The sequence below is a fragment of the Streptomyces sp. A0958 genome (assembly GCF_004795035.1).
Lineage (GTDB): Bacteria > Actinomycetota > Actinomycetes > Streptomycetales > Streptomycetaceae > Streptomyces.
In genome coordinates, this window is record NZ_SSBK01000010.1 from 1 (window position 1) to 57194 (window position 57194).

Consider the following 57194-nt stretch of genomic DNA (forward strand, 5'->3'; position numbering starts at 1 on the left):
CTGCGGCGGCGCCCTGGGCGCCGGCGGTGGCTATCGGCTCCGGGTCTCACCCGGAGATGTCGTCGTCGCCTGCCATGTCTGGTCTCCCCGGTACACGCTGAAAGCGTGACGATCTTATCAGGCGGGCCGGCCTTTCCTCCGCCCGAGGCCCCGGGGCGGAGGAAAGGCCGGCCCGCCTGCCCGTCACGGACGCGGGCGATGGCCGAACCGGACCCCCTCCCACGGCGTGCCGTCCGGGAACGGTTCCGCGCGGCGCTGCCCGGCCGGGCGCGCGGGAGCCCGTTCGACCACGGGCTTCGCGTTCTCGATCCGCTCCAGCCAGTCGAGCAGCTCCCGGCGCAGCTCGTCGGCGACCGCGCGGTGCGATTCCAGGCCGACGAGATTGTCCAGCTCGTACGGGTCGGCCGCCAGGTCGTACAGCTCCGTCTCCGTGTAGTGGTCCGCGTCCGGGTCGTTCCAGGCGTCCGCGCCCGGCGCCTGGACGGCGTACTTCCACCGCGAGGTGCGGACCGCGCGCCCCACCCGGTCCTCGCTGATCTGGACGAACGCGGAACCCGGCCTGCCGGGATCGCGGCCCCCACCGGTCAGCGGCAGCAGGGATCGCCCCTGTACGCCCGGCGGGACCGCGAGGCCGGCCGCCGCGAGCAGCGTCGGCATCAGGTCCAGTGTGCTGACGGGCTGCCGGACGAGGCCGCCGCCGGTGAAGCCGGGCCCGGTGAGTGCGAGCGGGACTCGGACCGACGCCTCGTGGGCCGAGCGTTTGTACTCGCTGTTGCGGGTACGGAAGTGGGAGCCGTGATCCGCCGTCCACGCCAGGACCGTGTTCTCCTCGGTACCCAGGCTCCGCAGGGCGTCGCGGAGCCGGCCCACTCCCTCGTCGACCCGCTTGATCTGCCCGAGGTACCCGGCCAGATGACGGTGGGCTCCGCCCTGCGCGGCCCCCGGGGAGAGCGCGGCCAGGTCGGGCGGCAACCAGGCACCCTCGTACCGCTCGCGGTAGCCCGTCGGGGCCGGGTAGTCGTCGGTGGGGTTCTGGTGGTGCGGCTCCAGGAGGGAGAGGAACAGGAGGTAGGGCCGGTCGTGGTGGTCGGCCACGAACCGGATCGCCGCGTCGACCAGCGCGTCCGACCGGTAGCCGGGCAGCCGGACCGGCGCCCCGTCCTCGTCGTACACCACCGTGCGGTACGCGTCCGAGGTGAATTCGAGCCGGTCCGACGCGAGCCAGGTGCCGTAGCCGCCCCGCAGGCCCGGCGGCACGGGACCGTCGGGATGCTCGTCACCCGCCAGGTGCCACTTCCCGATGTAGCCGGTGGCGTACCCGGCCGCCGCGAACTCCCCGGCGAGCGTGGGGATGTCCCCGGGGAGCGGCAGCCCGTTGCGGAAGACGCCGGTGGACGTCGGGTATCGGCCGGTCTGCAGCGCCGAACGGGCCGGTGCGCAGACCGGGTTGGGGGTGACGGCCTGCTCGAACAGGGTGCCCTCGCGGGCGATCCGGTCGAACTCGGGAGTCACGCCCGCCCGGTTGCCGTGCACACCGGCCGTGTCCCAGCGCTGCTGGTCGGTGAGGACCACGATCACCTGAGGGGGCGCCCCGGCGGGCGGCGCCGCGCAGTACTCGTTCACGCGGCCGGCGCTTCGGTGGTGGAGGCGCCCGACGCGATGCCGAAGGACGGGTCCGGCACGCCTTCGGGGCTGATGAGGGTGGAGGAGCGGCCGTCGACGCCGACCGGGACGTCGCCGTCGATGGTGACGCGGCGCAGCTTGCGCTCGTGGGTGTCGGAGTCGTCCACGCCGTAGTGCTGGGTGGCGCGGTTGTCCCAGATGGCGACGTCGCCCACCTGCCAGTCCCAGCGCACGGTGTTCTCCGGGCGCTCGATGTGGGACTGGAACAGGTCGACCAGGGTCCGCGAGTCGTGGCCGGTCAGACCGCTGACGCGCTGCACGAAGTTGCCCAGCAGCAGGACGCGCTCACCGGTCTCGGGGTGGACGCGGACCACCGGGTGCTCGGTGAGGAACTTCGTGGAGGTGAATACCTTCCGGTACTTCTCCAGCGCCTCCGGCAGGGCGTTGGGGCGCACCGACACGTAGTCGTAGTCGTTGGAGTGGACGGCCCGCAGACCGTCCGCCAGGGTGCGCAGCTGCTCGGGCAGTTCCGCGTAGGCGGCGGCCGTGTTGGACCACAGGGTGTTGCCGCCGTACGGGGGGATCACCACGGCCCGCAGGATGGAGAAGGCCGGGTAGGCGGGTACGAAGGTGACGTCGGTGTGCCACTGGTTGGCCCGGCCGCCGTGGTCGGAGTCGATCCCGAGCGAGTAGCGGCCGTCCGCCGACGGGACGGTCGGGTGGGCGACGGGCGTGCCGAGCAGCCGGCCGAATGCCTCGTGGCTCTCCTCGTCCAGGTGGTCCTGGCCGCGGAAGAAGATCACCTTGTTGGCGAGCAGGGCGGCCCGGACGGCGGCGACCGTCTCCGGGTCGAGGTCGCCGCCGAGGCGGACACCGGAGACGACGGCGCCGATGCGGCCGCCGAGCTTCTGGACGGTGACGGCGGGAGCGGGGGCGGTGGTGGTGGAGGACATGACGGATTCCCTTCGGGAGGACGCGCTCGGCCTCGGCCGGGCGTGCGGCGTGACCGGCGGCGAGCTGATTAAATTTGGAGAGGAAGTAATTCGGGCGGGACGCGGCCACGGGCGGAGACGATGCGGTGCCCGGAGCGACTGTGTGCGGGGAGAGGGCTCCGAAGCGGGAGCGCGGTGCGGTGTCTGCCGGTCAGGCGGCGGTACAGAGGTCCGGGAACAGGGGCTGCGTTGCGGGGCGACCGGTGCGGGCGGGCCGCGCATCGGGAAGTGCCGTCGCGAACATGTCCCGGAGACTTCCAGGGCCCCGCCGCGTACGTCAAGCACCCGCGGGCGTCCCGCAGGGCGTGCGGCAGTGGTTCAATCGGCGCCTGCACGCGGGCGCCGACCCTCCGGACAGGTGGGAAAAACCGTGCCTGAACTGGGAGTTCGCCCATGGCGCCGGGCAGTGGGCGGATACCGTCCCCGAGCCGGGTGACCAGCCCCGTGCGATTTCACGCCGCCGTAACGTTGCGACCGCCCCGCCGGCGCAGGACCGAAGGAAGGCCCCATGACTGCCGCCCCCCGCCTCTTCCGCGCCACCGGCGACGGACGGCGCGAGACCAATGCCGCCACCGTGCTGCGGACCGTCCTCGACCACGGACCCGTCGCCCGCCGGGCGATCGCCGAACACTCCGGCCTGAGCCAGGCCGCCGTCTCACGCCAGTGCACCGATCTCGTCAACCTCGGCCTGGTGAGGGAGTTGCCGGAGCTGGTCGCCAGCAACGGGGTGGGCCGCCCGCAGATCCCGGTCGACCTGCACACGGGGCAGAGCGACGGGCCTGTGGTCGCCGGTGTCCATATCGGTGTGCCCGCCTCGACGTTCGGGCTGCTGGACCTGCGCGGCAGGCTGCTCGACCGGCGCACCTTCCCGCACGGTGACATCGCCCCCGGAGACCTGCCGCCACTGATCGTCCGGAGCCTGCGCGCCTTCCTCGACGAGACCGGGCGCGGCGGCCGGCGGCTGCTGGGGGTGGGCGCGGCCCTGGGCGGCTGGGTCGACCCCGGCACGGGTACGGCCGTGCGGCACGCCACGCTCGGCTGGGCCGGCCGGCCGCTGGCCGCCGAACTCACCCGGGGCCTGGACGGGTTCGAGGTGCGCGTCGACAACCACGCCCGCGCGGTCGCCCAGTCGGAGATCCTCTTCGGCCGGCCCGAGGCGCGGCGGAGCCTGGTCCACCTGTTCATCGGCAACGTGGTCGACGCGGCGCTCGGCATCACCGGAGTGGTCCACCAGGGGCCGGGGTCCGGCGCCGGGGACGTGGCGCACCTGCCCGTACCGGACTCCACCGCGGTCTGCCCGTGCGGCCGGTCCGGCTGCCTGGAGGCGACGGTCTCCAACACCGCCATGGCGAGGACGGCCGTACGGCGCGGGATCGTGCCCTGGCCCGATGCGTTCCTGGTGGTGGACGCGGCGGCGGCGGGGGACCGGCGCGCGGACCGGCTGCTGCGCGAACGGGCCCGCGCGGTCGGCCGGGCGACCGCCCTGCTGCTCGACGTCCTCAACCCGGACCTGGTGGTCGTCACCGAGCACGCCAGCCTCACCAACCCCGAGTACCTGGAGGAGATCAAGGGCGCCGCGGTCGACCACTCGCACGTCTGCCAGGACCCCGGACGCATCGTCAGTCCGCATGCCGGGACAGCCGTCCTGCCCGTCGCGGCCGGTGCCGTCGTGCTGAACCCCCTGTTCAGGAACCCCCTGACGGCGTCCGTGCGGTAGCCGCCCGCCACGGGCGGGAAAGCGCTTCGTACCAGGATGCGGACAACGCAGGTTGACCGCCCGCCGAAGCCGCTGTCATATTGCTCCCGTGAACCCGGACATGCGCCTCGTCTCCCGCAGGCACGTCGACCTCTGTCGACAGGCCAGCGCGGTCTGTGCCGTCCACAGCTGACCCGGACCGCAGCTCCCAGGGCCTGCCCCCGGCAACTCCCGGCGTCCCGCTGACACGTCACCGGGGGCACGTACTCCCCGGAGACCGCCGGATTCCCCGGGCCCGGTCACTCCTCACGGCCTGACCGGCCGCGCATCCCCGCTCCGACGGGGTTCCCTTCCGCCTTCCCGTGCCGATCCCGTACGCCGCCCACCCGGCCCGGTACGGCACCCCCTTCGAGCAGCGCCTCGCCGTCGCTCCATTTCTCCCGCAGCGGAACGAATACAGGCCCGCGCTCCGCCGCGCCCTCACCTTCACCCTTCCTCACGTCACAGGCAGGCATCGATGACCGAGCTGTACCCCCTCACGCCCTCCGGACCGTCCCGGCGCTCCACGCTGCGCGCCGCAGGCGGCGGCGCCCTGCTCCTCGGACTGGGGCTGGCGGGCTGCCGCTCGGCGGTGTCCGACACCTCGTCCACCCCGCAGGGCACGAGCGCGGCACCCAAGCGCGGCGGCGTGCTCAACCTAGCCGTCAACGCCGACTTCACCCCCGCCCTGCTGTTCTCCCAGAGCGGCCAGTCCCTCCAGCAACGGCTGATCTACAACACCCTCACCCGCTACGACGACCGGCTCAGCCCGAAACCCGAGCTCGCCACCTCCTGGACATACGCCGAGGACGGGCGCAGCATCACGCTCCGGCTGCGCGACGACGTCACCTTCCACAACGGCCGCAAGTTCACCGCGGACGACGTGATCTTCGCCGTGAAGAACCTTCAGAAGCCCGTGCGGGCCGCCCAGTTGCGCAGTACGGCCGCCACGGTCACCGGGTTCGAGAAGCGCGGCGACCACGAGCTGGTGCTCAAGCTGGCACACCCGGTGAACAACCTCTTCGACCTGTTCGAGTTCATGATCATCGCGGATTCGGAGAGCGTCGAGGACGCCGTCGCCGGCAAGAAGCTCATCGGAACCGGCCCGTTCGAGCTGAAGAAGTGGAGCCCCGGCTCCGGCCTGAGCCTCACCCGCAACGACACGTACTGGCAGCCCGGCCGCCCCTACCTCGACGGCGTCGAATTCCGGGTCATAGCCCAGGCCGACGCGCTGATCTCGTCCCTGCGCTCCGGCCAGTCCCAGCTCTCCTTCGACGTACCCGGCAAGAGCCTCGGTGTCGTCAAGGGCGACTCCGGCCTCACCATCAGCGACTACGACACCGGCGCCGGAGCCGTCTACCTCGGCGTCAACACCACCGTCGCCCCGCTGAACGACCGGACCGTCCGCCAGGCACTCGCCTGGGCCGTCGACCGCGACCGGCTGGTCGCCCAGACCCTCGGCGGCTACGGACTCGCCTCCGCCGCGCCCTGGCCCAAGTCCTCGCCCGCCTTCACCGAGGCCCACCGCACCCACTACACCCATGACCCCGCGAAGGCCCGGGCGCTCCTGAAGTCCGCCGGGCACACCAGGCTCGACCTCCCGATGCTCCACATCGCGCTCCCCGGAGACACGGCGATCGCCGAGTCCATCCAGTACGACCTGAAGCAGGTCGGCGTCCACGTCACGCTCCAGCCCACCGACGGGGCCACCGCACAGAAGAAGCTGATCTCGCAGGGCATGCCGGCCCTGTGGTCCCTGGGACACGGATTCGCCCAGGTCCAGCCCTCCACCCTCGCCGTGAGCGCGTACCCCTTCAACGAGGCGAAGAACACCTCCAAGTACCGCTCCGCCACCTACACCAAGGTCGTACGCGAGGCATGGACGAAGCCGGAGACCGATACGGCGGCCGCCAACGCCCTGCACGAGAAGATCTCCTCCATCCTCCTGGAGGAGGCGTTCCTCATCGACCTCGTCGTGCGCGGGCAGGTCCAGGTCTCCGCCGACCGGCTGCACGGCGTGACGCTGAACAAGTTCTCCTACCTCAACCTCGACAACGCCTACCTGGTGTGACATGCGCAGCTACCTGCTCCGGCGGCTGCCGTCCGCCCTCCTCGTCCTGCTCGCCGCCTCCTTCCTGATCTTCACCATCCTCCGGCTGGTCCCCGGCGACCCCGCCACCACCCTCGCCGGGCCCGACGCGGACGCGGCGACCGTCGCCGCCATCCGCGACCGGCTCGGCCTGGACGCGCCCCTGCTCACCCAGTACGCCCACTGGATCGGCTCCCTCCTGGCCGCCGACCTCGGACCGTCGTACGCGATCGGCGGGCAGACCGCCGACCTCATCGGTGACGGGCTCGGCGCCACCACCGAACTCACCGTGGCCGCGCTCCTGTTCGTGATCGTGCTCGGTACGGCCTTCGGCGTGCTGGGAGCCACCTCGCGCAGCCGCTGGCTCAGGGCCGCCGTCCGCGTGACCACCACCGCCGCCCTGGCCGTGCCGCCCTTCGTCAGCGGCGTCCTGCTCGTCCTGCTCCTCGCCGTCGCCCTCCCGGTGCTGCCGCCCGGCGGCCGGGTCGCCTTCCTGACCGCCCCCGACCTCGCCGCCCAGTACCTGGTGCTGCCGGCGCTCTGCCTGGCGCTGCCCAGCGCCGCCGTACTCGGCCGCTACCTGAAGGACGGCATCGAACGCGGCCTCGCCGAGGACTACATCCGCACCGCCAGCGCCGCCGGAGTCGCCCCGCGCCGGCTGCTGTGGCGCCACACCCTGCCCAACGCCCTCCCGCCCGTCGTCACCCTGCTCGGCATGCAGGTGGGCAACCTCCTCGGTGGTGCCGTACTCGTCGAGGCGATCTTCGCCTGGCCGGGTCTCGGCCAGCTCGCCGAACAGGGCCTCCAGCGCCGCGACTACCCGGTCGTCCAGGACCTCCTGCTGCTCCTGGTCGCCGTCTTCGTCCTCGTCCAGCTGATCACCGACCTCGTCTACGCCTGGCTCGACCCCCGGATCAGGTGGGAGTGACCCTGATGACCCCGACCACCGACCTCCTCACCGCCGCGCCGCCCCCGGCCGCCCGCAAGGCGCGCCGCCCGGCCCGCAACCGCCACCCCTACCGCAGCGCCCTGTCCACCGCCGGCGCCCGCACCGGCCTGGTGCTCGTCGGCGCGGTGGTCCTCGCCGGGCTGCTCGCACCGCTCGTCGCCGGACACGGGCCCACCGACCAGAGCGGCCAGAGCCTCGCCGGTCTCGGCGCCCCCGGACACCCGCTGGGCACCGACGACCTCGGCCGCGACCTGCTCAGCCGGGTCCTGTACGGCATCCGCACCGACCTCGGCATCATCGCGATCGCCGTCCCCGGCGGCGCCGCACTGGGCTGCCTGTTCGCCCTGGCCGCCGCCGCCCACCCGGTGGCCGACACCGTCGTCCAGCGCGTCTTCGACCTCCTCCTCGCCTTCCCCGGCCTGATCCTGGCGCTCGCCGTCGCCGCGATCCTCGGCCCGGGACGCATCCCCGTCGTCCTCGTCATCGCCCTCGCCGAAATCCCGGTGTTCGGCCGGCTGCTGCGGAGCGGGGTCCTCGTCCAGCGGGAACGCGAGTACGTCACCGCAGCACGGGTCGGCGGCAGTTCGGCGCCCCGGGTGCTGGTCCGGCACATCCTGCCCAACGCGGCCGACCCCCTCGTCGTGCAGATCGCCGTCTCGCTGACCGTCGCCGTCTTCATCGAGGGCGCGATGAGCTTCCTCGGCGTCGGCGTACGGCCACCGGAACCCACCCTGGGGGCCGTGCTCAGCCAGTCCATGCCCTACCTCGCCCAGGCACCCCACTTCGCCGCAGGTCCCCTGATCACCGTGACCGCACTCGTCCTCGGACTCTCGCTCGTCGCCGAGGCGCTCAACCGGGAGATACGCCGATGACCGACCGGGAACTGCTGGAGGTCCGCGACCTCTCCATCGAGTTCACCGCCCCCGACGGGCCGCCGCTGCGCGCCGTGCGCGGCGTCTCGTTCACCCTGCGCCGGGGGGAGACCCTGGCCGTCGTCGGCGAGTCCGGCTCCGGCAAGTCCACCACCGCGCTCGCCCTGACCCGGATGCTGCCGGGCACCGGCCGCATCACCACCGGCACGGTCCGCCTGGAGGGCCGTGACCTGGCCGCCGTGGGTGACGAGGAACTGCGGGCGGTGCGCGGCGCCCGCATCGGCATGATCTTCCAGGACCCGATGACCGCCCTCAACCCCGTCCTCACGGCGGGCCGGCACATCGAGGAGGTGCTCCGCACCCACGGCAACCGCGACAGGGCCGCACGCCGCGCCCGCGCCGTCGAACTCCTGGACCGGGTCGGCATCCCCGAGCCGCACCGCCGCGCCGACGACCACCCGCACCAGTTCTCCGGCGGCCAGCGCCAGCGCATCCTCATCGCCACGGCCCTCGCCGGCGAACCCGACATCCTCCTCGCCGACGAACCCACCACCGCCCTGGACGCCACCGTCCAGGACCAGATCCTCACCCTCCTCGCCGACCTCAACCGCGAGACCGGCACCGCCCTCGTCCTCATCACGCACAACATGGGCGTCGTCGCCCGCGCCTGCGAACGCGTCCTCGTCATGTACGGCGGCACCGTCGTGGAGGACGGGCCCACCGCCGAAGTGCTCACCCGCCCCCGCCACCCCTACACCGCGGGCCTCCTGGCCGCCGTGCCCCGCCTCGCCGCCCCCTCCGGCACCCGCCTCACGGGCATCCCCGGAAGCCCGCCCGACCTCGCACTGCTCGGTGACGGCTGCGCCTTCGCCGACCGCTGCACCCTGGTCGAGGACCGCTGCCTCACCGCCACCCCGCCGCTCGCGCCGGTGGCCTCAGGCGTACGGGTGGCCTGCCTCCCCGCCGCCGTCCGCACCGAACCCCTGCCGGCACCCGCCCCGCCCGCCCGCATCGACCGTCCCGCACCCGGCGCGGTCGTCCTGGAGGCGGACGGCCTGACCAAGACGTACGGGGGACGCGGCTCCCGGAAGCGAGGGGCACCGGCGCTCGACGGGGTGTCGCTGACCCTCGCGGAGGGCGAGACCCTGGGCATCGTCGGCGAGTCCGGCTCCGGCAAGTCGACCCTGGCCCGGGTGCTGGCCCACGCCCACCCGTCGGACGGCGGCACCCTGCGGCTGCGCGGCCAGGACGTCACCCGGCCCTCCCGGCGGGCGCTGCACGCGGTGCGCCGCCAGGTACAGATGGTGTTCCAGGACCCCTATGCCTCACTCAACCCCCGCATGACGGTGGGCGAGATCGTCGCCGAGCCCCTGATCGCGTTCGGCATCGGCGACCGCGACGCACGCCGGGCGCGCGTCGCGCAACTCCTGGAACTGGCGGGCCTCGACCCCGCCGTCGCCGGCCGGCACCCGCGCTCCTTCTCCGGCGGCCAGCGTCAGCGCATCGGCATCGCCCGGGCCCTCGCCCCCGAACCCTCCGTCCTCATCTGCGACGAACCCGTCTCCGCACTCGACGTGTCCGTCCAGGCGCAGATCGTCGGCCTGCTCACCGACCTCCAGCGCGACCTGGGCCTGTCCCTCGTCTTCATCGCCCACGACCTCGCGGTCGTCCGGCAGGTCAGCCACCGCATCGCCGTCATGCACCGGGGCCGGATCGTGGAGACCGGCAGCGCCGACGACGTCTGCGAGCACCCCCGCGACCCGTACACCCGCGCCCTGCTCGCGGCGGCGCCCGAACCCGTACCCCCGGCGGCCCGTGCCGAGCACCCCGAGAAGACGGGAGCCCTCGCGTGAGCGCGTGCTGCACACCCGGCCGCCCCTGCACCGGCGTACTGCCCCCGCCGTCGGCACGCCGGACGGCCCCGCTGCCGGCCGTCGCGCACCGGGCGATGGCCGAACTGCCCGGCGGGGTCTTCCGGATGGGCGACGCCTTCGGCGAGGGCTACCCCGCCGACCGTGAAGGCCCGGTGCGCGAGGTGACCGTGGCCCCCTTCGCCATCGACACCACCGCCGTCAGCAACGCCGACTGGGCCCTCTTCGCGGATGCCACCGGCTACCGCACCGACGCCGAACGGTACGGCAGCTCCTACGTCTTCCACCTGCTCCTCGCCCCGGCCGCCGCGCGCCATGTCATCGGGCGGGTGCCCGGCGCGCCCTGGTGGCTCGGTGTCGAGGGCGCCTGCTGGAACTTCCCCGAGGGGCCGGGCTCCTCGGTCGCGGACCGGGCCGACCACCCCGTCGTCCACATCTCCCACGACGACGCCCGCGCCTACTGCGACTGGGCCGGGCTGCGCCTGCCCACCGAGGCCGAGTGGGAGTACGCGGCCCGCGGGGGACTCGACGGCGCCCGCTATCCGTGGGGCGACGAACTCGCCCCCGAGGGGCGCGAGATGTGCAACATCTGGCGCGGCACCTTCCCGCACCGCTCCGAGCGGCCCGGCGGCCGCACGGGCACGGTGCCCGTCACCGCGTACGCCCCCAACGGCCACGGCCTCCACAACACCTCCGGCAACGTCTGGGAGTGGTGCGCCGACGCCTTCGGACCCGGTGAACGCGTCATCCGGGGCGGCTCCTACCTGTGCCACGCCTCGTACTGCAACCGCTACCGCGTCGCCGCCCGCTCCCACAACACCCCCGACTCCTCCACCGGCCACGGCGGCTTCCGCTGCGCCCGTGACCTCGCCCCCCACCTGCCCCCGCCCGCCCCGACCCACGACGGAGCCTCCCGCCGATGACCACCAGCACCCGCCGCGACCCCTACGACGGCTTCCCCGGCCGGATCGGCCGCACCTTCGCCGCCTCCGAACCGGCCTGGCCGGCACCCCGCACCCCGGGCGAGAAGGCCCCCAACATCGTCGTCGTCCTCATCGACGACATGGGCTACAGCGACATCGGTCCCTTCGGCTCCGAGATCGACACGCCCACCCTCGACGCCCTGGCCGAGGACGGCGTACGCCTGAGCAACTACCACACCATGCCGCTGTGCTCCCCGGCCCGCGCCGCCCTCCTCACCGGCCTCAACCCGCACCGCGTCGGCTACGCCATGGTCGCCAACTCCGACCCGGGCTTCCCCGGTTACGGCATGGAGATCGCCGACGACATCCCCACCCTCGCCGAACTCCTCCACGACTCCGGCTACGCCACCTACGCCGTCGGCAAATGGCACCTGGTCCGCGACTCCGCCTCCAACGCCGCCGACGACCGCGACAACTGGCCGCTGCGCAAGGGATTCGACCAGTACTACGGCGTCCTGGAGGGCCTGACCAGCCTCTTCCACCCGCACCAGCTCGTCCGCGACAACAGCCCGCTGGACATCGACGAGTTCCCCGACGACTACTACTACACCGACGACATCACCGACCAGGCGATCTCCATGGTGAAGTCGCTGCGCGCCCACGACCCGGACAAGCCCTTCTTCCTCTACCTCGCGCACAACGCCGTCCACGGCCCCCTCCAGGCCAAGGAGGAGGACATCGCCCGCCACCGGGGTCGCTACGACGAGGGCTGGGACGCGCTGCGCGAGCGCCGCTTCGCCGCCCAGCTCGCCGACGGCCTCTTCCCGCCCGGCACCGAACTCCCCGAACGCAACAGCGAGGCCGGGCTCGACGTACCCGCCTGGGACAGCCTCACCGAGGAGCAACAGCGCCTGTACGCCCGCTACATGGAGGTGTACGCGGCACTCGTCGACAACATCGACCAGAACCTCGGCCGGCTCACCGCCACCCTCGACGCCCTCGGCGAACTCGACAACACCATCATCGTCTTCACCTCCGACAACGGAGGCACCGGTGAGGGCGGCGCCGAGGGCACCCGCTCCTACTTCAGCCGCTTCGTCCACCACCCCGCCCTGCCCGGCGACTGGACCCCCGACGTCGACCGCGACCCCGAGCTCATCGGCGGCCCGCGCAGCCTGGTGCACTACCCGCGCGGCTGGGGCATGGCCTCCAACACCCCCTTCCGCCTCTACAAGGGGCACACCTACGCGGGCGGGGTCCGCGTGCCCTTCGTACTGTCGTGGCCGAGGGGCGCGCGTGAGGGCCGGCTCACCCCGGGGCTGCGCCCGCAGTACCAGTACGTCACCGACATCGCCCCGACCCTGCTGGAACTGGCCGGCCTGGAGCGGCCGGAACAGCGGCGCGGTATCACGCTCCAGGAGCCGGACGGCGTCAGCCTCGCCCCGGTCCTCGCCGACCCGCGACACGCCTCCACCCACCCCGAGCAGTACTGCGAGATGACCGGCAACCGCAGCTACTACCGGGACGGCCGCAAACTCGTCACCCTCCACCGGCCCGGCACGCCCTACGACGACGCGGAGTGGGCGCTCTACGACATCAGGACCGACCCCACCGAGATCCACGACCTGTCCGCCGCACACCCCGGCCTGGTCAAGGAACTCTCCGCCGCCTGGGAGCAGGCCGCCTGGCGCAACGGCGTCTTCCCGCTCCCCGACGGCAGCGGGGCGCTCGCCCGGCGCAACCCGGCCGAGCGGCGCCTCACGCGCCCGCTGACCCTGCTGCCGGGCACCCCGGAGCTGGAGCGCTACCGCTCCTCGCGGCTGGTCGCCCTGCGCTCCTTCGAGATCGCCGTCGCGATCGAGGAGACGGGGGAGGGGGTGCTCGTGTCCCACGGCGACCAGGGCGGCGGTTACAGCCTGTACGTCGAGGACGGCCGCCTGCACCTCGCGTACAACGAGTACGGCGTGCTCCACGAGAGCGACGCCGGTCCCCTGGCGCCCGGTGAACACCTCGTCGTCCTCGCGGCCACGGCGGAAGCGGGGCTGCGCTGGAGTTTCACCGTCGGCGTCGACGGCGAGGAAAGGGCGTCCCCTCCCAGCGTCCACCAGCTCATCGGGATGGCCCCCTTCCAGGGCATCAGCGTCGGTGTCGACCGCAAGTCACCCGTCTCCTGGCCGCTGTTCGAGCGCCACCGCTCCTTCCGCTACCGGGGCCGGCTGCGATCGGTGACCTACACCCCCGGCGAGCCAGGACCCGACTCCCCGGAGGCGGTGGCGGCGGCGCTGAAGGAGGCGGCGGCAGCGTTCGAGTGAGTTCCGACCGGTGTCGGCGGTCCCGGACCGCCGACACCGGCACCCGTCCGCCGTACCCGGAGATCGATTGGCGACGGTACGCGGGCAGGTCTAACGTCGGGGGAGTGAACGGCCACGTTCACTGACGGCACGAGCGGCCGATGAACCGATGACGGGCTCCCACGCGACATCCCAGCAGGCCACCCAAACCCCTCGGGAGGGGCGAGGCGGCGGGGTCGCCCTGCTCGTCATCTGCTCCTGCCAGCTGATGGTGGTCCTCGACGTCACCATCGTGAACATCGCCCTACCGCACATCCAGACCGCGCTGGGCTTCTCCACCGAGAACCTGTCCTGGGTGATCAACGCCTACACGCTGACGTTCGGCGGACTGCTCCTGCTGGGCGGGCGGCTCGGCGACATACTCGGCCGCCGCAGAATCTTCATGACCGGCGTCGCCCTCTTCGTCCTCGCCTCGCTGCTCGGCGGCCTCTCCCAGGAGTCCTGGCAACTGCTCGCCGCCCGGTCCCTCCAGGGCGTCGGAGGAGCGATCGCCTCGCCAACGGCGCTCTCCCTCATCACGACGACCTTCCGCGAAGGACCCGAGCGCAACAGGGCGTTCGGCGTGTTCGCGGCCGTGTCGGCGGGCGGCAGCGCCATCGGGCTGCTCGCAGGCGGCCTGCTGGTGGAGTGGCTGGACTGGCGGTGGATCTTCTTCGTCAACGTGCCCATCGGCGCGCTGATCGTGCTCGCCACCCGCCGCTACATCCGGGTGTCCGAGCGCCACCCGGGGCACTTCGACGTCATCGGCGCCCTCACGGCGACGCTCGGCATGGTGTGCCTGGTCTACGGCTTCATCCGCGCCTCCGAGGAGGGCTGGAGCGAAATCCTCACCCTGGCCGCGTTCGCCGCCGCCGTGGTGCTGATCGGGCTGTTCATCGCCATCGAGAGCCGGTCCCGGCAGCCCATCACCCCGCTGTGGATGTTCCGTGACCGCAACCGCGCGGGCACCTACGGGATGATGCTGAGCCTCGCGGCGGCGATGTTCGGGATGTTCTTCTTCCTGACCCTGTTCGTGCAGAACATCCTGGGCTTCAGCCCGCTGCGCACAGGCCTCGCCTTCCTGCCGGTCAGCGTGATCATCGCGATCGGCGCCGGGTTCACCTCCCGGCTGCTGCCGCGCTGGGGCCCCAAGCCCTTCATGGTGACCGGGGCCGTGCTCGCGGCGGTGGGCCTGGGCTGGCTCACGCAGACCGATGTCCACAGCTCGTACCTGGGCAGTCTCCTGGGGCCGGTGCTGGTGTTCGGCCTCGGCATGGGCCTTCAGTTCGTCTCGTTGACGCTTATGGCGCTCTCCGGGGTGGCCTCCCACGAGGCCGGCGCGGCCTCCGGCATCCTCAACACCACGCAGCAGGTGGGCGGATCGCTCGGCCTGTCCATCCTCGTCACGGTCTTCGGCACGGCCGGCCGCGACGAGGCGACCGACCAGGTGCCGAAGTTCATGGCCGAGGCGACACCGGCGCAGCTGGCGCAGTTCCGCAGGACCGGACAGCTTCCGGGCCGGTGGGGCGACCAGGTCCTGGCCTCGGGCGTCTCCACCGCCTTCCTCGCCGCCGCGGCCTTCGCCCTCGCCGCCGCGCTCATCGCGCTGTTCGTCATCCAGGTGCGCCCCTCGGACCTGGAGCGGCTGCGCGGCGGCGGGCGGCCGGGCCCCTGAGCACCCGGCCGCCCGCCCACGGCTGTCAGCCCTTGACGGTGAAGCCCGCCCGAAGCAGGTCGTCGTCGCGCGACGACGGGCCGACGAGGAGTTCGAAGGCGCCGGGCTCGACCACCCGGCGGCCCTCGGCGTCCACCAGGCTGCACGCGGCCACCGGCAGCTCGATGACGACCTCGCGCGACTCACCGGGCGCCAGCGCGATCTGGCGGTAGGCCTTGAGCTCCTTCTCCGCCCACGTCACCGACGTGACCGTGTCGCTCACATACGCCTGCACGGTCTCCAGCGCCGGCCGCTCACCGGTGTTGCTGACGACGACGCGCGCCCGCAGCGTGTCGGCCGCGCCCAGGACATCGGTCAGCACCTCCAGGTCCGAGTAGGCCACGGTCGTGTAGCTGAGACCCTCGCCGAACACGAACGCCGGCCGCTGCGTCAGATCCGCGTACCGCGTGCCGTGCTGGCCGCGCAGCTGGTTGTAGTACGTCGGCTGCTGCCCCGCGTGACGCGCGAAGGACACGGGCAGCCGACCGGACGGCTCGACGAGGCCGAGCACCAGCTCCGCCACCGCCCGGCCGCCGGCCATGCCCGGGTTGAACGCGTGCACGATGGCCGCCGCGCGGTACGCGGACGGCGGCAGCACGAGCGGCTTCGAGCTGATGACCACCACGGTGAACGGCTTGCCCGTCTCGGCGAGCGCGTCCAGCAGCGCGATCTGCCCGCCGATCAGCTCCAGGGTCGCGGTCGACCGCCCCTCACCGATCAGCTCGATGCGGTCGCCCACCACGGCGACGACATGGTCGGCGGCCTCGGCAGCGGCGACCGCCTCGGCGATCAGGGCCTCGGACGGCTCGGCCGGGACGACGATCTCGGGCCGGGGCTGCCCGTCCGGGAAGAAGGCCCCCTCCGGGTCCGGGCCCACCGTCAGGATGTCGGCCCCGCGCGCGTGGGTGACCGACCAGCCGGCGGGCACATGCTCCCTAAACCCGTCGAGCACGGTACGGATCATGGCGCGCGGATGACCGTCCGGCAGCCAGTCCGCCTGCCCCGACGACCCCGCCCAGTCCCCGAGCTGGGTCTGCGCGTCGTCGGCGTTCGGCCCGATCACCGCGACCGTACGCGCCGGCGCACCGGCATCCGCGACCGCGCGCCCGTCCGCGCCCGCCTCGTAGCCGCCGTCCAGCGGCAGGGTGCCGTCGTTGGCCAGCAGCACCAGCGAGCGGCGGGCCGCTTCGAGGTTCAGCTCGGTGTGGGCCGCACTGCCGATGACCGCCGACTGCCGGGCCCGGTCCGGATGGCGCGGGTTCTCGAACAGGCCCAGCTCGAACTTGAGCGTCAGGATGCGCGCGACCGCCGCGTCGATCTCCGCCTCGCCGAGCCGGCCCGCCGCGACCGCCTCCTGCGCACCGTCGAAGAAGCCCGGCGTCGTCATCACCATGTCGTTGCCCGCCCGGACCGCGGCGGAAGCCGCCTGCGCGTGGTCCGCGTACACCTTCTGCTCCCACACCATGCGGCCGACGTTGTCCCAGTCGGTCACCAGGGTTCCGGTGTAGCCCCACTCGCCGCGCAGCACCTCGTTCAGCAGCCAGTTGTTGACCGTGACGGGAACGCCGTCCATCGACTGGTACCCGAGCATGAACGTACGGCAGCCCTCCCGGGCGACCCGCTCGAACGGCGGCAGGAACCACGAGCGCAGCTTGCGCCGCGAGATGTCGGCCTCGCTCGCGTCCCGGCCGCCCTGGGTCTCGGAGTAGCCGGCGAAGTGCTTGGCGCACGCCAGGACCGCCGTCGGGTCGTCCAGCCCCTCGCCCTGGTATCCGCGCACCATCGCCGAGGCCAGTTCACCGATGAGGAACGGGTCCTCGCCGAACGTCTCGCTGACCCGCCCCCAGCGCAGGTCCCGGGTGATGCACAGCACCGGCGAGAACGTCCAGTGGACGCCCGTCGCCGCGACCTCCACCGCCGTCGCCCGCGCCACGCGTTCCAGCAGCTCCGGGTCCCAGCTCGCGGCCATGCCGAGCTGGGTGGGGTAGATCGTGGCGCCCTCCCAGAACGAGTGCCCGTGGATGCAGTCCTCGGCCACCAGGAGCGGGATGCGCAGCCGGGTCCGCCCGGTCAGCTCGGCCGCCTCCAGGACGCGCTCGGGCGAGGCGTGCAGGATCGACCCCACGTGCATGTCCTCGATGAGGTGCCGCACCCCGTCCTTGGCGTTCAGCTGGAGCATCTGGCCGACCTTCTCGGGCAGCGTCATCCGGCCGACCAGGTCGGCGACGCGCTCCGGCACGGACAGGCGGGGGTCGAGATAGGGCAGGGAGGAGCCCACAGGAGTTCCTTTCACGACGTCGGCGACGTTCTCATCGGGCGGTACGCGGAGGCCGCGCTCCGGTGGCCGCCGGGGACCACCGTACGCTCAATCCCGACCGAGTGGTAAGTATGTGGGTATGCGAGCGAACCCAGCGGGGCCGGCCGACGTGACCGCGGAGCGTGCCGAGTGACCGGCGAGGAGCGGCGGGGTTACGCCAAGGGCCGGGCCAAACGCGAGGAGATCCTCGACCAGGCCATGGCCATGTTCGGCGAGGCCGGCTACCGGGGCGCCTCGCTGCGGGTGATCGCCACCCGCTGCGGCATCTCGCATCCCGGACTGCTGCACCACTTCCCGACGAAGCAGTCCCTGCTGCTCGCGGTCCTCGAACACCGCGACGCCGTGGACGGCGAGTGGCTGGAGGCGGGCCGGCCCACCGGCGTCGACCGGCTGCGCCGCCTGGTCGACCTCGCGGCGCTGAACGCCCAGCGGCGCGGCATCGTCGAGCTGTTCTGCGTCCTGTCCGCCGAGGCCACCTCCGCCGACCACCCGGCGCACGCCTACTTCGTGGAGCGGTACCGCGGCTCGGTCCTGAGCACGGCCGTCTCCTACGCGGAGGCCCGCGACAAGGGCGTGCTGCGCGAGGGCATCGCCCCCGAGGAGGCGGCCCAGCAGTTGATCGCGCTGATGGACGGACTCCAGACCCAATGGCTCCTCAGCGGCGGCGCGACCGACATGGCGGGTGTGCTGCGGGCGTACGTGCAGGCGCAGTTGACCGTCCCGTTCTGAGCGGGGGCGGGCCGGGCGCGTCGTCCACGACCGTCTTCTACGACGCGAAGACCAAGAACTGGGCCGCGTTCGACAACGGCAAGGGCGTCTGGGGCTCCCCAACGGCACCTAGAAGAACGCCGTCACCGGCGACGCCCGCGTCGTCAGCGACGGCAAGCTCACCGTCGACGCCCCGGGCAAGGGCGACATGCGCGTCTACGTGGTGAACGGCCCCGGCGGGGTCGGCACCGCGGGCCCCACCTGAAGTAGCCCGTACGGTCCCGCACACACAGGCGCCCCGACAGTCCCGGTTTCTCCGGGCGTCGGGGCGCCTGTACGCCTCGCGTGGGCCCGGCTACGGGCCCAGCAGCTCCGCGCGGCCGATCATGGCCGTCGAGCCGGGGGCCGTACAGGCGTAGGCGCCCGCGACCGCGCCCAGCCGGGCGCACTCCAGCGGCTCCCGCCCGTCGAGCCTGCCGTACAGGAAGCCGGTGACGAACGCGTCGCCCGCCCCGTTGCTGTCGACCACCGGCGCGGGCGGCACGGCCGCCGGGACGTGGAGCGGCTCCTCGCCGCCGCGGGTCAGGAGGTAGGAGCCCTCCGCGCCCGCCGTGGCGACCACCGTCGTGGCCCGGCCCTCGCGCAGGATCTCCCGCATCAGCGCGGGGACACGGTCGCCCGCCGCGGTCGCGCTGAAGAAGACGAGATCGGACCGGAGCGCGAACTCCCGCTGGTGGTCGCTCAGTCCGTCCCAGTCGTGCAGATCGGTGGAGACCGGCACCCCCAGCGCCTCGATGTCGTCGTACAGGAATCGCGTGAAGTTCATGATCGACAGATGGGCGTGGCGGGTCCGGCGCAGCCGGGGCAGGTAGAAGTCCCGCGGCATCCGCAGGTCCTCCGGGTCACGGGCGTCGTAGAACGACATCCGCCGGCCCGTCGCGTCCACCAGGTTCACCGCGCGGCGGGTCCCCGCCGGAGAGATCACCGGATGGAACTCCACATCGCCCTCGGCCAGCCGCTCGCGCACCCGCGCCCCGGTCCAGTCGTCACCGATGCAGTCGAGCAGCGCCACCTCGAGCCCCAACGCGCGGGCGCCGAGTGCCACATTGCCCCCGGTGTGACCGGGCCACTCCTGGATCGGGCCGACCATGACCGAGTCGGCCGGCGGCACCGGCAGGGCGTCGACGCGGACGATCGTGTCCACCCCGGTGCCGCCGACCACCACGACGTCGTATTCCGTTCGCTGTCGGACCACTGAGCCCCCTCTCGTGTTCCCGCCGTGATCAGTATGGGCCCACCCGCGACGGCCCCCCGGCCGCGCTCTGCGCGCGTCCGGGACACCCGCTGGCTATGCTCGGTCGGGGGCCGACAACCTGATCCGTGGAGGCTCACGCCATGATGCCGTTGCCCGAACCGCGCGATATCCCGCCGCGTCTCGCCACCGGCGCGTTCATCCTCAACTCCGGCCTGGGCAAGCTCAAGGCCGACGAGGCGACCGCCCAGGGGCTGCACGGTATGGCCAGCACCGCCTATCCGTTCCTCGGCAAGCTCGAACCCGCCCGGTTCACCCGGTTGCTCGCCTGGTCCGAGATCGCGGTCGGCGGAACCCTGCTGGCCCCCTTCGTACCGACCAGGCTCGCCGGCCTCGTCCTCACCGGGTTCTCCGGCGGGCTCCTCGGCCTCTATCTGCGCACCCCCGGTATGCGCGAGCCGGGCAGCCTGCGGCCGAGCCAGAACGGTGTCCCGCTGGCCAAGGACGCCTGGATGTTCGGCATCGGCCTGGGCTTCCTGGGCGGGCGCGGCTACCGCGTCCGCGCCTCGGCGCACTGCCGCACCCGGCGCGGGTGCGCACGCTAGAAACCGTTCGGCCCGGGGCGGCGGCGCACCTCGCGCCACCGCCCGCAGTCACGTGCGGACCCGGGCCATCAGCAGCGCCACGTCGTCGTGGTCGTCCGGGCCCCGCAGTTCGCGCAACAGCCGGTCGCACGTCGCGTCGAGCGACGCGTCCTCAGTGCGCAGCAGGGTCAGCAGCGTCTCCAGACGGCTCTCGATGTCGTCGTCACGCGTCTCCACCAGCCCGTCCGTGTACAGCACCAGCCGGTCGCCCGGCCCCAGCTCCACCGTCACATCGCTGAACGGCACACCGCCCACCCCGAGCGGCGCCCCGGCCGGCAGATCCAGCAGCACCGGTGCACCGCCCCCGGGGATCAGCACCGGCGGCAGATGTCCGGCGGTGCTCACCCGGCACCGCCCGGCGCCCGGGTCGTAGACGGCGTAGACGCAGGTGGCGAACCACGGGTCCAGATCGGCGGTGATCTCGTCCAGGTGCCCCAGCACCTCGCCGGGTTCCAGGTCGAGCCGGGACAACGTCTGTGTGGCGGTACGCAGCCGGCCCATCGTGGTCGCCGCGTTGATGCCGCTGCCCATCACATCGCCCACCACCAGGGCGGTCCTGCCGCCCCGCAGCCCGATCACGTCGAACCAGTCCCCGCCCACCTCGTACCGCGAAGCGGCCGGCCGGTAGCGGGACACCACGTCGAGGTCCGCCGGGACGTGGCGGTTGCGCGGCAGCATGCTGCGCTGGAGCGTCAGCGCGGTCTCCTGCTGCTGCCGGTAGAGCCGTGCGTTGTCGATGCAGACCGCGGCCCTGGCGGCCAGCTCGCCGGCCAGCGCCTCGTCGTCCGCGGTGAACGGCAGCGGATTGTCCGTCCTGATCAGGTCGACGGCGCCCAGCACCTCACCCCGGGCGATCAGCGGCACCGCCAGGTAGGAGTGGGCACCGGCCTCCGCGAGCAGTTCCGCCGAGCGGGCGTCGCGGGCGATGCGGGCGAGCTTCTCCGCGTCGAGATGGGGCTCCCGTACCGGTGAGGCGGTCCGCACACAGCGGGTGATCAGGCGGTCGGCGCCGTAGTGGGCGGCGCGGCCCGGCGGATCGGCCGCCTCCACCACGGGGGTCGGCCGTGCGGCGACGACGGCCAGGGCCTGGATCAGGAGCGGACCCTCGGCCGAACCCGGGCGCCCCTTCAACACGCTGTCCAGGACGTCCACCGCGGCGACGTCGGCGAGCTGCGGCACGGTGACCTCGGCCAGCTCCCGGGCCGTCTGCTCCAGGTCGAGCGTGGTGCCGATGCGTACCGAGGCGTCGGCGATCAGGGCCAGATGCTGCCGGGCCCGCTCCGCCTCGGCCGCCGCCCGGTAGCGGTCGGTGACGTCGATCAGGGACACGGCGATCCCCAGCACCCGGCCCCGGGAGTCGTCCAGCCGGTACAGGGACACCGACCAGGCGCGGTCGGACTCCGGATCGGCGGGGCTGCGGCCCACCACCTGGTGCGAGACCTTGGGCACCCCGCTGTCCAGGACCTCGCGCATGGCCTCCTCGATGCCGTCGGAGTCGAGGAACGGCAGCGCCTCGCCCACCCGCCGGCCCAGGTGCTCGGCGGCGCTCAACCCGTCCATGTGCTCCAGCGCGGCGTTGGCCGCCAGATACCGCAGGTCGTCGCCCAACACCGCGAGGCCGATCGGCGACTGGTCGACCAGGCCCACCGACAGCGCCAGATCCCGCTCCACCCGGCGCAGCACCGCCCCGTCCGCCGCCAGGCCCAGGGCGTAGAACTCGCCCCGGTCGTCCTGGAGCCGCATGTTGCGGAACTCCAGGAGCCGGGTGGTGCCGTCCTTGTGCTGTACGGGGAAGACGCCCGCCCAGGCCTCGCCGCTGCTCATCACCTCGCCGAACAGACGCAGCACCAGCTCGAAGTGCTCCTCGTCGACCAAAACCCGGGCGGCGAACCGCCCCAGCGCCTCCTGCGCCGAGTAGCCCAGCAGCCGTTCCGCCTGCGGGCTCCACAGGACGATGCGGCCCCGGGTGTCCAGCACCAGGGCGGCGACCCCGAGGACGTCGAGCAGGCCACCGTCGGGCGACCGGTGCGTGCCCGCCCGGCGAGCCTCGCTCCAGCCGATCCGCAAGTCATCAGTGCCGCCCACGGACGATCCTTCCCATGCCGTCACCGCGCCCGGAAGCAGGCCCGCTGTCTCCCATGGTCGCCCCAGACGCACCGCCCCCGCAGCTTCGAGGCGCGCGAAGAGGCCGCCCGCAGGGGTTTCGGGCGCCGAATGCCGGTCACCCGCAGCGTACCGAGGCAAACGCAACGCACACGATCGTGAGGAGTGGGAGTCCATGGAGAACTGGCGCATGCACGCGGCCTGCCGCGACGAGGACCCGGACCTGTTCTTCCCCATCGGAACCACCGGCCCTGCGCTCGTCCAGGCCGAGGAGGCCAAGGCGGTGTGCCGGGGCTGCCCCGTGCGGGAGGAGTGCCTGCGGTGGGCCCTGGAGAACAACCAGGACGCCGGGGTGTGGGGCGGACTGGGGGAGAACGAGCGACGCGCGCTCAAGCGCCGCAGCCGCCGGCAGGCGCACGGGTCGCACGGCCCGAAATGAGACCGTCGCACGGACCGAGGGCAGTGTCACACCCGTGGATGCCCTGTTCTGCGGTCTTTCGCCGGCCGGCGGGTGGAGGATGAAGCATGGACACGACGGCTTGGATCATCATCGGCACGATTCTCGTGCTGCTCACCGTGGCCGTCGCCGGAGTCCTGCTGGTGCGGGTCCTGCGGGCCAGGAAACTGCTGGCCGAGGCCGGTGTCCCCTTGCACAACAAGGCGCTGGTCTGGGCGGCGGTGCTCTACACCGTCTCGCCCGTGGACCTGCTGCCGGACCCCGTCTACCTCGATGACATCGGGTTCCTCCTGCTGGCCCTGCGCTCGCTGCATGCCGCCGCGCGGGCAGCGGGGGTGGGCGGGCGCCCGGGAAGCCCCGCCGGGACCGGACGCGACCTCGTGCCGTAGCCCTCCCCGTGCGATCCGGGGCACCGGGCACGTCCTGATCGTTGACAGCTGGACGGGTACACGTCACTCTCCTGGGAGAGCGCTCTCCCAACTCGCCGCGGGACACCCGTCCCGCACTCTTCCGCCAGGAGAGAATGTGCACAGACCCGGCGCAGCCCTGCCCGCGAGACCCCGCACGGGCACGCTGCTGATCACCCTTCTCGCCCTCCTCGCGTCGTCGCTGGTGATGCTCACCGCGACGCACGCCCGGGCCGCGGAAACCCTGCTGTCGCAGGGCAGACCCGCGACCGACTCCTCCCACGAGGGAGCCGGCTACGCGGCTTCCGCCGCCGTGGACGGGGACCTGACCGGCACCCGCTGGGCCAGCGAGTGGAGCGACCCCCAGTGGCTCCAGGTGGACCTGGGCGCCACCGCGGACCTCAGCAGGGTCGTCCTGACCTGGGAAGCCGCCTACGGCAAGGCGTACGAGATCCAGGCGTCCGACAACGGGTCCGACTGGCGCACCCTGAAGACCGTCACCGACGGCGACGGCGGCACCGACGAACTGGCGGTCACCGGCTCCGGACGGTACGTAAGGATGTACGGAACGGCCCGCTCCGGCGGATACGGCTACTCCCTGTGGGAGTTCCAGGTGTACGGCACCACCGGCGGCACGCCCCCGGCGACCGGCGGAGCCGTCCGCGTCACCGGATCGCAGGGCAACTGGCAGCTGACCGTCGACGGCAAGCCGTACCAGGTCAAGGGCCTGACCTGGGGTCCGTCCGTCAACGACGCGGCGCGCTACCTGCCCGACCTGAAGTCGATGGGCGTCAACACCATCCGCACCTGGGGCACCGACGGCACCTCCAAGCCGCTCCTGGACGCAGCCGCGGCCAACGGCATCCGGGTCGTCAGCGGCTTCTGGCTGCAGCCCGGCGGTGGCCCCGGCAGCGGCGGCTGCGTCGACTACCTCACCGACGACGCGTACAAGTCCTCCTCCCTCACCGAGTTCGCCAAGTGGGTCGACACGTACAAGAGCCACCCCGGTGTGCTCATGTGGAACGTCGGCAACGAGTCGGTTCTCGGGCTGCAGAACTGCTACAGCGGCGACGAGCTGGAGAGGCAGCGCAACGCGTACACCACCTTCGTCAACGACGTGGCGAAGAAGATCCACACCATCGACCCCGACCACCCCGTGACCTCGACCGACGCCTGGACGGGCGCCTGGCCGTACTACAAGCGCAACGCCCCCGACCTCGACCTGTACTCGGTCAACTCCTACGGCGACATCTGCGGGGTGCGCGGCACCTGGGAGGCCGGCGGCTACACCAAGCCCTACATCATCACCGAGGGCGGCCCGGCCGGTGAGTGGGAGGTCCCGAACGACGCCAACGGCATCCCGGACGAGCCCACCGACGTGCAGAAGGCCGAGGGCTACACCAAGGCGTGGAACTGCATCACCGCCCACCAGGGTGTCGCGCTGGGCGCCACCTTCTTCCACTACGGAACGGAGCACGACTTCGGCGGCGTCTGGTTCAACATCGTGCCCGACGGCAAGAAGCGGCTCTCGTACTACGCCCTGAAGAAGGCGTACAGCGGCTCCACCGCCGGGGACAACACCCCGCCCGTCATCAGCAACATGACGGTGCAGAACGCCGGCGGGGCGCCCGCGGGCAAGGAGTTCACCGTGCGGGCCGACATCCGCGACCCGGACAACGACCCGATCACGTACAAGATCTACCTCAGCGGCAACTACGCGACCGGCGACAAGGGCCTGGTCGAGGCCACCTGGCGGTCCACCGGCAACGGCACCTTCGCGGTGACCGCGCCCGGGCGGCTCGGTGTGTGGAAGGTGTACATCCAGGCCGAGGACGGGCACGGCAACGCCGGTATCGAGACCAAGTCGGTGAAGGTCGTGGTGCCCCCGGTCAGCGGCACCAACCTGGCCCTCGGCCGCCCCACCACCGCCACCTCCGCACAGACCGGCAGCAGCGGCTGCCCCTGCACCGCGGCGATGGCGACCGACGGGCGGATGGACACCCGGTGGGCCAGCGACTGGAGCGACCCGCAGTCCATCCAGGTCGACCTCGGCGAGCGGAAGTCCTTCCGCCACCTCCAGCTGGTGTGGGACCCGGCGTACGCCAAGTCCTACGAGGTGCTGGTCTCGGACGACGGCGGCTCCTGGCGGTCGGTGTACACCACCACCAACGGGGACGGTGACGCCGACGACCTCGACATCGCGCAGACCGCCCGCTACGTGAAGCTCGTCCTCACACAGCGGGGCACGGCCTGGGGCTACTCGCTCTGGGAGTTCGGCGTCTACAGCTGAGCACCGGGCGGGCGCCGGCCGGTTCCTGACCGCCGGCGCCCGCCGCAGGGCGTGTCGATGGCCGCCCGGGCGCAAGGAAGCGGCCAAGGTGAAAGCATGAACGTCTCTGAAATTCTGACGGATGGATACTCCCGCATCGGGGAGACCGTGCACGCGGCCGTCGAAGGGCTCGAACCCGACGACCTCCACGCCCGACTGGACGACGGTGCCAACACGATCGCCTGGCTGGTGTGGCATCTGACCCGCGTCCAGGACGACCACATCGCGGACGCGGCCGGCACCGAACAGATCTGGTTCGCCCAGGACTGGGCCGGCCGCTTCGATCTGCCCTTCACCGCCGAGGCCACCGGGTACGGGCAGAGCAGCGAGCAGGTCGGGGCCGTGCGCGTGGGCTCGGCGGACCTGCTCCTCGGCTACTACGACGCCGTCCACGAGCACACGCTCGCATTCGTCCGGGACCTCGACGCGCACGCGCTGGACCGCGTCGTGGACGAGGCGTGGTCGCCGCCGGTCACCCTGGGGGTGCGCCTGATGAGCGTGCTGTCGGACGACCTCCAGCATGCCGGCCAGGCGGCCTTCGTCCGGGGCGTCCTGGAGCGCCGCTAGAGGGTGGGGAGCGCGCGGCGCCCGGCGTCACGCCCCGCGGGTGCGGGCGTAGTGCCCCGGGCCCGTGCCCACGACCCGCTTGAAATGGCGCGTCAGATGGGACTGGTCGTAGAAGCCCGCCGAGGCGGCCACGGCCGACGCAGGGACTCCTCGCAGCAGCAGCCGGCGCGCGAGGTCGACCCGGCGGCCCGTCACGTACTGGTGCGGTGCCATGCCGAACTCACGGCTGAAGGCCCGCACCAGGTGCGCGTGATGCGCATGCAGCCGGGTGGCCGCCTCCTGGAGCGTGACGCCCTCGACGAACTTCTCGTCCAGCAGATCCCGCAGCCGGTGCGCGACCTTGCTGTCGTGGACGTAGCGGGCGGGGTCGAGACGGTCGCGCAGATGCTGTTCCAGGCGTTCCGAGACCAGGGCGAGCCGGCTCGCCGCCTCCAGTTCGTCGCCCGGACCCGCGAGGGTGCGGTGGAGGCTGTCGATGCGGCTGCGCAGCGCCGGATCGTGCAGGACGGGCCGGACCACGGCCCGGCCGATCAGTCGCTCGTCCACCTGGGGGACGTCGAGGTACAGGACGCGTTTGCGGAAGCCCTCCGCGGTGGCCGCCCCGCCGTTGTGCGGGACGTGCGGCGGCAGCAGCGTCACCGTGTGGGTCAGTACGCCGTGCTCGTGGCGGTCCAGGTCGTAACGCACCATGCCCTCGTCCACGAGGAGCAGCGTCCACGCGTCGTGCGTGTGCATCGGGTAGGTGTGGTCGGTGAAGTGCGCGTGGAAGACCTCTGCGATTCCCTCCACGGGCGGACACCAGGCGGTGATGTCCGGACGGGCAGCCATGTGCCGATCGTACGCCGGGCCCGCCTCCGCACCGACGTGCAAAGTTCGTACAAGACCGGGCCCCGGGCGGCCCGGCAGGCTCGGGGGATGACAGCTGAGACCACCGCCCCCGCCCCCGTCCGCTTCGACACCAAGATCGCCGTACTGCTCCGGGACGACCTGGAGACCTGGCAACGGCTGAACGTCACCGCCTTCCTGGTCAGCGGCCTCGGCACCGCGGTCCCCGACGTGATCGGCGAGCCCTACGCCGACGCCGACGACACCCCGTATCTGCCCATGTTCCGTCAGCCGGTGATGGTCTTCGAGGGGGCGAAGGAGATGCTGACGACCGCCCACACCCGCGCCGTCGGCCGGGGCGTGCCCCTGTCGGTGTTCACCTCGGACCTCTTCGCCACGGGCAACGACCGGGACAACCGGGCCGCGGTGCGTGCGGTGCGCCGGGACGCGATGGACCTCGTGGGTCTGGCCGTGCACGGTCCCCGCAACGCCGTGGACAAGATCCTCAAGGGCGCGTCGATGCACCCCTGACGGCCGGTGGGCGGGGCGGCACCGCCCCGCCCACCGCGCGGTGCCTCACCCGGCGCGGTCGACCACGTACGGGAGCAGTGTCAGCATTTCCTCCAGGGCCTCCGGCACCAGCGGGACGCTCTGCAGGCAGGCCCGCGCGCTCTCCAGGTGGCGGTGGGCCTCCGCCGTGGCGGCCGTCCGCCCGCCCGCCTCCTCGATCAGACCGGCCGCCCGCCCGGCGGCCCCGTCGTCCAGTGGCCCGCCGCGCAGCAGCGCCCCCAGCTCCGTCGCGGCCGGCCCGCCGGCGGCGAGGGCCGCAAGCACCGGATACGTCTTCTTGCCGCGCCCGAGGTCGCTGTGCACCGGCTTGCCCGTGACCGCGGGGTCGCCCCAGATGCCCAGCACGTCGTCCGCCGCCTGGAACGCCACCCCGAGATGCCGCCCCGCGGCCGTGAGGGCGTCGGCCTCCGTGCGCCCGGCGCCGCCGAGCAGCGCGCCCAGACCGGCGGCGCAGCCCAGCAGCGCGCCGGTCTTGTGCTCGGCCATCAGCCGGTATTCGGGCGGCTGCACGGCGTCCGGCCCGGTCCAGGGCCGCGACTCGAACAGCAGGTCGTCGGCCTGGCCGCGCACCAGGTCGGTGAGGGTCGCGGCGAGCAGGCGTACCGCCGGCACGCAGTGCCCGCCCGGTGCGTCGGCCAGCGTCTGCACGGCCTGCGCGAACAGCGCGTCCCCCGCGAGGACCGCAGGCCCGACCCCGTACGCCTTCCAGGCGGTGGCGCGCCGTCTACGCGTCTCGTCGCCGTCCATGATGTCGTCGTGCAGGAGGGAGAACGTGTGGATCAGCTCGACGGCGACCGCTCCGGCGACCGCGCTGCGGGCCTTCGCACCGACCGCCTCGGCGCCGAGCACGGCCAGTGCCTGGCGGACGCCCTTGCCCTGCGCGCCGGGCACATCTCCGCCGTCGACCCCGTCCCAGCCGAGCGAGAACGCGGTGATCTCGCCGTGCCAGGGGTGCAGTTGGCGCACGGCCCGGCACAGCGCGGGGCGGACCAGGCCGCGGCAGCGGGCGAGTATCTGCGGCGCGGTGGCCGACGAGGTCACGGGAGGCGTCATCGGCGTCCGCCCGCACCCGGCACCACGTCACCGGCCGGCTCCACACCGAGCTCCGTGTACGCCCGGTCGACCATGTCCCGGGCGTTGAGCAGCCCGATCCCGTCGAGCGTGGCGCGCAGCGCGTCCAGATCGGCGGCCGTCTCACCGGTGTCACGCCCGAGCCGGGCGAGCGACTTCACCAGGCCGAGTTGGGACAGCGCCTCGCCCCGGGGCTCCGTCATCGCACGGAACTCCTCCAGGGCCCCTTCGTAGACCTGCCTGGCCTCCTCGTAGCGTCCGGCGCGGTAGAGCACATTGGCGCGCATCTTGTGGTTGTAGGCCAGGGCGCTCGACAAACTCATCTCGCGGCAGGCGACTTCGGCCTCCGCTAGCAGGCCGAGCGCCCGGTCCGGGTCGTTGTCGCGTACGGAGATGATGTCGGCCATGCCACGCAGCGCCCAGGCCCGGCCCCGCCGGTCGTCGGCGTCCCCGGCCAGCTGCGCGGCCTCCTCGAACATCGCCAGGGCGGTGTCGAACGATCCGGTGTTGCGGTGGATCTGCGCGATGCCCTCCAGGGCCCAGACGGTGTGGCGGGCCTCGCCGCGTGCGCGGGCCTCGGCGAGCAGTTGCTCGTGCAGTGCCGCGACGGTGCGGTAGTCGCCCTGGATGCGCCCGGTCTCCGCGAGGCCGGCGAGCGAGTAGCCGCGGGCGACCACGTCCCCGCCCCTCTTGCCCATGTCAGCCGCCAGGCCCAACAGGCGGAATGCCAGGCGGAGTCGGCCGCGCTGGCGGGCGAGCGTCCCGCCGCTCCACAGGGCCCAGGCCATCGCCCCGGCGTCGTCCGCCGACCGGGCGGCGCGGTAACTGGCCTTCCACGCGAGGTCGGCGTCCTCCACGTGGCCGAGCCGGCGGTGCGCCTCGGCCACGGCGAGCCCGGCCCGGGCCACTTCCTGGGCGGAGCCGGAGCGTTCGGCCGCTTCCATGTGGCGTATCCCCTCGGCCAGTACGTCGGTGAGGGAGGCGTTCACAGACATCTTGGTGAGGGCGCCTTGGTATTCGGGCGCCAGTGCCTTGCTGTGCATGGGAGCCTTTCGCGCGTGAGCGGACCGGCCCGGCCGCAACTATACATTGTATGTATACATGAAGCGTATAGTTGTCGGGTGCTCTGGCCCGTGTACTCATGAGGGGGGAGGGGCGAGGGTCGTCGGGCGCGGCGTGCGGTAAGCGGTGTGCCGCCTTGCTGTGGATCAAGACGGCATATCCGCGGCCGGGGTTGCTTCGCGGTTCACCAAAGCGCGCGGACCCGGTGGCGCGGGCTCCTTCGCGTCACGCGGTTCCGGGCGCCAGGTGGCTGACGAACCACGCGCGGGCCCGTTCGGCGACCTCGTCCAGGGCGCCCGGTTCCTCGAAGAGGTGGGTGGCGTCCGGGATGATGTCGAGCCGGCTCTCGCAGTGCAGCTGCGCCTGGGCCCGGCGGTTCAGTTCCAGCACTTCCGTGTCCCGGCCACCCACCAGGAGCAGGGTCGGGGAGCGGACCTCGCCGAGACGGGCGCCCGCGAGGTCCGGCCGGCCACCGCGCGAGACGACCGCGCCGATCCCCGCGCCGGGCTCCGCCCCGACCACGGCCGCCGCCTGGAGGGCCGCGGCGGCCCCGGTGCTCGCCCCGAACACACCGAGGGGGCCGGGCGCGTGCAACCGCAGCCAGGCGGTGGCGTCCACGAGGCGCCCGGCGAGGGTCGAGATGTCGAAGACGTGGGAACCCTCCGCCTCCTCGTCGGGGGTGAGCAGGTCGAACAGCAGGGTGCCGAGGCCGGCCCGGTTCAGGGCCGCGGCGACGGACCGGTTGCGCGGGCTGTGCCTGCTGCTGCCGGACCCGTGCGCGAACACCACGAGCGCCCCGGTGTCACCGGCCCGGGTGAGATTGCCGGGCAGGGCCACCCCGCCCGCCTCCACCAGTACGTCGCTGGACGCCCGGCTCCCGGACTGCCGCGTCGCCCTCTCCAGCAGCGACACGACCTCCTCGTCCGGCGTCTGGTCGAAGTCCCGGTACCACTCGCCCACCGCGGAGAACCCGTCCGGCGCCGACAGGCACACCAGCTCGTCCGCCTCCTCCCGCAGCCGGGCGGCGGCGGAGGGCGGTGCGACCGGAACGGCCAGCACCACATGGGCAGCGCCCTGGGCCCGGGCCACCGCGCAGGCGGCGAGGGCCGTCGCACCGGTCGCGATGCCGTCGTCCACGAGGATCACCGTGCGCCCTTCGAGAGGGACGCGCGGCCGGTCGCCCCGGAACGCCCGCGCCCGGCGCGACAGTTCGGCCTCCTCCGCCTGCTGGACGGCGACGATGTCGGCCTCCGAGACCCCGGCCCGGCGCACGATGTCGTCGCTGATGACCCGTACCCCGCCCTCCCCGATGGCGCCGAAGCCCACCTCCGGGTGGTGGGGGACGCCGAGCTTGCGGACCACGATCACATCGAGCGGGGCGCCGAGCTCCTGGACGACGCGGAAGGCCACGGGCACCCCGCCGCGGGGCAGGCCCAGCACGACGGGGTCGCTCTGCGCGAGGGGGCCGAGCGCTTCGGCGAGCCGCCGGCCCGCGTCGGCGCGGTCGGTGAACAGCACGGTATTCACCCCAGACCGGGGGAGGGGAGGTAGGGAATCACCCACCTCGTTCCAGTCAAGGCCACCCACCGGCGGCCCGCAACCCGGCGCCCCGCCCACGACCGGGCCGGAGCGCTCCGGGCTCAGCACGCGGCCGAACGGGCGAGACGGAACCCCGTGTCGTCGATCCGGAACGTCGGGTGGCTGCGCCGCCGCACCGAGGCCCGGCAGCTCCAGCGCTCGTCGAACCAACCGCCGCCGCGCAGCACCCGGTAGCCGCCGTACACCTCGGCGTCGTAGACGTCCCAGCACCACTCCCACACGTTGCCCAGCGTGTCGTACAGCCCCCACGCGTTGGGCTCCCGTTCGCCGACCTCGTGCGGCCGCTCCCCGGAATTGCCCCGGTGCCAGGCGATCTCGTCCAGCTCCCCGTACCGCGCGGTGGCCGTACCGGCGCGGCAGGCGTACTCCCACTCCGCCTCGGACGGCAGCCGGTACCCGTCGGCGGACCCGTCCCACCCGGTGTCCTGTGCCGCCGCGCCGATGCGGTAGGCGGGTGCCAGGCCCTCCTGCCGGGACAGGGCGTTGCAGAACCGGACCGCGTCGAGCCAGGAGACGCCCTCGACGGGCAGCCGGCCGCCCCGCGCGCTGCTCGGCCGCTCGCCGGTCACCTTCGCGTACAGGTCCTGCGTGACGGGGTGTGCGGCGAGCCGGTACGGGGACAGCTCCACCTCCCAACTGGCCTGAGTGCGGCGGTCGGAGAGGGTGACTCGGCCAGCCGGAACGGCGACCATCGGGATCTCGCTGCTGCTGTCCATGGGGCGGTGATCGTATCAACGCCCTTGTCGGCAGGGGGAGCGCGTCAACCGCCCCGGCTCTCCAGTGCCTTGATGAGGAGGAGCGCGATGTCGTCGCTGCCCGGCGTGGCGTGCTTCGCGTACCGGACGAGGCTGTCGGCCAGGGCGTCCATGGACCGGCCGGCGCCCCGGGTGAACTGGCCGGCGAGCGCCGCCGTCGACTCGTCGAGGTCGGTGCCGGGAACCTCCACCAGACCATCGGTGTACAGCGCGAGGGCGGCGCCGGGCGGCAGCGGGATCTCGGTCGTCGGGTAGCGCGCCGCCCGGTCGATGCCGAGCAGCAGGCCCGGAGGCAGCCGCAGCACCTCGGTTTGTCCTCCGGGATGGCGCAGGAGTGGCGGCGGATGACCGGCCGTGGTCAGCAGGGCGCGGTGGCCGGCCAGGTCCAGGTGGACGTAGAGGCAGCTGGTGAAGAGGCCGGGGTCGAGATCGGCGAGCAGACGGTTGGTGCGCTCAAGCACCTCGGCGGGCGGCGCCCCCGCCGAGGCGTGCACCGCCGTACGGACCTGGCCCATCAGGGCGGCGGCCTTCACGTTGTGGCCCTGCACGTCGCCGATGGCCGCGGCGGCGGTGTTGGCGTCCAGCCGGATCACGTCGTAGAAGTCGCCGCCGATGCCCATGCCCCGGGTGGCCGGTAGCGGGCGGCCACGTCCAGGCCGTCGATCGCCGGGAGGGTGTGCGGGAGCAGATGGGCCTGGAGGCTGTGGGCCAACTGCTCCTTGGTGTCGTAGAGGCGGGCCCGGTCCAGGGCCTGGGCGATCAGCCCGGCGATCGAGGTGAGGAGGGCCCGCTCCTCCGGTTCGAAGGGGCGCGTGCGTTCGTAGCCGAGCACCAGGGTGCCGACCGCGCGTCCTGAGGCGAGCAGCGGCAGAAAGGCCCATGCGGCCAGGCCCTGTTGGAGCGAGGCGGGCTCGAAGGCGCGCCTGAACTCGTCGAAGGTGCGGTAGAAGGCGGGCACCCCGGTGGTCAGGACGTGTGCGACAGGGGCGTGCGAGGTCAGGGGCGCGCCCTCGAAGCACTCCATCAGCGCGGCGCTGAAGCCGCGGTGCCCCTCGATCCGCAGCCGCCCCTCCGCCGCCGTCATCACGGCGAGGGCCTGGATGCGGAAGGCGGGCGCGAGCTGTTCGGAGATCAGCTCGACCACGTCCCGGATGCCGACGGCCTCGGTGAGGGTCGCGGCCAGGTGCATCAAGTGGTAGAGCGCGACGGCCCGGCCCGGGGCGCTCGGCGACGCGGCGGCGCCCGCGGCCGTGGGCGCCGCCGGGGCGTGCGGCGCGCTGACGGGAGTGATGTACACGCTGATGCCGGACGCGTCGGGGTAGAGGCGGAAGGACAGCCACTGGTCCGGAGGTCGCAGGGCGGTGAAGGACATCGGCTCCCGGCTGATCATGGCCCCCCGGTACCGGTCCTCGAAGTGCGGATCGGCGAGCCAGCGCAGCGACTCCCAGGGCAGCGTTCCCACCAGCTCGTCCGCGCGCCCGCCGACCAGGGCGGCGCCGGCGTCCGTGAGGTAGGTGATCCGGCCGTGCGTGTCCAGGGTGCAGCAGCCGCCCGGCAGCCGGGCGACGAAGTCGGCCGCGGCGACCGCCTCGGCGGGGGCGGGCGGCGCCGCGGTGACCGGCGGCAGCACCCGGGGCCCGACGGCGGCCGTGACCGGCCGGCCCGCTTCCCGCGCCTCGTGCAACGCCTGGGCGGCGTCGTCGCAGCAGCCGCGGACCGCCGCCCGCTCCCGCGGCGTCAGCTGCGGGGGGTGCGAGCCGGGCCACAGCAGCACGAGACCGCCGAGAGCCGTGGTCCCCGCGAGGACGGGCGCGGCCGCCAGCGCGAAACGGTACGGAAGGACGAGCGCGGGACGCGGATACCGCCGGGCCAGCTCCTCCTGGCTGCCCAGCCAGACCAGATGCCGGTCCTTCACCGCGTCGGACACCGGCATGGGAGCGGACAGCGGCACCCTGAGCCAGGGGTCGGCGAGCTCCGGCGGCACCCCGGCGAGCACGGCGAGCCGAAGGGTGGAGCCGCCGGGCGGCAGCAGGTACAGCATGGCCACCGCGGCCCCCGTCTCCCGCACGGCACACGCCACCGCCGCGTCCAGGAGATCCTCCGCGGAGTCCTTGGCAAGCCCGACATTGTCCATAATCGGACAATACGCCCATGCCTTGTGCCCGACATCGCGGTGCACGCCGCCATGCCGCGCTTCCCGTGGCGTCTCCGGCCGGTCAGCCGGCCGCCGCCTCGCGGCTGATCCGCTCGAACCGCGCCCCCATCTCCGCGGCCAGCGCCTGTGCGGCGGACAGCGGCCGGACCATCACCATGAGGTCGTCGATCCGGCCCGCCTCGTTCAGGTGGAGGAAGTCGCAGCCGGTGATCTCCCGGTCGCCGACCTTCGCCGTGAAGACGAGCGCGTGGTCGCGCCCGTCCGCGCTCGCCATCTCCCGTACGTAGCGGAAGTCGCTGAACACCTCGGAGACGGCGCGCAGGATCGCGGCGGTGACCGGCTTTCCGGCGTAGGGCTTGAACGCCACCGGGCTGGTGAAGACGACCTCCTCGGCCAGAGTCGCCTCGACCGCCGCCAGATCGTGTGCCTCGACGGCCTTGCGGAAAGGAAGCATGCCGAACTCCGTAGTCAACTTGTTGAATAGGTGCGGACGAGATTAGTCACACCGGTGTTAGCGTGTCCAGATGTCACTCAAGTACGCGATCCTGGCGGCCCTGCTCGAAGGCGAGGCGTCGGGATACGACCTGGCCAAGGTCTTCGACGTCTCGGTGGCGAACTTCTGGTCCGCCACGCCGCAGCAGCTCTACCGGGAACTGGACCGGCTGGCGGAGGGCGGCCTGATCGCGGCGCGCGTGGTGGAGCAGCAGCGCCGGCCGAACAAGCGGGTGTTCACCCTGACGGAGGCCGGCCGCGACGCGCTCGGCGCGTTCACCGCCGAGGCGCCCCGCCCCACGGCGATCCGGGACGAGCTCCTGGTGATGACCCGGGCCGTCGACATCGGAGACCGGGACGCGGTACGCGCCTCGGTCGAGGAGCGCATGGAGTGGGCGCGCGCCAAGCTCGCCCGGTACGAGCGGCTGCGCGAACGCCTGCTGGCCGGCCGCGACGAGGCCGCCTTCATCGCCGCGGCCGAGCGCATCGGCCCCTATCTCACCCTGATGCGCGGCCGGTCCTTCGAGGAGGAGAACCTGCGGTGGGGGCAGCGTGTCCTGGAGATCCTGGACCGTCGTGCGGAGGGGTCGGACGCTCGGCCGGCGGCGGACGCGGAGGAGCCCGCGCCCCCCGGACGCGCGGGCTGAGGCCGCGCGCCCGACGGCGTTGTCACACCCCTCGGTCGGTGTCCCCGCATGACTGCATTCGTACTGGTGGCGGGCGCCTGGCTGGACGCCTCGGCGTGGGACGACGTGGTGCCCGGGCTGCGTGCGGCGGGCCACGGCGCCCACCCGGTGACCCTGTCCGGGCTCGGCGACAAGAAGGGGCGGCCGGTGGGCCGGCAGACCCATGTGGCCGACATCGTGGACGAGGTGGAGCGCCTGGACCTGCGCGACGTCGTCCTCGTCGGCCACAGCTACTCGGGCATTCCCGTGGGCCAGGCCGCCGAGCGCATGGGCGACCGGCCGGCCCGTGTCGTCTACGTGGATGCCAACGTCCCGGCCGACGGCGCGTCGTTCGTCTCCAGCTGGTGGCAGGGGCCGGCCGCGCTCCGGGCCCAGCTGGACGGCAACGGCGGCCTCTGGGCCCCGCCGGCCGCCGCCGACTTCGAGGGCCAGGGACTCACCGGCGAACAGCTCGCGCGGATCGTGCACGATGCGGTGCCGCACCCGGGTGCCTCGCTCAGCGACCCCGCCGTGCTGAACCGTCCACCGGGCGGACTGCCGACGACGTACGTCAAGTGCCTCCTCGACGGCCCGGAACCGAGCGAGGACGTGGCCCGGCTGCCGGCCGGCGAGCGGTGGGAGCTGGTCACGACGGACACCGGCCACTGGCCGATGTACTCGCGGCCCGACGAACCGACCGCGATCCTCGACCGGGCAGCCGCCGCTTCCTGACCCGCACTCCGACGCGGTGGCCAGTGGTCACCGCGCCCCGAACAGGCGATCAGGACGCGCGCATCCCCGCCGCGCGGGCTGCAATGGACGGGTGACCGCGCCCCCCGACGACTGCCTCGCGCGCAACGAGTGGGTCTGCGGCGCCTACCTGAGCTCCCGTCGGCACATCCTCTGGGACGCCGTCCTGCAACACGTGCAGCTGACCGCGGTGGCCGTGCTCATCGGCCTCGTCCTCGCACTCCCGCTCGCCCTCGCCGCCCGCCGCTGGCACTGGGCGGCCGGGCCCGTGCTCGGGGTCACGACGATCCTTTACACCATTCCCTCGCTCGCCATGTTCTCCCTGCTGCTGCCGGTATACGGACTGTCCGCCTCGCTCGTCGTCGCCGGCCTCGTCCTCTACTCGCTGACCCTGCTCGTACGCAACGTCCTCGCCGGACTGCGCGCCGTGCCCGAGGAGACCCGGCAGGCGGCGCGGGGCATGGGCTACGGACCCGTACGGCTGCTCCTGGCCGTGGAACTCCCGCTCGCCCTGCCCGCCGCCATGGCCGGCCTGCGCATCGCCACCGTCTCCGCGGTCTCCCTGGTCACCGTCGGCGCGATCGTCGGCTACGGAGGGCTCGGCAACCTCATCTACTCCGGGATGAACACCTACTTCAAGGCCCAGGTGCTCACCGCCTCCGTCCTGTGCGTCGTCATCGCCGTCGCCGCCGACCTGCTCCTCCTGCTGCTGCAACGCCTGCTGACCCCGTGGACCAGGAGCCGGTCGTGAACACCCTCCTGGACGCCTGGTCCTGGCTGACGACCTCCGCGCACTGGCACGGCCAGGACGGCATCTGGACCCGGCTCGGCCAGCACCTCTACCTCACCGCCGTCTGCCTCCTCGTCAGCTGCCTCATCGCCCTGCCCGTCGCCCTGGTGCTCGGCCACCTCGGCAAGGGCGGCGCGCTCGCCGTCAACCTCTCCAACATCGGACGGGCCGTCCCCACCTTCGCCGTCCTGGTGCTGCTCCTGCTCACCCCCGTCGGCCGCTGGGGCGAGGGCCCGACCATCGTGGCGCTCGTCCTGTTCGCGGTGCCCCCGCTGCTCACCAACGCCTACGTCGGCATGCGCGAGGTCGACCAGGACGTCGTCCGCGCCGCACGGGGCATGGGCATGACGGGCCGGCAGCTGCTCCTCCAGGTAGAGGTGCCGCTCGCCCTGCCCCTCATCCTCACCGGTGTGCGCATCGCGGCCGTCCAACTCGTCGCCACGGCCACCATCGCGGCCCTGGCCGGCGGCGGGGGACTGGGCCGCATCATCACCGCCGGGTTCAACCTCGCCTCCACCGCCCAGGTGGTCGCCGGAGCGGTCCTGGTCGCCGTGTTCGCGCTGCTCGTCGAGGGGGTCTTCGAGGCGGCGCAGCGGCTCGCGCCGAGCCGGCTCGGGCTGCGCACGGGGGAGACCGGGTGAGGGCCGGGCGCCTGCTCGCCGCGCTCGCGCTGCTGGCGGCCACCGCCTGCTCCACCGGCCCCGCACTGGAGGACCAGGGCGAGGTCACCGCCCCGCCCGGCGACAGCAAGCATCTGACCATCGGCTCCGCGGGCTTCAGCGAGAGCGACCTCCTCGCCCAGATGTACGCCCTGCTGCTCGGCCGCGCCGGATACTCCACGAAGATCATTTCCGTCACCAACCGGGAGATCTACGAACCCGCGCTGGAGAACGGCCGGATCGACGTCGTCCCGGAGTACGCGGCCACCTTCGCCGACTGGCTGAACGCCAAGAGGAACGGGGCCGACGCCGCCCCCGTCGGCTCGCCGGACCTCGCCGCCACCATGAAGGCCCTGCGCGCCCTCGCCGCGCCCCGCGGCCTCACCGTCCTGGACCCCGGCAAGGCCGTCGACCAGAACGCCTTCGCCGTCACCGCCGCCTACGCCCGGAAGCACCACCTGAAGACGCTCAGCGACCTGGGCCGGTCGGGCCTTCCGGTACGGCTCGCGGCCGGCGACGAATGCGTCCAGCGCCCCTACTGCGCGCCCGGCCTGGAGAAGACGTACGGGATCGACATCACCGCGGTCGACCCCAAGGGCGTCGGCACCACCCAGGCCAAGCAGGCCGTGCAGAGCGGCCGGGACCAGATGGTGCTGACCACCACCACCGACGCCACCCTGGACGACTTCGGACTCGTCCTGCTCGCCGACGACAAGAACCTCCAGAACGCCGACTACCTCGTCCCCGTCGTCAACCGGTCCCGCGCCGGCGGTGAAGGCGTGCGCAAGGCGCTGGGCAGGCTCAACACCGTACTGACCACCGCGGACCTGGCCCGGCTGAACGAACAGGTGGACAACTGGCGGCGGCTGCCCGAGGACGTGGCCCGCACCTACCTGCGAGCGAAGCACCTCATCCCCGGCAAGGACGGGTGAGATCACGAGCGCTACGGGCCGGATCACGAGACCACCCAGCGGACCGGGGCCCGGGGCGCCGGTCAGGCGTCCGCCACCGAGTCGAACCGCACCTCGTCGCGCCCGACGCCCTGCGCGTCCGCGTCCACCGAACGCCGCAGGGCCTCATGGAGCTTCGCCGGAGTCAGCACCCCGAGGAACCGCGACCCGTCCAGCACCGCGATCCATCCGGCGTCGTGCTGGAGCATCTCGCTGAACGCCTGCTTCAGCGGGGCACCAACCGGCACCCACGCGTCCATCCGGCGCGCCAGCTCACCCACCGTGCCCTGGTCCCCGGCGATCCGCAGCGCGTCCGCCGACACCCAGCCGTGCAGCTCACCCTCGGCGTTCAGCACGACCGCCCACCGCGAGCCCGCCGCGCCCAGCCGGGCCGCCGCCGCCCCGGCCGGTTCGTCCAGGCGGGCCACCGGCGGCTCCTCCAGATCGTCCGGCTCGATCGCGGTGACCGACAGCCGCTTCAGCCCCCGGTCGGCGCCGACGAACCCCGCTACGTACGGCGTCGCGGGGGCGCCGAGCACCGCGCCCGGGCTGTCGAACTGCTCGATGCACCCCTGGCCGAACACCGCGATCCGGTCACCCATCCGCACCGCCTCCTCGATGTCATGGGTGACCATCAGGACGGTTTTCCTGACCCTGGACTGGAGGTTGAGGAATTCGTTCTGCAGCCGCTCGCGCACCACCGGGTCCACCGCACCGAACGGCTCGTCCATCAGCAGCACCGGCGGGTCGGCCGCCAGCGCCCGCGCCACCCCCACCCGCTGCCGCTGGCCGCCGGAGAGCTGGGCAGGGTAGCGCGAACCGTACGTCGACGGGTCCAGGCCCACCAGGTCGAGCAGTTCGGCCGCGCGCTCCCGCGCCCTGGACCGCTTCCAGCCGACCAGCGCCGGCACCGTCGCCGTGTTGTCCAGCACCGTGCGGTGCGGGAAGAGCCCCACCTGCTGGATGACGTAGCCGATGCGGCGGCGCAGCTTCACCGGGTCGGTCTTCGCGATGTCCCGGCCGTCCACGAGGATGCGGCCCGAGGTCGGTTCGATCAGCCGGTTCACCATCATCATCGTGGTGGTCTTGCCGCAGCCCGAGGGGCCGACCAGGGTGACCAGTTCTCCCTCGGCGACCTCGAAGGACAGCCCGTCGACCGCGGCCGTACCGTCCGGATAGACCTTGCCGACCTGCTCGAACCGGATCATGACTGCACGGTAGGAGCCGGACGCCCGCGCCGCACACGGGCCGCGACCGTCCGGGGCACACCGGTGTGCTGAACTGTCCGGGAACCGTCCGATCCAGGAGCACCCTTGAACAGCTACCGTCAGCCCGGCCTCGTCCTCACCGACCGTCACTTCACCGTCCCGCTCGACCACGCCGACCCCGGCGGTGAGCAGATCGAGGTCTTCGGCCGGGAGATCGTGGCCGCTTCCAGGGCCGGCCAGGAGCTGCCCTGGCTGCTCTACCTGGAGGGCGGCCCCGGTTTCGGCGCCCGGCGCTTCACCGGCGCGGAGGCCTGGCTCGGCCGGGCGGTACGGGAATTCCGGGTGCTCCTCCTCGACCAGCGCGGCACCGGCCTGTCCACCCCGGCCAACCGGCAGACCCTCCCGTTGCGCGGCGGGCCGCGCGAGCAGGCCGACTACCTCGCGCACTTCCGTTCGGACAGCATCGTGCGGGACTGCGAGCTCATCCGCCCGCAGCTGACCGGCGGGGCGCCCTGGACGGTCCTCGGCCAGTCCTTCGGCGGCTTCTGCGCCGTCCGCTACCTCTCGGCCGCTCCCGAAGGCCTCAGTACCGTCCTGATCACCGGCGGCCTGCCCTCCCTCGACGCCCACGCGGACGGCGTCTACCGGGCCGCGTACCCCCGGATCGAACGCAAGGTCGCCGCGCACTACGCCCGCTACCCGCAGGACGTCGAACGCGCCCGGGAGATCACCGCTCACCTCGCGGAGCACCGCCCCGAGAGCGCCGGGCACCGGCTGACGCCCGAGGGCTTCCAGTCGCTCGGCATCCTGCTCGGCGGCGGCAGCGGCAGCCACCAGCTGCACTACCTGCTGGAGAACGCCTTCGTCCGCACCCCGCACGGCACGGAGCTCTCCGACACCTTCCAGGAAGCCATGCGCACCGCGACCTCATTCGCCGGGCACCCCCTGTACGCCCTCATGCACGAGGCCATCTACGGCCAGGGCGGCCGCCCCACAGCCTGGGCGGCGGAGCGGGTCCGTGAGGAGTTCCCGCAGTTCGACGCCGCGACGGCGCTCAAGGGCGACGGGCCCGTCCTGTTCACGGGCGAGTCCATCCACCCCTGGCACTTCGAGGTCGACCCGGCGCTGCGCCCGCTGCGCGAGACGGCCGAACTGCTCGCCGCCCGCACCGACTGGGAGCCGCTGTACGACCCCGAGCGCCTTGCCGCCAACGAGGTCCCGGTGGCCGCCGCCGTCTACCACGACGACATGTACGTCGACACCGCCCACGCCCTGCGCACCGCCGCCACGATCCGCGGGCTGCGCACCTGGGTCACCGACGAGTTCGAGCACGACGGACTCCGCGCGGGCGGGCCGCGCGTGCTGGACCGGCTGCTCGCCGTGGTCCGCGACGAGGTCTGAGACCTCGCGGTACGCGGAGGGCCGGCCGCACCACCGCCTGCGACCGGCCCCCGTGCGGTTCTTTCTCAGGCCTGGAGGGCGTCCAGTGTCGCGTTCAGGTCCGCCGCCGAGCGCGGGGCGCGGTTGTGCGGGAGCTTCGACAGGGCCGCCGCCATGCCGCAGGTGTTGGTGACCGCGGAGAAGACGAGACCGGAGCCGATGCCCGCGGACAGCCAGCGCGCGGCGGGGTACCTGATGCCGGCCAGCAGCCCGGCCACCACGAGGGAGCCGGTGGCCAGCCGCACCTGGCGCTCCATCGGCCAGGTCGCCCGCCCGCCCTCCGGGCGCTCCAGGCCGTGGCCCTCGTTCTCCCAGGCGGAGGTGCCGCCGGTGAGCGTCGCGGCGTCGATGTCGGCCGCCGAGAGGATGTCGCAGGCCCGCGTCGAGCGGACGCCCGAGGCGCACACCATGAGCAGGGCGCCACGGGCCGAGGCGGACTTGAGGGCGGGCACCGCGTCGGACAGGCGGTCCAGCGGTATGTTCAGCGCACCCGGCACATGCCCCGCGGCGTACTCGCCGGGGGCCCGCACATCGATCACGGTGAACTCCGCGAGGCGGGCGGCGGCCTGGGTGGGGGAGAGGGATACGAGGCTGGTCACGAGCTGTGTTTCCTTTCGTTCACCGGGTGGAGCAGAGACTCGCTCTCTCCTGCCCCGGACGGCCCAGGATACCCCTCGGGGTATTGAACCGGTCGTGTCACGGGCCTCGGGCCTCCTTGCCGGTTAGCCTGCCGACATGACCGAGCAGCTGAAGCCCATGCCCGAGGACTGGCGGCGCGCACTCGCCGTGGTCGCCCACCCCGACGACCTGGAGTACGGCTGCGCGGCGGCCGTGGCCGGGTGGACCGACGGCGGGCGTGATGTCACGTATCTGCTGGCCACCCGGGGTGAGGCCGGCATCGACACGCTCGAACCGGAGAGGTGCGGGCCGCTGCGCGAACAGGAGCAGCGCGCGAGCGCCGCCGCCGTGGGCGTCTCCCGCGTCGAGTTCCTGGACCACCGTGACGGGGTCATCGAGTACGGCGTCCCGCTGCGCCGCGACATCGCGGCGGCCATCCGCCGGCACCGCCCCGAGCTGGTGATCACGCTCAACCACCGCGACACCTGGGGCGGGGTCGCCTGGAACACGCCCGACCACCGCGCGGTCGGGCGCGCGACTCTCGACGCGGCCGCGGATGCGGGCAACCGCTGGATCTTCCCGGAGCTGACCGAGCAGGGCCTCGAACCGTGGGGCGGCGTGCGCTGGGTGGCCGTGGCCGGATCGTCCACGCCCACCCACGCGGTGGACGCCACCGCCGGTCTCGAACGGTCCGTGCAGTCCCTTCTGGCCCACCGCACCTACATCGAGGTGCTTACGGACGAGGACCCCGAGACGTACTGCCGCAGCTTCCTCACCGGCAACGCGGAGGCGGCCGCCGAGCGCTTCGGCGGCCGCCCGGCCGTTACCTTCGAACTCTTCGCCCGCTGACCCCGGGCGGGGTGAGTGCCCTCGCTCCTCGATGCAGGAGTGTGGATTTCGGGGGAGAAACCGCAGGTCAGCGGATTGATGTTGTCCAGACCATTGACATGCAAGCGCCAAGATGTTGAATTCAGTCTCGTTGTGTTGCGCGACTCTGGTGACTTGAGTGACCAATGGAGGATCTGTGACGCCTCGCCCGCCCCGCATCACCGCACTCACCGCCGCGGCGACCATGCTCGCCGGCGGCCTGCTGGCCGCCGGGCCGTCCGCCCACGCGGCCGCCGGCGCCCCGGTCGGCGCCCCGGTCGGCGCCTCGGCCGGCGCCCCGGCCAAGGCCCAGGACACCCCGGCCATCACCCCGACCCCGAGGTCGGTGAAGAACCGCACGGACCGGGTGATCGTCACCCCCACCGTCACCCTCATCGCCGGAGGGACGGCCGACGGGCCGACGCTCGACGTGGTGGAGGCGGCCCTGCGGGAGGCCGGCGCCCGGCACGTCGTCCGCGCGAAGCGGCCCGCCCCGGGAAGACTCACCGTGTACGTCGGTGACCCCGCCGCCCTGGCCGCCCAGAAGCTCGAAGGCCCCTCCGCACTGCCCGCCGAGGGGTACGTACTCGGGATCGGCGCGGGCCGGATCGTCCTCGCCGGCAAGGACACCACCGGCACCTACTACGCCGCGCAGACCCTCCGCCAGGTCCTGCCGCACCGCGGGCAGCCGGGAGGCAAGGTCGCCGGCCTCGCCGTGCGCGACTGGCCCGGAACCGCGCTGCGCGGGGTCATCGAGGGCTTCTACGGCACCCCGTGGTCGCACGAGGCCCGCCTCGACCAGCTCGACTACTACGGCGAGCACAAGATGAACATCTACGTGTACTCGCCCAAGGACGACGACTACCTCCGGGCCAAGTGGCGCGAGCCGTACCCGGCCGACCGGCTGGCCCAGATCAAGGACCTCACCGACCGGGCGGCCCGGCGGCACGTCGAGTTCACCTACGCGCTCTCGCCCGGCCTCTCGGTCTGCTACAGCTCCGACGCCGACGTGAAGGCGCTCGTAGACAAGTTCCAGACGATGTGGGACATCGGCGTCCGCACCTTCGCGGTCCCGCTCGACGACATCAGCTACACCAACTGGAACTGCGACGCCGACAAGCAGAAGTGGGGGACCGGCGGCGGCGCGGCGGGCGCGGCCCAGGCCCACCTGCTGAACCGGGTCAACCAGGAGTTCATCGCCACCCACACCGGCGCCCAGCCGCTCCAGATGGTCCCCACCGAGTACTACAACGTCAGCTCCTCGGAGTACAAGACGGCCCTCTCCGAACAGCTCGACCCCAATGTGCTCGTCGAGTGGACCGGCGTCGGCGTCGTCGCCCCGACCATGACGGTGGCGCAGGCCGACTCGGCCCGGAAGGTCTTCGGGCACCCGATCCTGACCTGGGACAACTACCCGGTCAACGACTACGCCACCGACCGCCTCCTGCTCGGCCCGTTCAACGGCCGTGAGAAGGGCCTGCCGGGGCGGCTCGCCGGGATCACCGCCAACCCGATGATCCAGCCGTACGCCTCGAAACTCTCGCTGTACACCGTCGCGGACTACGCCTGGAACGACGCGGCCTACGACCCGCGCGAGTCCTGGGGCAAGGGCCTCAAGGAGTACGCGGGCGGCGACGCCCGTACCGAGAAGGCACTGCGCGCCTTCGCCGACGTCAACTACAGCTCCGCGCTCAACACCGACAAGGCGCCGGAGCTGTCCGCAGAGTTCGCCCGCTACTGGAAGTCCGGGGACGCCGGGCGGCTCACCTCCGTCCTGACCTCGCTGGGCGCGGCCCCCGCCCGGCTGCGCGCAGGTATCCCGGACCGTGGCTTCATCGAGGACTCCGGCCCCTGGCTGGACGCCACCGAGTCCTGGGCGACCGCCGCCCGCACCGCTCTCGGCATGGTCGAGGCCGCCCGCGCCGGCAAGGGCGCCCAGGCCTGGGAGCTCCGGCAGCAGCTGCCCGCACAGGTCGAGCGGGCCGCCTCGTTCACGTACACCGGGCTTGACGGCCGCAAGGTGCCGGTCCTCGTCGGGGACGGGCAGCTGGACGGGTTCGTCGACGCGGCCACCGCCGAGTACGACCGGCTGCTCGGGGTGAGCGGCAGGCCCACGGCCTCGACCAGCCTGGGCACGTACCAGAGCAACACCGTCGCCCGGACACTCGACGGGGACGACTCCACTTACTTCTGGAGCGACGGGGCGCCCGCCGCCGGCGATCAGCTGACCGTCGACCTCGGCGAGTTGCGGGCCATCGGTGACATCACGCTCGCCATGGCCAAGCCCGGAAGCACCGACGACTACATCCACGCCGGGGTCCTGGAGTACTCGGACGACGGACAGACCTGGCAGAAGCTCGCGGACTTGTCCGGCAAGCCCGACGTCACGGCGGCCCCGCCCGCCGGAACCAAGGCGCGCTACGTACGGGCCCGGGCGACCGCCGGGCAGACCAGCTGGGTCGTCGTCCGCGAATTCCAGGTCGCGACCACGGACGGCGCGGTCACCGGCAACCCGCCCGCCGCCACCGGCTCCTCGCTGCGCGCGGCCGCCGACGGCGACCCGGCCACCGTCTACCGGGCGGCGCGTGCGACCGAGAAGGGCGAGTCGCTGGAGGTGGACCTCGTCGCCGCGCGTGCGGTCGGCTCCGTGACCGTCCTGCGGCCGGCCGGCTCCGCCGGGGCCGCCGCCGACATCCAGCTGCGCGAGGCGGACGGCACCTGGCACACCGTCGGCGCGCTCCGCGGCGCGTACACCCGCGTCGACACCGCGGGGCGGACCGCCGACGCGGTGCGCCTGGCCTGGCGGACCGGCACGGTCGCGCCGCAGGTCGCCGAGGTGGTGGTGGGGAAGTAGCGCCCCCGCCCGGCCGTGCGCCCGGCGCCCCCGCACCCCTCGCGGGCGGGGCCGGGCGCACTCTCATGTCGTGGGACGGCCGAACCGGTCGCCCGAGGGTTGTTCCCACACAGGCAAGCGACCGCTTAGTATGCGCCGGAGCAGTGGTAATGCCGACAGTGTTGTGGAGGCCCCTCATGCAGGCATGGCGAGTGCACCGGAACGGCGAGCCGAGCGAGGTGATGCGGCTGGAGGAGACGGACCGGCCCACGCCCGGGGACGGGCAGGTGACCGTCCAGGTGCTCGCGGCGAACATCAACTTCCCCGACGCGCTGCTCTGCCGCGGCCAGTACCAGGTGCGGCCTCCGCTGCCGTTCACCCCCGGCGTCGAGATCTGCGGTCTCACCGAGGACGGGCGCCGGGTGCTCGCCACCCCCGCCCTGCCGAACGGCGGCTTCGCGCAGTACGTCGTCGCCGACGAGGCGTCGCTGCTGCCGGCCCCCGAGGCCCTGGACGACGCCGAGGCCGCGGCCCTGCACATCGGTTACCAGACGGGCTGGTTCGGGCTGCACCGCCGGGCGCACCTGAAGGCGGGCGAAACCCTTCTCGTGCACGCAGCCGCGGGCGGCGTCGGCAGCGCGGCCGTCCAGCTCGGCAAGGCCGCCGGGGCCACCGTCATCGGCGTGGTCGGCGGACCGGAGAAGGCCGAGACCGCCGCCCGACTCGGCTGCGACCTCGTCATCGACCGGCGCACCGAGGACATCGTCGCGGTGGTCAAGGAGTTCACCGGCGGCCGGGGCGCCGACGTCGTGTACGACCCGGTCGGCGGCGACGCGTACGCCAAGTCGGTGAAGTGCATCGCCTTCGAGGGGCGGGTGGTCGTCGTCGGCTTCGCCAGCGGCGTCATTCCCACACCCGCGCTCAACCACGCCCTGGTGAAGAACTACTCGGTCCTCGGTCTCCACTGGGGCCTCTACAACACCAAGGACCCGCAGGCGGTACGCGACTGCCACGCGGAACTCACCCGGCTCGCCGCCGAAGGCGTCATCAAGCCGCTGATCAGCGAGCGGGTCGCGATGGGCGAGGCCGCGGCCGCCGTCCAGCGCGTCGCCGACGGCACCAGCACCGGCCGCATCGTCGTCCTCCCGTCAGGAGCCGCCCGATGAGCGCCCCCGACGCCGGCGAACTGCGCCGCCTCACCCGCGAACTGCTCGCCGCACACCCCCCGGCCACCACCGGCCGCACCGACTTCCTGAAGGCGCGGTTCGACGCCGGACTCGCCTGGGTGCACTACCCGGTGGGGCTCGGCGGCCTGGACGCACCGCGCTCCCTCCAGCCCGTCGTGGACTCGGAACTCGCCGCCGCGAACGCACCGGACAACGATCCCCGCCGCATCGGCATCGGCCTCGGCATGGCCGCCCCCACCATCCTCGGCTTCGGCACCGACGAGCAGAAGCAGCGCTTCCTCAAGCCCCTGTGGGTCGGCGAGGAGGTGTGGTGCCAGCTCTTCAGCGAACCGGGCGCCGGCTCCGACCTCGCCGCCCTCGGCACGCGCGCCGTACGTGACGGCGAGGCCTGGGTGGTCGACGGCCAGAAGGTGTGGACGTCCAGCGCCCATGTGGCGCGCTGGGCGATCCTCATCGCCCGCACCGACCCCGACGTGCCCAAGCACCGCGGCATCAGCTACTTCATCTGCGACATGACCGACCCCGGCGTCGAGGTGCGACCGCTGCGCCAGATCACCGGCGAGGCCGAGTTCAACGAGGTCTTCCTCACCGGTGTGCGCATCCCCGACAGCCGCAGGCTCGGCCCCGTCGGCGAGGGCTGGAAGGTCGCGCAGACCACCCTCATGAACGAACGCGTCTCCATCGGCGGCTCCCGCATCCCGCGCGAGGGCGGCATGATCGGCCCGGTCGCCAGGACCTGGCGCGAACGCCCCGAGCTGCGCACCCACGACCTGCACCAGCGCCTGCTGACCCTGTGGGTCGAGGCGGAGGTCGCCCGCCTCACCGGCGAGCGCCTGCGCCAGCAGCTCGTCGCCGGACAGCCCGGCCCCGAGGGCTCCGGCATGAAGCTCGCCTTCGCCCGGCTCAACCAGGAGATCAGCGGCCTCGAAGTGGAACTCCTCGGCGACGAGGGGCTGCGTTACAGCGACTGGACCATGCGGCGGCCCGAACTCGTCGACTTCACCGGCCGCGACGCCGGCTACCGCTACCTCCGCTCCAAGGGCAACTCCATCGAGGGCGGCACGAGCGAGGTACTGCTCAACATCGTCGCCGAACGCGTACTCGGCCTGCCCGCCGAGCCGCGCAACGACAAGGACGTCGCCTGGAAGGACCTCTCCCGATGACCGCTCAGACCGAAGCGGGCCAGGCGCCCGACCTCCTCTACTCGGAGGCCGAGGAGGACCTGCGCGCCGCCGTCCGCTCCCTGCTCGCGGACCGGGCCGACGCGCCGTCTGTGATCGCCCGCACCGAGTCCGACACACCGTACGACCCGCGGCTCTGGAAGGCGCTCGCCACCGACATCGGCGCCGCAGGGCTCCTCGTCCCCGAGGAGTGGGGCGGCCAGGGCGCCACCCACCGCGAGGCCGCCGTCGTCATCGAGGAACTCGGCCGCAGCGTCGCCCCCGCGCCCTACCTGACCAGCTCCGTCGTCGCCACCGAGACGCTTCTGGCACTCGGCGCGCAGGACGGGCCGGTGGGCGAACTCCTCACCGACCTCGCCGCGGGCCGCAAGGTCGCGGTGCTCGCCGTCCCGTTCTCCGCCGCCTCGGCGGGCAACCCGGACGTGACCGGCTCCCTCGACGCGACGCTCGGCCCGATCGCCGACGCGGCCGCCGCCGACGTACTGCTGGTTCCGGCCACCGACGGCCTGCACGTCGTCGCCACGGACGCGCCCGGTGTACGCGTCGAGCCGCTCGTCCCGCTCGACCTCACCCGCCCGCTCGCCACCGTCACACTCACCGGCGCCACCGGAACCCGCCTCGCGGATGCCGCGGCCTCGGGGCGCGCGGTGGACCGGGGGCTGCTGGCCGGCGCCGGGCTGCTCGCCTCGGAGCAGCTGGGACTCGCCGAGTGGTGCCTGACCGAGACAGTGCGACACACCCGGGAGCGCCACCAGTTCAACCGGCCGGTCGGCTCCTTCCAGTCGCTCAAGCACCGCATGGCGCAGCTCTGGCTGGAGGTCGTCTCGGCCCGGGCCGCCGCGCGAAACGCCGCCGACGCCCTGGCGACGGACAGCCCCGACACGCCGCTGGCCGTGGCCGTAGCGCAGGCGTACTGTTCGAAGGTCGCCGTCCACGCGGCTGAGGAGTGCGTCCAGTTGCACGGCGGGATCGGCATGACCTGGGAGCACCCCGCGCACCTCTACCTGAAACGGGCCAAGGCCGACGCGACCGCGTACGGTACGGCGGGACGCCACCGGGAGACCGTCGCAGCCCTCATGGAGCTGCCGGCACCGTAACGGCCTTCGGTACGCGGGAGCGGGGATGCGCGACGCCGCGCCCCCGCTCCCGGCCGGTCCGCGCCCTTCCCCGCTTCGCGCAGGACGACTCAAGCCTTACCCGTTTGGCGGACACGCCAGTGCGCGGGACGGCCCGTCTGCTACGCCACACTTGCGCCGAATGCCGCAAATCCGGCGCGGCGGAGGAGGGCTGGTCATGGCCATTTCGATCTCATTGGTGCTGCTTCTGCTGATTCTCGCGGTGATCTTCCTCCGCAACGGCGGACTGAAGATCTCCCACGCGCTGGTCTGCGCGCTGCTCGGGTTCTTCCTCGCGGGCACCAGCATGGCCCCCACCATTCAGGACGGCCTCATGGCCACCGCCGACGTGGTGAGCAGCATCAGGCCTTGACGGCCCTGACCGCTGGCGGGGCACCACAGCATGGCGGCCGGGCCCGTGCCCGTAGGGGCCCGGTCACTCCGCGGCGGCTTCACCCGCGGTCTGTTCGGGGCCGGGTTGCATCGGGGGGACCGTCGCCGCCGCACCCTGCCGCACCGCCTCCACGGCGGCCGCGTGCAGCGCGCGGCTCGCCTCCTCCGACGGACAGGGCACGGGACTGCCGGCCATCGTGAACCAGTCGGCCGCATCGGTGTACTGCACGGTGATCTGCGCCGTGCCCTCGGCCCAAGTGGTGTGGATGGTCAGGTCACCGGACAGCGGCCCGACCTCCTCGGTGAGCACGCCGCCGTGCCCCGAATACACTCCGCGTGTTGTCCAGGACGCCCAGGTCATGTATCCAGGCTCGCACCAAAGCGCCCGGATCGCGACCCGCGTGAACAGGGAATCCGGGCCGGGTTCCGCCACCGGGCTCCTCGCGGGGGAAACGCTCCGGACCCCGGACGATGAGGCAGGTCGGGGGGTCGGTTGGCGGTCGATCGGGTGACACAGCCCGCTCATCCCACATGCCGGAGCCGCGCGGCGGTTAAGCATGCCGGCATGACCAATGATCCCCACCCCAAGAACAACGGATTCCTCCGCGCCCACCGCCTCCGCGCGGCCGGCGCCGCCTGCGCCCTGCTCGCCGCGGCCCTCCTGACCGGCTGCGGCCAGGACAGCGGCAGCACCTCCACGGCCTCCGAGACCTCCGAGGCGGCCCGCGCCGTCCCCGAGGCCACGGGCAGCCCGTCGGCCAGCGCGAGCAAGAGCGCCTCGCCGGCGCAGATGACCGAGGACCAGAAGGAACGCAAGAAGCTGATCTCGGCCACCAAGGTCACCTACGACAAGGCCATGACCACGGCCGAGGGCGCCGTCAAGGACAGCAAGCTCACCAAACTCGAACTCAAGGGCCCGGGGGACGACGAGTCCGCCAGCCCCAGCCCCTCGTCGACCGGCAGCCCCTCCCCGTCGGGCAGCGCCACGCCCGGCGCCGGCCCGCAGTGGGTCGCGGACGTCGTCGCGAAGGACGGGACGAAGCACATCGTCCGCATCGACGCCGTCTCCGGCAAGGTCGTCAAGTCCTCCGAGGACTCCGACCAGGACGCCGAGGACAAGACCAAGATGGTCAAGCGGATCGCCGAGGCCAAGCAGACGCCCCAGCAGGCCGCGAAGACCGCCATGGCGAAGAAGAAGGGCACCGTGACGTCCATCGACCTGGACGAGAACGACAAGGACGCCCTCGTCTGGAAGGTCGACGTGGTCACCAAGGACTGGAACAAGACCACCTTCGACATCGACGCGGACAACGGCTCCGTCACGCATCAGGAGACCGACCGCGACTGACGCGGAACACGGTTTCTGTGCCCCCGGGCCGTACGGGCCGGGGGCACTCCCGTACCCGCTGTCAGTAACCGGACGTGCCGCCGAGCGACTTCGTCAGCTCGGTGATCACCGCCCCGACCCCGGACCGGAGGTCACCCGGCCGGGCGCGGTCCGATTCCCCTCCCGGGCCGACGTGAGCGTACCCAATCGATCCCTTCGCCTGATCGCCGTGATGCCGCCGGCCCCTGTCCTTCACCCGCCGGGGCCCGGCGCCACACCTGTTTCCCACGTCAGGCAGGCTCCACGGACACCACGGGCTCCGCGTGTTCGTCCGGTGACGCGAACTGGGTTCGGTACAGCTCCTCGTAACGGCCGCCCGCCGCCAGCAGTTCGGTGTGCGTGCCGCGCTCGACCACCCGGCCCTCCTCGACGACCAGGCGGTGACTTCCATACTCATGCGGTGCCTCCGGGCATGGCGGGTCGGTACGGCCCCGGGTCGGCCGGACGGTGGACCCGGGGCGCAGGAGGAACGCTAGAAGCTCAAGTGAACTTGAGGTCAACTCTCCGGTGCCCGGTGCGGAGCACGGCGCGGACGTGCGTAGAATCGGCCCCTGTTTCCGGCCGGACCACGGCAGACACGACCGATTGAGGCAGTTCGACGTGAGTTTCACAGACAGTTCCGAAGCACCGATCTACGCCGGTCTCGTGGAGGAACACGGGGATGTGCCGGCCGAGGCGCGCCGGGTGGCTGAGGAAACCATGCGCGAGGCCGACCGGGCCATCGACTTCAGCGATGTGCGCAGGTCAGCGGCCTACCGGTAGCCCCTTAACCGGCTCCCTTCGGCCCCGTCCGAACCTCGTCGCTCCCGCGATTCACCCGGCTTCGGCCCGTGAGGACCGACGACCCCCGGCCCTCGCCGCCCTGTCCGGCACACCTTCCGGGCAGCGGTCCGGCGACGTCTCGTACTGCGGACCCGGCTCTCCCGTCGGAGCATGGAACGAACAGTCGGCGACGACATCGGGACGAAGGGAAACCGGATGGGTGGTGAACGGCACGAGCCACCGACCGACGCGTTCGAGGCCGAGCTGCACCAGATCGAGGCGCTGAACCGGATGGAGACGCCCGGTCCCGCACCCGTGGGCCTTCCGGGACCGGACCCCGACGGGACGCCGGAGAAGGCCAGGCGCCGCGACTCCCTGTTGCTCTCGGCCGGACACGCGGTGGCCGGGGCCGACACCCTCGACGAGGCGCTGAGGCTGGCGGCCGAGCTGTACGCCCCGGACTTCCCGCTGGACGGGCAGTGCGTGTTCGGCGTGGCCGACGGAACCCTGGCCGTCCTCGGGCAGTACGGATTCCGGCCCGGAGACACGGGCCGGGGCTTCCGCATGCCGATGACCACCGGCTACCCGGCGGCCGAGGTGGCCAGGACCGGACGCGCCGTCTACCTCGGCTCCCCCGAGGAGTACCGCCGCCGCTTCCCCACGACCTGGAACCTGTCCGCCGGCAAGGACCGCGAGGCGTGGGCCTTCCTGCCGCTCGTGACCGCCGGCAAGGTCGTCGGGGTCTGGCTGGCCGCCTTCCGTTCTCCCCTGGCCTTCACGGCCGGCGAACGCGCCCTGCTGACGGTGACCGGACGCATGATCGCCCAGGTACTCGAACGCGCCCGGGCCAGCCGGGCCGAACTCGAACTCTCCCGCGGCCTGCGCCGCAGCATGCGCACTTCGGGCGCCGCCCCGACCGGACTCAGCGTCGCCACCCGCTACGTGCCGACCGGCGGCGGCCTCATGGTCGGCGGCGACTGGTACGACAGCATCGACCTGCCGAACGGCCGGATGGCCGTGGTCATCGGCGACGTCCAGGGACACGATGTGCACGCCGCCGGGCTCATGGCCCAGCTCAGGACCGCCGTCCACGCGTACGCCGCCGAGGGGCACGGCCCGGACGCCGTACTGGCCCGCGCCTCCCGCTTCCTGACCACCCTCGACGAGGACCGCTTCGCAACCTGCCTCTACATCGAGGCCGATCCCTCCACCGGGAACCTGCACATCGCACGGGCCGGCCACCCGCACCCCGTCCTGCGCACCCCCGACGGCACCTGTGTGCTCAAACACGTCAGCGGCGGGCTGCCGCTCGGACTCATGCCCGGCGAGGAGGACTACCCCGTCGACACCGTGCGCCTGCACGAGGGCGAGATCCTCATGCTGTGCACGGACGGGCTCATCGAGAACGGCGGCCACGACATGTACACCGGCTGGGCCCGGGTCCGCGACGCGTTCTCGCCCGGCCCCGCCGACGATCTGGAGGCGATGGCCGACCGGCTCATGGCGGCCGTGCTCAGCCCCGGACCCGGGGCCCGGGAGGACGCCGCGGCACGCGACGGCGACGACATCGCCCTCCTGCTGCTGCGGCGCGACGCCGGACACGCCCGTGCCGAGATCAGCCAGCGCCGGCTCATGCTCACCGTCGGCCAGGACCAGGGCGAAGGACTGGCCGAGGCCCGGGTCGAACTGAAGGCGCTGCTGCACGACTGGGCGCGGCCGGACCAGGTGGACACGGCCGTGCTCCTGGCCACCGAACTCCTCGGCAACGTCCTCGTGCACACCGACCAGGACGGCGCCCTCAACGCCACCGTCACCGGTGAGACGGGCACGCGCCGGCTGCTCGTCGAGGTCATGGACCGCGGCGACGAACTGCCCCACCAGCGCGCCCCCGGCGAACTCGCCTCCTCGGGACGCGGCCTGCTGCTCCTGGACATCCTCGCCGACCAATGGGGCGTACGGCCCGAACCCGAGGGGAAGACCGCCTGGTTCGCACTCACCGAGGCGACACCGGCCGACGCCGGCGGCGGCGCCCTCGCCTGAGGCGGCCCACGGGCGCCACCCCGGTGCGGGGTCGGCCGGCCGGGGCGCGCGCCCCTCGCGGCCCGGTCACCGGTGGCAGCTGCGGCACCCCTTCACCCAGTGCGTGTCCCAGTGGCCGGGGACGTACACGTTGGTCCGGTGGCCCTTGTGCCACTGGACGCTCCGTCGGAGTGCGTCGCTCTCCGGCGGTCAGGCCCGGGCCGGTGTCCGGAGCGCGGCATACGTGCCGGACACCGCCGCCAGCACGATCACGCAACCGGTGAAGACCAGGCCGGCGTCGCGCAGCCCCAGCCAGGTGGCCAGCGCCCCCACCCCCACCACGGGCACGGAGATCCCGGTGTACGCGACGACGAAGAACGCCGAGATGGTGCCGCCCCGGTGTTCGGCGGGGGCGGCCTCACTGACCAGGGTGAGGGCGGCCCGGAAGGCGAGACCCTGCCCGACGCCCCCGCAGACGGCGCCCAGGACGAGCAGCACCAGGGACTTCGCCAGCAACGACGAGGCGACCAGCAGGAGCCCGGCGATCAGGACGGCGCAGCCGAGGGGGAGCGCGCGACGGGCGCCGATCCTCGGGGCCAGCGACTGGCCGATCGTCGAGGCGCAGAACACGGAGAAGACCACCGCGCCCGTCACCGCCAGGTTGTGCACGCCCAGCGTCTTGGCCGCGAAGCTCGGCGCGACCGCCGTGAACAGGCCGAGCAGCGCGAACCCGGCGAAGGCGGCCAGCGCGGCCGGCACGAACACGCCCTTCACCTCCGCGGGCACCCTGACACCCTGCGGCTCCAGCCTGGGCCACCGCTTCGGCTCCGCGACCGTCTCCGCCAGCCGCCAGGTGATGACGCAGGCCAGCGCGACCAGGCCCAGATGGACCCAGAACGGCAGGCTCAGCGGCCACGGCGTGTACTCGGCCAGCAGACCGGAGAGCAGCGGGCCGCAGCCCAGCCCGCCCATGTTCGCGGCCGTCGCGGCGAAACCGGCGCGCCCCTTCTGCCCGGGGCTCGCCAGCTCGATGACCGCCGCCGTCGCCGCGCCGCTCAGCAGGCCGGCCGCGCCGCCGGACAGCACCCGGCCGGCGAAGAGCAGGGGCAGCCCGCCCTCCAGGAGGAAGCAGCCCGCGCTCGCGGCGGACAGCACCATGGCGGCCAGCAGTACGGGTCTGCGGCCCACCTTGTCCGAGTAGTTGCCCGCCACCAGGAGTACGGAGATGACCGCGACCGCGTACACGGCGAAGACCACGGTCACCATCAGCTCGGAGAACCCGATCTCCTTCTGGTAGAGCCCGTACAGCGGGGTCGGCAGCGTGGTGCCGGCCATGCCGATGGCGAACACGACCGCCCCGGCCGCGTAGCCCGCCCGGCGCCCGCCCGTCTGTTCCGCATCCTCACGAACCATCACGCACGCCACTCTATGCAGCGCCCGCCCACGGGTCCTGGCGGGCGGGCGCCGGGCGAAGTGACGTACCGCCATACGGGCAGGTGCGCGCCGCCGCGGCCGACGGCCGACAATGGCGGAGGCCGCCGGGCCGGCCGGGCGACCCCCGGGAGCGCCACCGGCCGCCGCCCCCGAAGCCCGAAAGAGAGCACCCATGAGGATTGTCGACGCCAAGGTCGTCGTCACCAGCCCCGGCCGAAACTTCGTGACGCTGAAACTGACGACCGACGAAGGGCTGACCGGTCTCGGCGACGCCACGCTCAACGGACGGGAACTCGCCGTCGTCAGCTACCTCACCGACCATGTGGCGCCCCTGCTCGTCGGCCTGGACCCGCACAGGATCGAGGACACCTGGCAGTACCTCTACCGGGGCGCCTACTGGCGGCGCGGTCCGGTCACGATGGCCGCCCTCGCCGCCGTCGACGTCGCGCTGTGGGACATCAAGGCGAAGGCCGCGGGGCTGCCGCTCTACCAACTGCTCGGCGGCGCCTCCCGCGAGCGCGTCGCCACCTACGGCCACGCCAACGGGCGCGACATCCCCGAACTCCTCGACTCCGTGCGGGAACGGCTGGCCGAGGGCTACCCCGCCGTCCGCATCCAGACGGGCATCCCCGGTCTCAAGGCCGTCTACGGGGTGCACGCCACCGACGACCACGGCGCACCCGTCCTCCACCAGCAGGCCCGTCCCCTGGTCGAGGACTGGGACACGGACGCCTACCTGCGGCACACCCCGGCCGTGTTCGAAGCGGTGCGGGCCGAGTTCGGCGCCGAGATCCCGCTGCTCCACGACGCACACCACCGGCTCACGCCCGTCCAGGCGGCCGGACTCGGCAAGGACCTGGAGCCGTACCGCCCCTTCTGGCTGGAGGACTGCACACCCGCCGAGAACCAGGAGGCGCTGCGGCTCGTGCGCAGGCACACCACCACGCCCCTCGCGATCGGCGAGGTCTTCAACACCGTGTACGACTACCAGACGCTGATCACCGAGCAGCTGATCGACTACGTGCGCAGCGCGGTCACCCACTTCGGCGGGGTCACCCCGCTGCGCAAGCTCTTCGACTTCGCCGCGCAGTACCAGATCAAGAGCGCGGTGCACGGCCCGGAGGACATCTCTCCGGTCGGGATGGCCGCGGCCGTCCACCTGGATCTCGCCGTCCAGAACTTCGGCATTCAGGAGTACTCGGGCCACAACCCCCTCACCGAGGAGGTGTTCCGGCACGCGTATACCTTCACCGACGGCTTCCTGCACCCCGGCGAGGCGCCCGGCATCGGCGTCGAACTGGACGAGGAGCTTGCGGCGGCGCACCCGTACGAGCAGGCCTACCTGCCCGTCAACCGGCTCCGGGACGGCACCGTCCACGACTGGTGACTGGCGGGGTCCGCCGCCCCGGCGGACCCCGCCCGCTGTTACGGGAAGGCGGGCTGGAGGCCCGCGTACACCCCGTGGCGGCTCAGCAGTTCGTCGTGCGTACCGACCTCCGCGATCCGGCCGCCGTCCATCACCACGATGCGGTCGGCGCCCTGGATGGTGGAGAGCCGGTGGGCGACGACGAAGACGGTCCGGCCGTCCACGAGGCGGGACAGCGCCTCCTGCACGAGCGCCTCGGAGCGGTTGTCCAGTGCGGAGGTGGCCTCGTCGAGCACCAGGACCCGGGGATCGCGGATCAGGGCCCTGGCGATGGCGAGGCGCTGCTTCTGGCCGCCCGAGAGACGTGCGCCGCGCTCGCCGACCACCGTGTCCAGGCCGTGCGGCAGACGGCGGACGAACTCCATCGCGTTGGCGTCCTCCAGGGCGCTCAGCAGGGTCGCCTCGTCGGTGTGGCCCAGACCGTACGTCACGTTGTCGCGGATGCTGCCCTCGAAGAGGATCGACTCCTGCGGCACCACCGAGAGGAACCGCCGGTAGCTGCGCAGGTCGAGCCCGGCCATGTCGGCGCCGTCGAGCATGATCCGGCCCGAGGTCGGGCGGATGAAGCCGATGAGGAGGTTGAGGACGGTCGACTTGCCCGCTCCCGACGCGCCGACCAGCGCGATGGTCTCGCCCGGCCGCGCGGAGAGCGTGAACCCGTCGACGGCGGGCTCCGCGTCGTCGTACACGAACCCGACGTCCTCGAAGTCGATGCGGCCGGTGACGTGCTCCACCTGCGCCTTGCCCGCGTTGTGCTCCAGGTCGGGCGCCTGCAGGACCTCGCCCGCCGAACGCACCGACTCCAGCCCCTTGGTGAGGATGGGTGCGAGCCCGAGCAGCGTGGTCACCGAGCCGGTCAGGACGGTGAAGAAGGCGCTGAGCATGACCACGTCACCGGCGGTGACGGGCATCCACCCGTGGTACGCGACCAGCGCGGACCCGGTCAGGCACAGCACGCCGAGCGTGTTGAGGATGACCCAGGCCAGGGACCCGAAGCGGCCGTTGAGCATGTCCAGGCGAAGCCCGGCGGCGAACACCTGCCGCAGCGAGCCGTCCACCCGGCCCAGGGCGGTGCGCTCCAGGCCGTGGGCGCGGGTGA

At 72.8% G+C, this 57194-nt stretch carries 49 protein-coding genes and 1 pseudogene (1 of these 50 running past the window's edge); 32 read left to right on the plus strand and 18 right to left on the minus strand.

Annotation, left to right across the window (positions count from 1 at the left end; genetic code table 11):
- Window positions 1-183 precede the first annotated feature (183 nt).
- Window positions 184-1623 carry a sulfatase-like hydrolase/transferase gene (locus E6P78_RS13040; protein ID WP_240799187.1) on the minus strand — a complete coding sequence of 480 codons (1440 nt, stop codon included), beginning with the start codon at window positions 1621-1623 and terminating at the stop codon, window positions 184-186.
- Window positions 1620-2576 carry a TauD/TfdA family dioxygenase gene (locus E6P78_RS13045; protein WP_136203735.1) on the minus strand — a complete coding sequence of 319 codons (957 nt, stop codon included), beginning with the start codon at window positions 2574-2576 and terminating at the stop codon, window positions 1620-1622. The genes E6P78_RS13040 and E6P78_RS13045 overlap by 4 nt, the downstream gene beginning before the upstream one ends.
- A 547-nt stretch (window positions 2577-3123) precedes the next feature.
- Between E6P78_RS13045 and E6P78_RS13050 the strand changes: the two genes are divergently transcribed.
- The 9 genes from E6P78_RS13050 to E6P78_RS13085 all read left to right on the plus strand — a co-directional run bounded on the left by E6P78_RS13050 (window position 3124) and on the right by E6P78_RS13085 (window position 15059).
- Window positions 3124-4332, plus strand: coding sequence for an ROK family transcriptional regulator (locus E6P78_RS13050; RefSeq protein ID WP_136203736.1), 1209 nt, complete (start codon window positions 3124-3126; stop codon window positions 4330-4332).
- Window positions 4333-4432: 100 nt separating this feature from the next.
- Window positions 4433-4504 carry a putative leader peptide gene (locus E6P78_RS34005; protein WP_346765571.1) on the plus strand — a complete coding sequence of 24 codons (72 nt, stop codon included), beginning with the start codon at window positions 4433-4435 and terminating at the stop codon, window positions 4502-4504.
- Between the two features lie 324 nt (window positions 4505-4828).
- Window positions 4829-6421 carry an ABC transporter substrate-binding protein gene (locus E6P78_RS13055; RefSeq protein ID WP_136203737.1) on the plus strand — a complete coding sequence of 531 codons (1593 nt, stop codon included), beginning with the start codon at window positions 4829-4831 and terminating at the stop codon, window positions 6419-6421.
- A 1-nt stretch (window position 6422) separates the two neighbouring features.
- Window positions 6423-7367, plus strand: a complete 945-nt coding sequence (locus E6P78_RS13060; RefSeq protein ID WP_136203738.1) for an ABC transporter permease — start codon at window positions 6423-6425, stop codon at window positions 7365-7367.
- 5 nt (window positions 7368-7372) lie between these two features.
- The gene (locus E6P78_RS13065; RefSeq protein WP_136203739.1) at window positions 7373-8260 is read left to right on the plus strand and encodes an ABC transporter permease; all 888 of its coding nucleotides are present in this window, start codon (window positions 7373-7375) and stop codon (window positions 8258-8260) included.
- Window positions 8257-10113 carry an ABC transporter ATP-binding protein gene (locus tag E6P78_RS13070; protein ID WP_136203740.1) on the plus strand — a complete coding sequence of 619 codons (1857 nt, stop codon included), beginning with the start codon at window positions 8257-8259 and terminating at the stop codon, window positions 10111-10113. The genes E6P78_RS13065 and E6P78_RS13070 overlap by 4 nt, the downstream gene beginning before the upstream one ends.
- Window positions 10114-10208: 95 nt before the next feature.
- A complete protein-coding gene (locus E6P78_RS13075; protein WP_136203860.1) occupies window positions 10209-11054 on the plus strand; it encodes a formylglycine-generating enzyme family protein in 846 nt (281 codons plus the stop codon).
- Window positions 11051-13366, plus strand: a complete 2316-nt coding sequence (locus E6P78_RS13080; RefSeq protein WP_136203741.1) for an arylsulfatase — start codon at window positions 11051-11053, stop codon at window positions 13364-13366. Before E6P78_RS13075 ends, E6P78_RS13080 begins: the two co-directional genes overlap by 4 nt.
- Before the next feature lie 148 nt (window positions 13367-13514).
- Window positions 13515-15059, plus strand: a complete 1545-nt coding sequence (locus tag E6P78_RS13085) for an MFS transporter (RefSeq protein ID WP_136203742.1) — start codon at window positions 13515-13517, stop codon at window positions 15057-15059.
- 25 nt (window positions 15060-15084) lie between these two features.
- On the opposite strand, the gene E6P78_RS13090 is transcribed toward E6P78_RS13085, so the two are convergent.
- Complete coding sequence (locus tag E6P78_RS13090) at window positions 15085-17376, minus strand: glycoside hydrolase family 3 N-terminal domain-containing protein (protein WP_136203743.1); 2292 nt, start codon at window positions 17374-17376, stop codon at window positions 15085-15087.
- A 168-nt stretch (window positions 17377-17544) separates the two neighbouring features.
- Here E6P78_RS13090 and E6P78_RS13095 point away from each other — a divergent pair, with 168 nt between their 5' ends.
- On the plus strand, window positions 17545-18144 hold the full coding sequence (locus E6P78_RS13095; protein ID WP_136203744.1) for a TetR/AcrR family transcriptional regulator: 600 nt from the start codon (window positions 17545-17547) through the stop codon (window positions 18142-18144).
- Window positions 18145-18478: 334 nt separating this feature from the next.
- Here E6P78_RS13095 and E6P78_RS13100 read toward each other — a convergent pair whose 3' ends face one another.
- On the minus strand, window positions 18479-19378 hold the full coding sequence (locus E6P78_RS13100) for a carbohydrate kinase family protein (RefSeq protein WP_136203745.1): 900 nt from the start codon (window positions 19376-19378) through the stop codon (window positions 18479-18481).
- Window positions 19379-19518: 140 nt separating this feature from the next.
- Here E6P78_RS13100 and E6P78_RS13105 point away from each other — a divergent pair, with 140 nt between their 5' ends.
- Entirely contained in the window at window positions 19519-19980 is a 462-nt protein-coding gene (locus E6P78_RS13105) for a hypothetical protein (protein ID WP_136203746.1), read from the plus strand.
- 48 nt (window positions 19981-20028) lie between these two features.
- On the opposite strand, the gene E6P78_RS13110 is transcribed toward E6P78_RS13105, so the two are convergent.
- Complete coding sequence (locus E6P78_RS13110) at window positions 20029-22086, minus strand: SpoIIE family protein phosphatase (protein ID WP_136203861.1); 2058 nt, start codon at window positions 22084-22086, stop codon at window positions 20029-20031.
- Between the two features lie 211 nt (window positions 22087-22297).
- Between E6P78_RS13110 and E6P78_RS13115 the strand changes: the two genes are divergently transcribed.
- The 4 genes from E6P78_RS13115 (at window position 22298) to E6P78_RS13130 (ending at window position 25882) form a co-directional block, all read left to right on the plus strand.
- Window positions 22298-22561 (plus strand): WhiB family transcriptional regulator, encoded by a 264-nt coding sequence (locus tag E6P78_RS13115; RefSeq protein WP_136203747.1) that lies wholly within the window; start codon window positions 22298-22300, stop codon window positions 22559-22561.
- Between the two features lie 86 nt (window positions 22562-22647).
- A complete protein-coding gene (locus E6P78_RS13120) occupies window positions 22648-22968 on the plus strand; it encodes a DUF1232 domain-containing protein (RefSeq protein ID WP_136203748.1) in 321 nt (106 codons plus the stop codon).
- 136 nt (window positions 22969-23104) lie between these two features.
- Window positions 23105-25276, plus strand: a complete 2172-nt coding sequence (locus E6P78_RS13125; protein ID WP_136203749.1) for a discoidin domain-containing protein — start codon at window positions 23105-23107, stop codon at window positions 25274-25276.
- A gap of 96 nt (window positions 25277-25372) precedes the next feature.
- On the plus strand, window positions 25373-25882 hold the full coding sequence (locus E6P78_RS13130; RefSeq protein WP_136203750.1) for a DUF664 domain-containing protein: 510 nt from the start codon (window positions 25373-25375) through the stop codon (window positions 25880-25882).
- Between the two features lie 27 nt (window positions 25883-25909).
- Here the strand turns inward: E6P78_RS13130 and E6P78_RS13135 are convergent, their stop codons facing one another.
- Window positions 25910-26710, minus strand: a complete 801-nt coding sequence (locus E6P78_RS13135) for an AraC family transcriptional regulator (RefSeq protein ID WP_136203751.1) — start codon at window positions 26708-26710, stop codon at window positions 25910-25912.
- Window positions 26711-26797: 87 nt separating this feature from the next.
- Between E6P78_RS13135 and E6P78_RS13140 the strand changes: the two genes are divergently transcribed.
- A complete protein-coding gene (locus E6P78_RS13140) occupies window positions 26798-27238 on the plus strand; it encodes a DUF2000 domain-containing protein (RefSeq protein ID WP_136203752.1) in 441 nt (146 codons plus the stop codon).
- A gap of 45 nt (window positions 27239-27283) precedes the next feature.
- Here the strand turns inward: E6P78_RS13140 and E6P78_RS13145 are convergent, their stop codons facing one another.
- The 6 genes and pseudogenes from E6P78_RS13145 to E6P78_RS13170 all read right to left on the minus strand — a co-directional run bounded on the left by E6P78_RS13145 (window position 27284) and on the right by E6P78_RS13170 (window position 34373).
- Window positions 27284-28330 carry a polyprenyl synthetase family protein gene (locus tag E6P78_RS13145; protein WP_136203753.1) on the minus strand — a complete coding sequence of 349 codons (1047 nt, stop codon included), beginning with the start codon at window positions 28328-28330 and terminating at the stop codon, window positions 27284-27286.
- Window positions 28327-29391 (minus strand): tetratricopeptide repeat protein, encoded by a 1065-nt coding sequence (locus tag E6P78_RS13150; RefSeq protein WP_136203754.1) that lies wholly within the window; start codon window positions 29389-29391, stop codon window positions 28327-28329. The genes E6P78_RS13145 and E6P78_RS13150 overlap by 4 nt, the downstream gene beginning before the upstream one ends.
- A 244-nt stretch (window positions 29392-29635) precedes the next feature.
- Window positions 29636-30928 carry a phosphoribosyltransferase gene (locus tag E6P78_RS13155; RefSeq protein WP_136203755.1) on the minus strand — a complete coding sequence of 431 codons (1293 nt, stop codon included), beginning with the start codon at window positions 30926-30928 and terminating at the stop codon, window positions 29636-29638.
- A 122-nt stretch (window positions 30929-31050) separates the two neighbouring features.
- Entirely contained in the window at window positions 31051-31725 is a 675-nt protein-coding gene (locus E6P78_RS13160; RefSeq protein ID WP_136203756.1) for a formylglycine-generating enzyme family protein, read from the minus strand.
- A gap of 44 nt (window positions 31726-31769) precedes the next feature.
- A pseudogene (locus tag E6P78_RS13165) lies at window positions 31770-33898 on the minus strand (SpoIIE family protein phosphatase).
- An 82-nt stretch (window positions 33899-33980) separates the two neighbouring features.
- Window positions 33981-34373: a nuclear transport factor 2 family protein gene (locus tag E6P78_RS13170; protein ID WP_136203757.1), complete on the minus strand. Its 393-nt coding sequence runs from the start codon at window positions 34371-34373 to the stop codon at window positions 33981-33983.
- A gap of 70 nt (window positions 34374-34443) precedes the next feature.
- Between E6P78_RS13170 and E6P78_RS13175 the strand changes: the two genes are divergently transcribed.
- From E6P78_RS13175 to E6P78_RS13195, 5 genes are all read left to right on the plus strand, one after another.
- Complete coding sequence (locus E6P78_RS13175; protein WP_136203758.1) at window positions 34444-35058, plus strand: PadR family transcriptional regulator; 615 nt, start codon at window positions 34444-34446, stop codon at window positions 35056-35058.
- A gap of 48 nt (window positions 35059-35106) precedes the next feature.
- Window positions 35107-35808 carry an alpha/beta hydrolase gene (locus E6P78_RS13180; RefSeq protein WP_136203759.1) on the plus strand — a complete coding sequence of 234 codons (702 nt, stop codon included), beginning with the start codon at window positions 35107-35109 and terminating at the stop codon, window positions 35806-35808.
- 91 nt (window positions 35809-35899) lie between these two features.
- A complete protein-coding gene (locus tag E6P78_RS13185; protein ID WP_136203760.1) occupies window positions 35900-36577 on the plus strand; it encodes an ABC transporter permease in 678 nt (225 codons plus the stop codon).
- Window positions 36574-37257: an ABC transporter permease gene (locus tag E6P78_RS13190; RefSeq protein WP_136203761.1), complete on the plus strand. Its 684-nt coding sequence runs from the start codon at window positions 36574-36576 to the stop codon at window positions 37255-37257. The genes E6P78_RS13185 and E6P78_RS13190 overlap by 4 nt, the downstream gene beginning before the upstream one ends.
- A complete protein-coding gene (locus E6P78_RS13195) occupies window positions 37254-38207 on the plus strand; it encodes an ABC transporter substrate-binding protein (protein WP_136203762.1) in 954 nt (317 codons plus the stop codon). Before E6P78_RS13190 ends, E6P78_RS13195 begins: the two co-directional genes overlap by 4 nt.
- Window positions 38208-38269: 62 nt before the next feature.
- Here E6P78_RS13195 and E6P78_RS13200 read toward each other — a convergent pair whose 3' ends face one another.
- Entirely contained in the window at window positions 38270-39433 is a 1164-nt protein-coding gene (locus E6P78_RS13200) for a betaine/proline/choline family ABC transporter ATP-binding protein (protein ID WP_136203763.1), read from the minus strand.
- 105 nt (window positions 39434-39538) lie between these two features.
- On the opposite strand from E6P78_RS13200, the gene E6P78_RS13205 reads away from it, so the two are divergent.
- Window positions 39539-40834 carry an alpha/beta fold hydrolase gene (locus E6P78_RS13205; protein WP_136203764.1) on the plus strand — a complete coding sequence of 432 codons (1296 nt, stop codon included), beginning with the start codon at window positions 39539-39541 and terminating at the stop codon, window positions 40832-40834.
- A 65-nt stretch (window positions 40835-40899) separates the two neighbouring features.
- Here the strand turns inward: E6P78_RS13205 and E6P78_RS13210 are convergent, their stop codons facing one another.
- Window positions 40900-41472 carry a rhodanese-like domain-containing protein gene (locus tag E6P78_RS13210; protein WP_136203765.1) on the minus strand — a complete coding sequence of 191 codons (573 nt, stop codon included), beginning with the start codon at window positions 41470-41472 and terminating at the stop codon, window positions 40900-40902.
- Window positions 41473-41608: 136 nt separating this feature from the next.
- Between E6P78_RS13210 and E6P78_RS13215 the strand changes: the two genes are divergently transcribed.
- The 6 genes from E6P78_RS13215 (at window position 41609) to E6P78_RS13240 (ending at window position 49047) form a co-directional block, all read left to right on the plus strand.
- Entirely contained in the window at window positions 41609-42340 is a 732-nt protein-coding gene (locus E6P78_RS13215) for a PIG-L deacetylase family protein (protein ID WP_136203766.1), read from the plus strand.
- A 175-nt stretch (window positions 42341-42515) separates the two neighbouring features.
- A complete protein-coding gene (locus E6P78_RS13220; protein WP_136203767.1) occupies window positions 42516-45212 on the plus strand; it encodes a beta-N-acetylglucosaminidase domain-containing protein in 2697 nt (898 codons plus the stop codon).
- Window positions 45213-45388: 176 nt separating this feature from the next.
- The gene (locus tag E6P78_RS13225) at window positions 45389-46357 is read left to right on the plus strand and encodes an NADPH:quinone oxidoreductase family protein (protein WP_136203768.1); all 969 of its coding nucleotides are present in this window, start codon (window positions 45389-45391) and stop codon (window positions 46355-46357) included.
- On the plus strand, window positions 46354-47541 hold the full coding sequence (locus tag E6P78_RS13230) for an acyl-CoA dehydrogenase family protein (RefSeq protein WP_136203769.1): 1188 nt from the start codon (window positions 46354-46356) through the stop codon (window positions 47539-47541). The genes E6P78_RS13225 and E6P78_RS13230 overlap by 4 nt, the downstream gene beginning before the upstream one ends.
- Window positions 47538-48656, plus strand: coding sequence for an acyl-CoA dehydrogenase family protein (locus tag E6P78_RS13235; protein WP_136203770.1), 1119 nt, complete (start codon window positions 47538-47540; stop codon window positions 48654-48656). The genes E6P78_RS13230 and E6P78_RS13235 overlap by 4 nt, the downstream gene beginning before the upstream one ends.
- 196 nt (window positions 48657-48852) lie before the next feature.
- On the plus strand, window positions 48853-49047 hold the full coding sequence (locus E6P78_RS13240; protein WP_136203771.1) for a hypothetical protein: 195 nt from the start codon (window positions 48853-48855) through the stop codon (window positions 49045-49047).
- 63 nt (window positions 49048-49110) lie between these two features.
- On the opposite strand, the gene E6P78_RS13245 is transcribed toward E6P78_RS13240, so the two are convergent.
- Window positions 49111-49428: a hypothetical protein gene (locus E6P78_RS13245; protein WP_136203772.1), complete on the minus strand. Its 318-nt coding sequence runs from the start codon at window positions 49426-49428 to the stop codon at window positions 49111-49113.
- A 204-nt stretch (window positions 49429-49632) separates the two neighbouring features.
- Between E6P78_RS13245 and E6P78_RS13250 the strand changes: the two genes are divergently transcribed.
- Entirely contained in the window at window positions 49633-50415 is a 783-nt protein-coding gene (locus tag E6P78_RS13250; protein ID WP_136203773.1) for a PepSY domain-containing protein, read from the plus strand.
- 269 nt (window positions 50416-50684) lie between these two features.
- Here the strand turns inward: E6P78_RS13250 and E6P78_RS33860 are convergent, their stop codons facing one another.
- Window positions 50685-50810 carry a hypothetical protein gene (locus E6P78_RS33860; RefSeq protein WP_276607221.1) on the minus strand — a complete coding sequence of 42 codons (126 nt, stop codon included), beginning with the start codon at window positions 50808-50810 and terminating at the stop codon, window positions 50685-50687.
- Between the two features lie 244 nt (window positions 50811-51054).
- Between E6P78_RS33860 and E6P78_RS32745 the strand changes: the two genes are divergently transcribed.
- Both E6P78_RS32745 and E6P78_RS13260 read left to right on the plus strand, forming a co-directional pair.
- Window positions 51055-51216 (plus strand): hypothetical protein, encoded by a 162-nt coding sequence (locus E6P78_RS32745; RefSeq protein WP_168712614.1) that lies wholly within the window; start codon window positions 51055-51057, stop codon window positions 51214-51216.
- A 216-nt stretch (window positions 51217-51432) separates the two neighbouring features.
- Window positions 51433-53256: a SpoIIE family protein phosphatase gene (locus E6P78_RS13260; RefSeq protein ID WP_136203862.1), complete on the plus strand. Its 1824-nt coding sequence runs from the start codon at window positions 51433-51435 to the stop codon at window positions 53254-53256.
- A 189-nt stretch (window positions 53257-53445) separates the two neighbouring features.
- Here E6P78_RS13260 and E6P78_RS13265 read toward each other — a convergent pair whose 3' ends face one another.
- Window positions 53446-54648, minus strand: coding sequence for an MFS transporter (locus tag E6P78_RS13265; protein WP_136203863.1), 1203 nt, complete (start codon window positions 54646-54648; stop codon window positions 53446-53448).
- Between the two features lie 193 nt (window positions 54649-54841).
- Between E6P78_RS13265 and manD the strand changes: the two genes are divergently transcribed.
- Window positions 54842-56056: a D-mannonate dehydratase ManD gene (gene manD / locus E6P78_RS13270; protein WP_136203775.1), complete on the plus strand. Its 1215-nt coding sequence runs from the start codon at window positions 54842-54844 to the stop codon at window positions 56054-56056.
- A gap of 38 nt (window positions 56057-56094) precedes the next feature.
- On the opposite strand, the gene E6P78_RS13275 is transcribed toward manD, so the two are convergent.
- A protein-coding gene (locus E6P78_RS13275; RefSeq protein ID WP_136203776.1) for an ABC transporter ATP-binding protein crosses the window boundary here: on the minus strand, window positions 56095-57194 show its 3' portion. The gene runs 694 nt beyond the window's last position; 1100 of the gene's 1794 nt are visible here — the last part of the coding sequence; its start codon lies off the right edge, out of view — the gene reads right to left on this strand; the stop codon is at window positions 56095-56097.

What these genes read in the sequence shown, in the direction of transcription:
- E6P78_RS13045 (WP_136203735.1), bottom strand. Translation starts at nt 2,576, where the DNA reads ATGTCCTCCACCACCACCGCCCCCGCTCCCGCCGTCACCGTCCAGAAG.
- E6P78_RS13050 (WP_136203736.1), top strand. Translation starts at nt 3,124, where the DNA reads ATGACTGCCGCCCCCCGCCTCTTCCGCGCCACCGGCGACGGACGGCGC.
- E6P78_RS13055 (WP_136203737.1), top strand. Translation starts at nt 4,829, where the DNA reads ATGACCGAGCTGTACCCCCTCACGCCCTCCGGACCGTCCCGGCGCTCC.
- E6P78_RS13060 (WP_136203738.1), top strand. Translation starts at nt 6,423, where the DNA reads ATGCGCAGCTACCTGCTCCGGCGGCTGCCGTCCGCCCTCCTCGTCCTG.
- E6P78_RS13065 (WP_136203739.1), top strand. Translation starts at nt 7,373, where the DNA reads ATGACCCCGACCACCGACCTCCTCACCGCCGCGCCGCCCCCGGCCGCC.
- E6P78_RS13070 (WP_136203740.1), top strand. Translation starts at nt 8,257, where the DNA reads ATGACCGACCGGGAACTGCTGGAGGTCCGCGACCTCTCCATCGAGTTC.
- E6P78_RS13075 (WP_136203860.1), top strand. Translation starts at nt 10,209, where the DNA reads ATGGCCGAACTGCCCGGCGGGGTCTTCCGGATGGGCGACGCCTTCGGC.
- E6P78_RS13080 (WP_136203741.1), top strand. Translation starts at nt 11,051, where the DNA reads ATGACCACCAGCACCCGCCGCGACCCCTACGACGGCTTCCCCGGCCGG.
- E6P78_RS13085 (WP_136203742.1), top strand. Translation starts at nt 13,515, where the DNA reads ATGACGGGCTCCCACGCGACATCCCAGCAGGCCACCCAAACCCCTCGG.
- E6P78_RS13105 (WP_136203746.1), top strand. Translation starts at nt 19,519, where the DNA reads ATGATGCCGTTGCCCGAACCGCGCGATATCCCGCCGCGTCTCGCCACC.
- E6P78_RS13115 (WP_136203747.1), top strand. Translation starts at nt 22,298, where the DNA reads ATGGAGAACTGGCGCATGCACGCGGCCTGCCGCGACGAGGACCCGGAC.
- E6P78_RS13120 (WP_136203748.1), top strand. Translation starts at nt 22,648, where the DNA reads ATGGACACGACGGCTTGGATCATCATCGGCACGATTCTCGTGCTGCTC.
- E6P78_RS13130 (WP_136203750.1), top strand. Translation starts at nt 25,373, where the DNA reads ATGAACGTCTCTGAAATTCTGACGGATGGATACTCCCGCATCGGGGAG.
- E6P78_RS13135 (WP_136203751.1), bottom strand. Translation starts at nt 26,710, where the DNA reads ATGGCTGCCCGTCCGGACATCACCGCCTGGTGTCCGCCCGTGGAGGGA.
- E6P78_RS13140 (WP_136203752.1), top strand. Translation starts at nt 26,798, where the DNA reads ATGACAGCTGAGACCACCGCCCCCGCCCCCGTCCGCTTCGACACCAAG.
- E6P78_RS13145 (WP_136203753.1), bottom strand. Translation starts at nt 28,330, where the DNA reads ATGACGCCTCCCGTGACCTCGTCGGCCACCGCGCCGCAGATACTCGCC.
- E6P78_RS13150 (WP_136203754.1), bottom strand. Translation starts at nt 29,391, where the DNA reads ATGCACAGCAAGGCACTGGCGCCCGAATACCAAGGCGCCCTCACCAAG.
- E6P78_RS13160 (WP_136203756.1), bottom strand. Translation starts at nt 31,725, where the DNA reads ATGGACAGCAGCAGCGAGATCCCGATGGTCGCCGTTCCGGCTGGCCGA.
- E6P78_RS13170 (WP_136203757.1), bottom strand. Translation starts at nt 34,373, where the DNA reads ATGCTTCCTTTCCGCAAGGCCGTCGAGGCACACGATCTGGCGGCGGTC.
- E6P78_RS13175 (WP_136203758.1), top strand. Translation starts at nt 34,444, where the DNA reads ATGTCACTCAAGTACGCGATCCTGGCGGCCCTGCTCGAAGGCGAGGCG.
- E6P78_RS13180 (WP_136203759.1), top strand. Translation starts at nt 35,107, where the DNA reads ATGACTGCATTCGTACTGGTGGCGGGCGCCTGGCTGGACGCCTCGGCG.
- E6P78_RS13200 (WP_136203763.1), bottom strand. Translation starts at nt 39,433, where the DNA reads ATGATCCGGTTCGAGCAGGTCGGCAAGGTCTATCCGGACGGTACGGCC.
- E6P78_RS13215 (WP_136203766.1), top strand. Translation starts at nt 41,609, where the DNA reads ATGACCGAGCAGCTGAAGCCCATGCCCGAGGACTGGCGGCGCGCACTC.
- E6P78_RS13225 (WP_136203768.1), top strand. Translation starts at nt 45,389, where the DNA reads ATGCAGGCATGGCGAGTGCACCGGAACGGCGAGCCGAGCGAGGTGATG.
- E6P78_RS13230 (WP_136203769.1), top strand. Translation starts at nt 46,354, where the DNA reads ATGAGCGCCCCCGACGCCGGCGAACTGCGCCGCCTCACCCGCGAACTG.
- E6P78_RS13235 (WP_136203770.1), top strand. Translation starts at nt 47,538, where the DNA reads ATGACCGCTCAGACCGAAGCGGGCCAGGCGCCCGACCTCCTCTACTCG.
- E6P78_RS13240 (WP_136203771.1), top strand. Translation starts at nt 48,853, where the DNA reads ATGGCCATTTCGATCTCATTGGTGCTGCTTCTGCTGATTCTCGCGGTG.
- E6P78_RS13245 (WP_136203772.1), bottom strand. Translation starts at nt 49,428, where the DNA reads ATGACCTGGGCGTCCTGGACAACACGCGGAGTGTATTCGGGGCACGGC.
- E6P78_RS13250 (WP_136203773.1), top strand. Translation starts at nt 49,633, where the DNA reads ATGACCAATGATCCCCACCCCAAGAACAACGGATTCCTCCGCGCCCAC.
- E6P78_RS13260 (WP_136203862.1), top strand. Translation starts at nt 51,433, where the DNA reads ATGGGTGGTGAACGGCACGAGCCACCGACCGACGCGTTCGAGGCCGAG.
- E6P78_RS13265 (WP_136203863.1), bottom strand. Translation starts at nt 54,648, where the DNA reads ATGGTTCGTGAGGATGCGGAACAGACGGGCGGGCGCCGGGCGGGCTAC.
- manD (WP_136203775.1), top strand. Translation starts at nt 54,842, where the DNA reads ATGAGGATTGTCGACGCCAAGGTCGTCGTCACCAGCCCCGGCCGAAAC.